At 64.4% G+C, this 55,988-nt stretch carries 53 protein-coding genes and 3 tRNA genes (2 of these 56 only partly in view); 20 read left to right on the forward strand and 36 right to left on the reverse strand.

Translation table 11 applies throughout. The features are described from left to right. Both J2S32_RS03360 and J2S32_RS03365 read right to left on the reverse strand, forming a co-directional pair. Positions 1-1,150 carry the 5' portion of a DNA polymerase Y family protein gene (locus J2S32_RS03360; RefSeq protein WP_253522908.1) on the reverse strand. 356 nt of this gene lie to the left of the window's left edge, so only the first 1,150 of its 1,506 coding nucleotides appear in the window; it begins with the start codon at positions 1,148-1,150; the stop codon falls past the left edge of the window. 65 nt (positions 1,151-1,215) lie between these two features. Beyond that, complete coding sequence (locus J2S32_RS03365; protein ID WP_253516163.1) at positions 1,216-1,998, reverse strand: hypothetical protein; 783 nt, start codon at positions 1,996-1,998, stop codon at positions 1,216-1,218. Positions 1,999-2,141: 143 nt separating this feature from the next. Between J2S32_RS03365 and J2S32_RS03370 the strand changes: the two genes are divergently transcribed. Next, a complete protein-coding gene (locus tag J2S32_RS03370; RefSeq protein ID WP_253516165.1) occupies positions 2,142-2,627 on the forward strand; it encodes a pyridoxamine 5'-phosphate oxidase family protein in 486 nt (161 codons plus the stop codon). Between the two features lie 72 nt (positions 2,628-2,699). On the opposite strand, the gene J2S32_RS03375 is transcribed toward J2S32_RS03370, so the two are convergent. Further along, positions 2,700-4,283 carry an amino acid permease gene (locus J2S32_RS03375; RefSeq protein ID WP_253516173.1) on the reverse strand — a complete coding sequence of 528 codons (1,584 nt, stop codon included), beginning with the start codon at positions 4,281-4,283 and terminating at the stop codon, positions 2,700-2,702. Between the two features lie 104 nt (positions 4,284-4,387). Beyond that, positions 4,388-5,818 carry a sodium-dependent transporter gene (locus J2S32_RS03380; RefSeq protein ID WP_253516176.1) on the reverse strand — a complete coding sequence of 477 codons (1,431 nt, stop codon included), beginning with the start codon at positions 5,816-5,818 and terminating at the stop codon, positions 4,388-4,390. A gap of 128 nt (positions 5,819-5,946) precedes the next feature. On the opposite strand from J2S32_RS03380, the gene panB reads away from it, so the two are divergent. Together panB and J2S32_RS03390 are read left to right on the forward strand one after the other, a co-directional pair. Beyond that, the gene (panB, locus tag J2S32_RS03385; protein WP_253516179.1) at positions 5,947-6,819 is read left to right on the forward strand and encodes a 3-methyl-2-oxobutanoate hydroxymethyltransferase; all 873 of its coding nucleotides are present in this window, start codon (positions 5,947-5,949) and stop codon (positions 6,817-6,819) included. Between the two features lie 19 nt (positions 6,820-6,838). Continuing rightward, positions 6,839-7,906: a DUF475 domain-containing protein gene (locus tag J2S32_RS03390; RefSeq protein WP_253516182.1), complete on the forward strand. Its 1,068-nt coding sequence runs from the start codon at positions 6,839-6,841 to the stop codon at positions 7,904-7,906. On the opposite strand, the gene J2S32_RS03395 is transcribed toward J2S32_RS03390, so the two are convergent. The 7 genes from J2S32_RS03395 to J2S32_RS03425 form a co-directional block, all read right to left on the reverse strand. Continuing rightward, entirely contained in the window at positions 7,839-8,840 is a 1,002-nt protein-coding gene (locus J2S32_RS03395) for a bile acid:sodium symporter family protein (protein WP_253516185.1), read from the reverse strand. The two genes, J2S32_RS03390 and J2S32_RS03395, sit on opposite strands and share 68 nt — an antisense overlap. 40 nt (positions 8,841-8,880) lie before the next feature. Then, positions 8,881-10,647, reverse strand: a complete 1,767-nt coding sequence (locus tag J2S32_RS03400) for a tetratricopeptide repeat protein (protein WP_253516188.1) — start codon at positions 10,645-10,647, stop codon at positions 8,881-8,883. Then, complete coding sequence (gene prsR, locus J2S32_RS03405) at positions 10,631-11,998, reverse strand: PEP-CTERM-box response regulator transcription factor (RefSeq protein ID WP_253516191.1); 1,368 nt, start codon at positions 11,996-11,998, stop codon at positions 10,631-10,633. Before prsR ends, J2S32_RS03400 begins: the two co-directional genes overlap by 17 nt. Further along, positions 11,998-14,106: an XrtA/PEP-CTERM system histidine kinase PrsK gene (gene prsK / locus J2S32_RS03410; protein WP_253516195.1), complete on the reverse strand. Its 2,109-nt coding sequence runs from the start codon at positions 14,104-14,106 to the stop codon at positions 11,998-12,000. The genes prsR and prsK overlap by 1 nt, the downstream gene beginning before the upstream one ends. Next, positions 14,106-15,491 (reverse strand): TIGR03013 family XrtA/PEP-CTERM system glycosyltransferase, encoded by a 1,386-nt coding sequence (locus J2S32_RS03415; RefSeq protein WP_253516199.1) that lies wholly within the window; start codon positions 15,489-15,491, stop codon positions 14,106-14,108. The genes prsK and J2S32_RS03415 overlap by 1 nt, the downstream gene beginning before the upstream one ends. Positions 15,492-15,628: 137 nt before the next feature. Further along, on the reverse strand, positions 15,629-15,922 hold the full coding sequence (locus J2S32_RS03420; protein WP_253516202.1) for a hypothetical protein: 294 nt from the start codon (positions 15,920-15,922) through the stop codon (positions 15,629-15,631). Positions 15,923-16,002: 80 nt separating this feature from the next. Then, positions 16,003-17,385, reverse strand: a complete 1,383-nt coding sequence (locus tag J2S32_RS03425) for a helix-turn-helix domain-containing protein (protein WP_253516222.1) — start codon at positions 17,383-17,385, stop codon at positions 16,003-16,005. Between the two features lie 150 nt (positions 17,386-17,535). On the opposite strand from J2S32_RS03425, the gene J2S32_RS03430 reads away from it, so the two are divergent. Both J2S32_RS03430 and J2S32_RS03435 read left to right on the forward strand, forming a co-directional pair. Next, the gene (locus tag J2S32_RS03430) at positions 17,536-19,134 is read left to right on the forward strand and encodes an isocitrate lyase (protein ID WP_367398965.1); all 1,599 of its coding nucleotides are present in this window, start codon (positions 17,536-17,538) and stop codon (positions 19,132-19,134) included. Positions 19,135-19,154: 20 nt separating this feature from the next. Then, positions 19,155-19,337 carry a hypothetical protein gene (locus J2S32_RS03435; protein ID WP_253522912.1) on the forward strand — a complete coding sequence of 61 codons (183 nt, stop codon included), beginning with the start codon at positions 19,155-19,157 and terminating at the stop codon, positions 19,335-19,337. 83 nt (positions 19,338-19,420) lie between these two features. Here J2S32_RS03435 and J2S32_RS03440 read toward each other — a convergent pair whose 3' ends face one another. Together J2S32_RS03440 and J2S32_RS03445 are read right to left on the reverse strand one after the other, a co-directional pair. Continuing rightward, the gene (locus J2S32_RS03440; protein WP_253516240.1) at positions 19,421-20,752 is read right to left on the reverse strand and encodes an amidohydrolase; all 1,332 of its coding nucleotides are present in this window, start codon (positions 20,750-20,752) and stop codon (positions 19,421-19,423) included. A gap of 123 nt (positions 20,753-20,875) precedes the next feature. Continuing rightward, on the reverse strand, positions 20,876-22,675 hold the full coding sequence (locus J2S32_RS03445) for an SLC13 family permease (protein ID WP_253516269.1): 1,800 nt from the start codon (positions 22,673-22,675) through the stop codon (positions 20,876-20,878). 313 nt (positions 22,676-22,988) lie between these two features. On the opposite strand from J2S32_RS03445, the gene J2S32_RS03450 reads away from it, so the two are divergent. Both J2S32_RS03450 and J2S32_RS03455 read left to right on the forward strand, forming a co-directional pair. Continuing rightward, the gene (locus J2S32_RS03450; RefSeq protein WP_253516273.1) at positions 22,989-23,666 is read left to right on the forward strand and encodes a hypothetical protein; all 678 of its coding nucleotides are present in this window, start codon (positions 22,989-22,991) and stop codon (positions 23,664-23,666) included. Positions 23,667-23,867: 201 nt separating this feature from the next. Further along, positions 23,868-24,128 (forward strand): hypothetical protein, encoded by a 261-nt coding sequence (locus tag J2S32_RS03455; protein WP_253516276.1) that lies wholly within the window; start codon positions 23,868-23,870, stop codon positions 24,126-24,128. Between the two features lie 146 nt (positions 24,129-24,274). Here J2S32_RS03455 and J2S32_RS03460 read toward each other — a convergent pair whose 3' ends face one another. From J2S32_RS03460 to efp, 5 genes are all read right to left on the reverse strand, one after another. Continuing rightward, entirely contained in the window at positions 24,275-24,484 is a 210-nt protein-coding gene (locus J2S32_RS03460; protein WP_253516288.1) for a hypothetical protein, read from the reverse strand. Positions 24,485-24,668: 184 nt separating this feature from the next. Further along, positions 24,669-24,752 (reverse strand) — tRNA-Leu (locus J2S32_RS03465). Positions 24,753-24,795: 43 nt separating this feature from the next. After that, positions 24,796-25,617: an inositol monophosphatase family protein gene (locus tag J2S32_RS03470; protein ID WP_253516290.1), complete on the reverse strand. Its 822-nt coding sequence runs from the start codon at positions 25,615-25,617 to the stop codon at positions 24,796-24,798. Positions 25,618-25,627: 10 nt separating this feature from the next. Continuing rightward, positions 25,628-25,978, reverse strand: a complete 351-nt coding sequence (locus tag J2S32_RS03475; protein WP_253516293.1) for a hypothetical protein — start codon at positions 25,976-25,978, stop codon at positions 25,628-25,630. A 4-nt stretch (positions 25,979-25,982) separates the two neighbouring features. Beyond that, positions 25,983-26,543 carry an elongation factor P gene (efp, locus tag J2S32_RS03480; protein ID WP_253516300.1) on the reverse strand — a complete coding sequence of 187 codons (561 nt, stop codon included), beginning with the start codon at positions 26,541-26,543 and terminating at the stop codon, positions 25,983-25,985. A 142-nt stretch (positions 26,544-26,685) separates the two neighbouring features. Here efp and J2S32_RS03485 point away from each other — a divergent pair, with 142 nt between their 5' ends. Next, entirely contained in the window at positions 26,686-27,054 is a 369-nt protein-coding gene (locus J2S32_RS03485; protein WP_253516303.1) for an elongation factor P, read from the forward strand. Here J2S32_RS03485 and J2S32_RS03490 read toward each other — a convergent pair whose 3' ends face one another. Genes J2S32_RS03490 through thiE form a run of 3 tightly spaced genes read right to left on the reverse strand, consistent with a single transcriptional unit; the run spans position 27,055 to position 29,673 of the window. Further along, positions 27,055-27,744, reverse strand: a complete 690-nt coding sequence (locus J2S32_RS03490) for a M23 family metallopeptidase (RefSeq protein ID WP_253516306.1) — start codon at positions 27,742-27,744, stop codon at positions 27,055-27,057. It abuts the gene before it with no gap. 17 nt (positions 27,745-27,761) lie between these two features. Further along, complete coding sequence (locus tag J2S32_RS03495; RefSeq protein WP_253516309.1) at positions 27,762-28,994, reverse strand: L,D-transpeptidase family protein; 1,233 nt, start codon at positions 28,992-28,994, stop codon at positions 27,762-27,764. A gap of 55 nt (positions 28,995-29,049) precedes the next feature. Beyond that, the gene (gene thiE, locus J2S32_RS03500) at positions 29,050-29,673 is read right to left on the reverse strand and encodes a thiamine phosphate synthase (protein ID WP_253516311.1); all 624 of its coding nucleotides are present in this window, start codon (positions 29,671-29,673) and stop codon (positions 29,050-29,052) included. A 77-nt stretch (positions 29,674-29,750) separates the two neighbouring features. Here thiE and J2S32_RS03505 point away from each other — a divergent pair, with 77 nt between their 5' ends. Next, a complete protein-coding gene (locus J2S32_RS03505) occupies positions 29,751-30,140 on the forward strand; it encodes a hypothetical protein (RefSeq protein ID WP_253516312.1) in 390 nt (129 codons plus the stop codon). 3 nt (positions 30,141-30,143) lie between these two features. On the opposite strand, the gene J2S32_RS03510 is transcribed toward J2S32_RS03505, so the two are convergent. From J2S32_RS03510 to J2S32_RS03520, 3 genes are all read right to left on the reverse strand, one after another. Beyond that, a complete protein-coding gene (locus J2S32_RS03510) occupies positions 30,144-31,031 on the reverse strand; it encodes a fructose bisphosphate aldolase (protein ID WP_253516314.1) in 888 nt (295 codons plus the stop codon). Between the two features lie 105 nt (positions 31,032-31,136). Next, positions 31,137-32,486: a tryptophan 7-halogenase gene (locus tag J2S32_RS03515; RefSeq protein WP_253516318.1), complete on the reverse strand. Its 1,350-nt coding sequence runs from the start codon at positions 32,484-32,486 to the stop codon at positions 31,137-31,139. Then, on the reverse strand, positions 32,483-34,012 hold the full coding sequence (locus J2S32_RS03520; RefSeq protein ID WP_253516327.1) for a tryptophan halogenase family protein: 1,530 nt from the start codon (positions 34,010-34,012) through the stop codon (positions 32,483-32,485). Before J2S32_RS03520 ends, J2S32_RS03515 begins: the two co-directional genes overlap by 4 nt. Positions 34,013-34,106: 94 nt before the next feature. Here J2S32_RS03520 and J2S32_RS03525 point away from each other — a divergent pair, with 94 nt between their 5' ends. Continuing rightward, positions 34,107-34,865, forward strand: a complete 759-nt coding sequence (locus tag J2S32_RS03525) for a flavodoxin family protein (protein ID WP_253516331.1) — start codon at positions 34,107-34,109, stop codon at positions 34,863-34,865. Here J2S32_RS03525 and J2S32_RS03530 read toward each other — a convergent pair. The 5 genes from J2S32_RS03530 to J2S32_RS03550 are packed head-to-tail and all read right to left on the reverse strand — an operon-like array spanning position 34,862 to position 40,684. Further along, complete coding sequence (locus tag J2S32_RS03530; RefSeq protein WP_253516334.1) at positions 34,862-35,941, reverse strand: serine hydrolase domain-containing protein; 1,080 nt, start codon at positions 35,939-35,941, stop codon at positions 34,862-34,864. The two genes, J2S32_RS03525 and J2S32_RS03530, sit on opposite strands and share 4 nt — an antisense overlap. 4 nt (positions 35,942-35,945) lie before the next feature. Further along, positions 35,946-36,401 (reverse strand): PaaI family thioesterase, encoded by a 456-nt coding sequence (locus J2S32_RS03535; RefSeq protein ID WP_367398966.1) that lies wholly within the window; start codon positions 36,399-36,401, stop codon positions 35,946-35,948. Continuing rightward, positions 36,398-37,597 carry a phosphoglycerate kinase gene (locus tag J2S32_RS03540; protein WP_253516337.1) on the reverse strand — a complete coding sequence of 400 codons (1,200 nt, stop codon included), beginning with the start codon at positions 37,595-37,597 and terminating at the stop codon, positions 36,398-36,400. The genes J2S32_RS03535 and J2S32_RS03540 overlap by 4 nt, the downstream gene beginning before the upstream one ends. A 30-nt stretch (positions 37,598-37,627) precedes the next feature. After that, positions 37,628-38,635, reverse strand: a complete 1,008-nt coding sequence (gap, locus tag J2S32_RS03545; protein WP_253516340.1) for a type I glyceraldehyde-3-phosphate dehydrogenase — start codon at positions 38,633-38,635, stop codon at positions 37,628-37,630. Between the two features lie 15 nt (positions 38,636-38,650). Further along, entirely contained in the window at positions 38,651-40,684 is a 2,034-nt protein-coding gene (locus J2S32_RS03550; protein WP_253516343.1) for a transketolase family protein, read from the reverse strand. Positions 40,685-40,863: 179 nt separating this feature from the next. Here J2S32_RS03550 and J2S32_RS03555 point away from each other — a divergent pair, with 179 nt between their 5' ends. From J2S32_RS03555 to J2S32_RS03575, 5 genes are all read left to right on the forward strand, one after another. Continuing rightward, positions 40,864-41,070, forward strand: coding sequence for a hypothetical protein (locus J2S32_RS03555; protein WP_253516347.1), 207 nt, complete (start codon positions 40,864-40,866; stop codon positions 41,068-41,070). Further along, positions 41,067-41,390, forward strand: a complete 324-nt coding sequence (locus J2S32_RS03560; RefSeq protein WP_253516350.1) for a cell division protein ZapA — start codon at positions 41,067-41,069, stop codon at positions 41,388-41,390. The genes J2S32_RS03555 and J2S32_RS03560 overlap by 4 nt, the downstream gene beginning before the upstream one ends. A gap of 315 nt (positions 41,391-41,705) precedes the next feature. Further along, positions 41,706-42,278 carry a 5-formyltetrahydrofolate cyclo-ligase gene (locus tag J2S32_RS03565; RefSeq protein ID WP_253516353.1) on the forward strand — a complete coding sequence of 191 codons (573 nt, stop codon included), beginning with the start codon at positions 41,706-41,708 and terminating at the stop codon, positions 42,276-42,278. Next, positions 42,275-42,490, forward strand: coding sequence for a DUF2842 domain-containing protein (locus J2S32_RS03570; RefSeq protein WP_253516357.1), 216 nt, complete (start codon positions 42,275-42,277; stop codon positions 42,488-42,490). Before J2S32_RS03565 ends, J2S32_RS03570 begins: the two co-directional genes overlap by 4 nt. Before the next feature lie 49 nt (positions 42,491-42,539). Beyond that, positions 42,540-43,976 carry an MFS transporter gene (locus tag J2S32_RS03575; protein WP_253516360.1) on the forward strand — a complete coding sequence of 479 codons (1,437 nt, stop codon included), beginning with the start codon at positions 42,540-42,542 and terminating at the stop codon, positions 43,974-43,976. Positions 43,977-44,007: 31 nt separating this feature from the next. Here J2S32_RS03575 and J2S32_RS03580 read toward each other — a convergent pair. Further along, positions 44,008-44,084: transfer RNA gene (locus tag J2S32_RS03580), tRNA-Asp, on the reverse strand. Positions 44,085-44,270: 186 nt separating this feature from the next. Between J2S32_RS03580 and J2S32_RS03585 the strand changes: the two genes are divergently transcribed. After that, positions 44,271-44,429: a hypothetical protein gene (locus tag J2S32_RS03585; RefSeq protein WP_253516363.1), complete on the forward strand. Its 159-nt coding sequence runs from the start codon at positions 44,271-44,273 to the stop codon at positions 44,427-44,429. On the opposite strand, the gene J2S32_RS03590 is transcribed toward J2S32_RS03585, so the two are convergent. From J2S32_RS03590 to J2S32_RS03610, 5 genes are all read right to left on the reverse strand, one after another. Next, positions 44,426-44,995, reverse strand: coding sequence for a YdeI/OmpD-associated family protein (locus tag J2S32_RS03590; RefSeq protein ID WP_253516366.1), 570 nt, complete (start codon positions 44,993-44,995; stop codon positions 44,426-44,428). The two genes, J2S32_RS03585 and J2S32_RS03590, sit on opposite strands and share 4 nt — an antisense overlap. An 18-nt stretch (positions 44,996-45,013) precedes the next feature. Further along, complete coding sequence (locus J2S32_RS03595; RefSeq protein ID WP_253516370.1) at positions 45,014-46,327, reverse strand: dihydrolipoamide acetyltransferase family protein; 1,314 nt, start codon at positions 46,325-46,327, stop codon at positions 45,014-45,016. A 5-nt stretch (positions 46,328-46,332) separates the two neighbouring features. Beyond that, entirely contained in the window at positions 46,333-47,394 is a 1,062-nt protein-coding gene (locus J2S32_RS03600) for an alpha-ketoacid dehydrogenase subunit beta (RefSeq protein WP_253516373.1), read from the reverse strand. After that, complete coding sequence (locus tag J2S32_RS03605; protein ID WP_253516380.1) at positions 47,391-48,692, reverse strand: 3-methyl-2-oxobutanoate dehydrogenase (2-methylpropanoyl-transferring) subunit alpha; 1,302 nt, start codon at positions 48,690-48,692, stop codon at positions 47,391-47,393. Before J2S32_RS03605 ends, J2S32_RS03600 begins: the two co-directional genes overlap by 4 nt. 80 nt (positions 48,693-48,772) lie before the next feature. Beyond that, the gene (locus tag J2S32_RS03610) at positions 48,773-49,699 is read right to left on the reverse strand and encodes a thymidylate synthase (RefSeq protein WP_367398967.1); all 927 of its coding nucleotides are present in this window, start codon (positions 49,697-49,699) and stop codon (positions 48,773-48,775) included. 138 nt (positions 49,700-49,837) lie between these two features. Here J2S32_RS03610 and J2S32_RS03615 point away from each other — a divergent pair. Then, a tRNA-Pro gene (locus J2S32_RS03615) sits at positions 49,838-49,914 on the forward strand. A 139-nt stretch (positions 49,915-50,053) separates the two neighbouring features. On the opposite strand, the gene J2S32_RS03620 is transcribed toward J2S32_RS03615, so the two are convergent. Next, positions 50,054-50,623, reverse strand: coding sequence for a TetR/AcrR family transcriptional regulator (locus tag J2S32_RS03620; protein ID WP_253516381.1), 570 nt, complete (start codon positions 50,621-50,623; stop codon positions 50,054-50,056). A 119-nt stretch (positions 50,624-50,742) separates the two neighbouring features. Here J2S32_RS03620 and J2S32_RS03625 point away from each other — a divergent pair, with 119 nt between their 5' ends. The 3 genes in view from J2S32_RS03625 to J2S32_RS03635 are tightly spaced (at most 2 nt apart) and all read left to right on the forward strand, a layout consistent with a single transcriptional unit that may run on beyond the window. Further along, positions 50,743-51,906, forward strand: a complete 1,164-nt coding sequence (locus tag J2S32_RS03625; RefSeq protein ID WP_253516383.1) for an efflux RND transporter periplasmic adaptor subunit — start codon at positions 50,743-50,745, stop codon at positions 51,904-51,906. Between the two features lie 2 nt (positions 51,907-51,908). After that, positions 51,909-55,121 (forward strand): efflux RND transporter permease subunit, encoded by a 3,213-nt coding sequence (locus J2S32_RS03630; RefSeq protein ID WP_253516385.1) that lies wholly within the window; start codon positions 51,909-51,911, stop codon positions 55,119-55,121. Continuing rightward, positions 55,118-55,988, forward strand: the 5' portion of a protein-coding gene (locus J2S32_RS03635; RefSeq protein WP_253516388.1) for an efflux transporter outer membrane subunit. Its footprint extends 539 nt past the window's final position; only the first 871 of its 1,410 coding nucleotides appear in the window; the start codon lies at positions 55,118-55,120; its stop codon lies off the right edge, out of view. Before J2S32_RS03630 ends, J2S32_RS03635 begins: the two co-directional genes overlap by 4 nt.

A 55,988-nucleotide genomic window follows, 5' to 3' on the forward strand; every position in this document is an offset into this window, starting at 1 on the left:
CACGCTCGGGAATATGGCTGGCAAAGGGCACGGGGCGGGTAACCGCCTGCGCCCCGAGACGGACGGTCAGCCGGTCGATACAGGCCGCCAGCGACGTGCCATGGGTTTCCGCTGCGGTTTCGATATCGTTCTGGGCAAGTGCCAGCGGTTCCGCCCAACTTGCCCGCAGGCGCAGCATCTCGATCCCGAACCCGGCATCCACATCGTCGAGCCGTGCCGCGAACAGCCGGACGATATGCGCCGGATCGCGTGTCGCGGCCGCCAGTTCGAGCCGGCGAACCACCACTTCGCCATCGACGCGCCACAGCCCCAGTTCGAGACGCCGGGCACCCTGCCCCTGCCCCTCGAGCTCGCGCGCCATATCCCCGGCAAGATCGGTGACCACCGTATCGAGCAACTGGCGATGGCGGATCGGTTCGAGCAAGCGCCGCTGGACTAGCGGCACCTGCTGCGGAACCACGGGCAGCAGCGGTTCGGGCACGCGGCCGAGCAGCTGGTCGAGCCGGACCAGCGGGTTGGCGGCAGGCGACTTGCGATTGCGGAAACGGCGCTGGATCGCATCGCGCCCCAGGGTCGCGATCTCGCCCAGCCGCTTGAGCCCCAGCCGGCGCAACACGGTCACCACGTCCTGGTCGAGCCGCAGCGCGGCCACCGGCAGATCGGACAGGGCGCGTTCGATCGCGTCGGCCCCCTCGACGATAGCCCCGTCGCGGCCATGATGCGCCAGCGCCCAGGCGGCTCCGGCGGTGGGCGCAATCGCCGTGCGAACCGCCAGCTGCCGCTGGGCAAAGGCCTGCTGCACATCGGCAAGCAGCCGGTTTTCCCCGCCGAAGAGATGCGCCACCGCGGTCACATCGACCAGCAGCCCATCGGGCGGGTCGAGCGCGGACCACGGCCCCCAGCGCTGCGCCCAGATCGCCAGGGTCTCGAGAAAGCCGAGATCGCCCGCCGGATCGCTGGGCGCGGTGGCGATTTCGGGGCAGAGCGTACGCGCATCGGCGAGCATCATGCCCTTGTGCGCGCCGGCTGCCGCGCCCGCACGGTTGACCGCCTCGATTCGCGGGCCGTGCGCGGTATCGGCGATCAGCACCAGCGGCCGGGCGGCGAGCGCCCCGGCCTGCTTGCCCGTCACCATCTGCCAGCGATCCATCGCCAGCGCGGGAAGCCAGATCGACAGGATGCGGCGGGTGCGGAAGCTACCCTTTTGCGGGGGGCTCACGCCCGGCGCAGCGGGCGCCGCTGGCGCAATCCCGCCGTCCAATTGCCAAGTATCTCATCGCCTGCACCGCGAGCCTTGCTGGCGGTAAGATCGCCTTGCTCTTCGGCCAGCAGCCATGTGCCGGGTGCATGCGCGCGGGCGCGGAACAGTTCGGCCTGCCAGCGCGGCAGGCCGGGAGCCTGCGCATTCCAGTGCGGCGCGGCGGAGGGGGCCGAGGCGATCTCCCACCGCATCCGTGCCGAGGACAGGTCGCGCGCCGCATCGATCCGGACGAGGAACAGCGGCACGCCATGTTTTTCCCCCGCCAGCGTCAGGCGGCGCGAGGCGGTGAAGTCGAGCGCCTTGGGGTTGCCGGCAATCTCGCCCACCACGAAGGCAAGATCGCGGCAGCGCAGCCCTTCCTCCAGCGCAAAAAGCGCGTCCTCGCATTTTTCGGCGAGCACATGGATCACCCGCCCCTGCAACAGCTCCGGCAGTCCGGCACGATAGGGCCGCCCCGTACGCCGCGCCGCCTCGCGCGTCTGGACCCACAGCACGCTACGCCGGTCCTGCGCCTCGCAGCCATCCCCCCGCGACATATTGCTCCAATCGTCGAGCGCCAGCGCCAGCGCGGCACCCGTCCCTGCCCCCTCGCGCGAGGAAGCGAACACTTCATTGTGCAGGGCCAGCCCCCGGCTAGCCGCCAGCCCCGGACGCCAGCGCGCACTGCGCCGTGCAGATAGCGCGGCGACGTCTTCGAAGGCCGTGAGCGGCAAGGAGGCAAAATCGGGCTGGGACATAGGGGAACGACTCGTTCGTTCCGGTTATGTTCCATATCGGATCGATTCGCAATTCGGCGCAGCGGGTTCTCCCGTCGTCGCACAGCGGGACCGAACCGCCGCCTCATCCATTGGTCAGACAACACCCTTTGAAGGAGAGACCCATGAAACACACCGCTGGAAACCCCGACGAACTGAAAACCAAATTCTGGAAGGCGCTGGCCGATTCGCCCTTCCTGTTCCTCCAGCTCGACGGGCACAGCGCGACCGCGGTGCCGATGAGCCCGCAGCTCGACAAGGATGCCAACAGTTCGATCTGGTTCTTCACCCATACCAAAAGCGATTTCGCCAAACTCGGCCGCGCCACCGCGACCTTCGAAAGTAAGGGCCACGAACTCTTCGCCCGCTTCGACGGTACGCTGACGCGCGAAACCAGCCAGGAACGCTTCGACCAGTTCTGGAATAACTTCGTCGAGGCCTGGTACGATGGCGGCAAGGACGATCCCGACATCGTCTTCCTGCGCATGGACCTCGGCGATGCCGAAATCTGGGACGGCGACCTTGGCCTGCTCAACACCGCCAAGATGGCGCTGGGCCGCAATGTGCGCGACGAGGCCGAGGAACGGCACGCCGAAGCAGTCGACCTGTGATGGACGGCTGACCTCAAACGACAAGGGCCGCGTTCCATCCGGAGCGCGGCCCTCTTTTTTGCCAGCAACCAATCAGTCGTGCGCGCGGGGCGGATGGATCGGGATAGCCGTTTCCTCACCCGCAACGGCATCGACCACTTCGACGATCCCCTGCCCAAGATGGCTGCGCCTGCGGCTGTAGAGGAAGTAGACGAGGAAGCCGATCGCGCTCCACGCCGGCAGGACGATCATCGCTTCGCTCGGCAGGTTGAGGAACAGGAACAGGCAGCCCAAGATCGTTGCGGGGCCGACAAACCACAGCCCCTTCACGCGGAAATGGCGATGCACGTCGGGGCGCTGCCGGCGCAGCACCATCACCGCCACCGCGACCATGGCGAAGGCGTAGAGCGTTCCCGCATTGGCGATATCGGCCAGCTGGCCCACTGGGAAAAACGCCGCCCCTACCGCCACCACGATCCCCGTCAGCGCGGTCACCACATGCGGCGTCTGCCAGCGTGGGTGCACGCGGCTGAGGAAATCGGGCAGCAGCCCGTCGCGGCTCATCACGAAGAAAATGCGCGTCTGCGCAAACAGCAGCACCAGGATCACCGAGGGCAGCGCGAGAAAGGCGGCCACGCCGAGCACGTTGCCCACGCCCGACCAACCGATCTGGCGCAGCACATGCGCCAGCGCCTCGTTCGAACAGACCAGCGCATCGGCGTGAACCGACAGGGCACACTGACGTGCGAGCTCCTCCGACCCCGCGGGAAACGGGATCCCGTCCGGTCCCATGATCGGCTGGCCGCCGATGGTCCCGATCGCCCCCGCAGCGACGAGGATGTAGAACAGCGTGCAGAACAACAGCGAGCCGACCAGGCCGAGCGGCACGTTGCGCTGCGGGTCCTTGGTTTCCTCCGCCGCGGTCGAGACCGCGTCGAACCCGACATAGGCGAAGAAGATCGTCGCTGCCGCACCGACCGCGCCCAGTCCCGAACCAAAGCCGCCGAACACGCCAGCGGGCAGGAACGGGTTGAACCGCTCGGCCTCGAAGGCGGGGCTGGTCAGCGTCAGCGCGATGAACGCGATCAGCGCGGTCACCTTGATCGTCACCAGCACCGCATTGAATTTGGCGCTTTCGCTGGTTCCGATGATGAGCAGCCCGGTGATCAGCAGCGCGATGACCATTGCAGGCAGGTTGATCAGCCCGCCCTCCACGCCGCCCAGCGCGAGCGGCCCAGCCGATAGCCAGCTTGGCAAGGCCACGCCCAGCGTCTCGTCGAGGATACTGCCCACGAAATACCCCGACCAGCCGACCGAGACCGCGCTGGCCGCGATGGCGTATTCCAGCACCAGCGCCCAGCCCACCGTCCAGGCGAGGAGTTCGCCCATCGTCGCATAGGTATAGGTATAGGCCGACCCCGACACCGGTATGGTTGCGGCGATTTCGGCATAGCACAGCGCGGCCACGACACAGACCGCCCCCGCAATCGCGAAGGCGAGCATCAGCCCCGGCCCCGCCTTCTGCGCGCCCGCGGCCGTCAGCACGAAAATTCCTGTCCCGATGATGCAGCCGATGCCGAACAGCATCAGTTGTATGCCGCCCAGCGAACGCTTGAGCGACTTCTTCTCAGCAGCCGCGAGGATTGCATCCAGCGGCTTCACCCTGTCGAAAATCATGCGGCCTGTGGCCTCCCCAGGCCCGCCGCAGGACTGCCCCGCTCCGCCAGCCGGAAGCGCGCCAGATACGCGCCATCGCGGCTAACGGGAAGCAGGATTCCGCATTAGTTGCCGAGGACCGAGGGAAACAGCCCGGTTACCAGGATCACCGCAACCGCGATCGGGCACAGCCAGGCGATCAGGAAGCGCCACAGCCCGAAGGCCCAGGGCGACAGCCCGGTGGTGGTACGCAGCAGCGTCTCGTCGGCCTTCCAGCCGATGAAGATCGACGTCAGCAGCGCACCCACGGGCAGCATGACCTTGCCGGTGAAGCCGTCGACCGTGTCGAGGATATCGGTTTCCGCGAACAGGCTCCAGAAGCCCAGCGGGCGGACATCGGACCAGACATTGTAGCCCAGCAGGCAGGCGATCCCGATCAGGAACGAACCCGTGCCGAAGATCAGCGCCGATTTATGCCGGCTCCAGCCGCGCTCGCCGATGCCATAGGCGGTCGGCACTTCGAGCAGCGAGATCGAGCTGGTGACCGCCGCGACCAGGATCAGCACGAAGAACAGGAAGCCGATAAGCGCGCCGCCCGGCATGGTCTGGAAGGCGAAGGGCAGTGTCTGGAACACCAGCGTCGGACCCGCCGCCGGATCGAGCCCGACCGCGAAGACGATCGGGAAGATCATCAGGCCTGCGAGCAGGGCGACGCAGGTATCCGCCACCGCAATAATCGCGGCCGTCGGGCCCAGTGCGCTGCCTTCCTTGATATAGGAGCCGTAAGTGATCAGCCCGGCCACGCCGAGCGAGAGCGAAAACAGCGCCTGGCCCAGTGCCGAGTTGATCACCTGCGGGGTGAGTTTCGACCAGTCGGGAGTGAACAGGAACGCCACTGCATCGCCGATATCACCCTCGATCGCGCCATAGACGACGAGGCCGAACAGCAGCACGAAGAACACCGGCATGAGATAGGTCGCGGCCTTCTCGATCCCCGAACTGACACCGCGCGCGACGATAAAGAGCGTCAGCCCCATGAAGAGCAAATGCATGCCGAGCAGCAGGCCCGGGCTGGCGAACATGTCGCCCAGCCGCTGCTGGATCTGCTCGCGGCTTTCGCCCGCCAGCGCACCGCGGAACGGATCGCCGGCCATGATCGCCTGCCCCAAATCGGCGCCCATTACGCCGGCGTAATAGAGGACCCAGCCGGCCACGACCGAATAGAACGCCACGATGAGGAAAGCCGCCAGCGCCCCGATCGCACCGAAAATCGACCAGCCCGGCGCAGCCTGCGATTGCGTTGCCACGCGGCGGATCGAACCGACCGCATCGGTCTGTCCCACGCGGCCGATGAAGATTTCCGACAGCACCAGCGGGAGGCCGAGCAGGAAGACGCAGGCGATATAGACGATAACGAAGGCCCCGCCCCCGCTTTCGCCCGCCAGCGTCGGGAAACGCCAGATATTGCCAAGCCCCACTGCGGCCCCGACCGCTGCGAGAATAAACGCCTTGCGCGAGGACCAGCCCTCGCCCGTCGAAGTCGTGGTAGCGACCATGTTCAGACTGTTCCTCTCCAACCGCGGCGATCCCTGCTCGCGCGTCACAAGCGCGTCTTAGACACGCAATACCCGGCGATGCCAAGCTTCGCTTTGCCATCTTCCACGCGCTTGCTAGTGGGTGCCGCATGTCGACGACTTTCCAGCTCGATACGAGCACCAGCCGGGCCAACCCCACGCCGCAGCCGATGAAACGGCTGACTGTGCCCAAGATCCGCGCGCACAAGACCGCGGGCGAGACGCGCGAACCGCTGGTGATGCTGACTGCCTATACTGCGCGGCAGGCGCAATTGCTCGACGCGCATTGCGACATTCTGCTGGTCGGGGACTCGCTGGCGCAGGTGATCTATGGCCTGCCCACGACGATCCCCGTCACGCTCGACATGATGGCCAACCATGCCGCCGCCGTCGTGCGCGGCAGCTACCACTCGGTGGTCGTGGTCGATATGCCCTTCGGCTCCTACGAACAATCGCCCCAACAGGCGTTCGAGAGCGCGACCTTCCTGCTCAAGCAATCGGGCGCCGCCGCGGTGAAGCTCGAGGGCGGCGAACAGATGGCCGAGACCGTGTCCTTCCTCAACCAGCGCGGCATCCCCGTAATGGGCCATGTCGGGCTGACCCCGCAGGCGGTCAACGTGCTGGGCGGCTATGCCGCGCGCGGACGCAGCGATGCCGAGGCCGAGAAGATCGTGGGCGATGCCAAGGCACTGGACGAAGCCGGGGCCTTCGCCATCGTGCTCGAAGGCGTGCTCGAGCCGATCGCGATCGAAGCGACGCAGGCGGTGGCGTGCCCGACCATCGGGATCGGCGCCTCGGCGCAATGCGACGGGCAGGTGCTGGTGACCGAGGACATGCTCGGCATGTTCGAACGCGTCCCGCGCTTCGTGAAGAAATATGCCGATATCGCCGGGGTCATCGAACAGACCGTGGTGCAATATGCCGAGGAAGTGCGCGCGCGCAGCTTCCCCACCGAAGACCAGACCTACCAGCCCAAGCGCTGAACGCAGGACCTTTCTACACATGGCAACGCTTTGGCGCTTCTACGGATTTTCGTTCGTTTTCACGCTTTTCTGCCTCGGCCTCGCCGTCTGGTATGGCTGGGTCAGCACCGCTTCGGTTACCGGTACGCTGTCGCTGTTGTGGATCGTCGCGGTCCTGTCGGTGCTGGAAATATCGCTCAGCTTCGACAATGCGGTGGTCAACGCCTCGGTCCTCAAGGAAATGGACGAGGTCTGGCAGCGCCGCTTCCTGACCTGGGGTATCGCCTTCGCCGTGTTCGGCATGCGCATCGTCTTCCCGCTGGCGATCGTCGCCATCGCGGCGGGGCTCGGCCCGGTCGAGACGGTCAATCTCTCGCTCAACGATCCGCGCGAATATGAGCGGATTGTATCCTCCGCCCATGTCGGCATCGCCGGTTTCGGCGGCGCCTTCCTCGCGATGGTCGGGCTCAAGTTCTTTTTCGATCTCGACAAGGAGGTCCACTGGATCGCGGTGATCGAGCGCAAGCTTGCCAAGTTCGCCGCGCTCCCGGCAGCCGAGATTGCGCTCCTCCTGCTGGTGCTGTGGGGCATCTCGACCACGCTCGCGCCGGACGAGGCGCTGACCTTCCTCGTTGCCGGCATCCTCGGCCTCGTCACCTTCATCGCGGTCGAAGGCATCAATGCGATCCTCGAGCTGAAGGAAGAGGCCGCCAAGCTGCAGGGCGCGGTCGTGCGCAGCGGCTTGGGCGGCTTTCTCTATCTCAACGTGCTCGATGCCAGCTTCAGCTTCGACGGGGTGATCGGGGCCTTCGCGCTATCCAACAACATGATCGTGATTGCGCTGGGCCTGTCGATCGGTGCGATGTTCGTCCGTTCGATGACGATCCACCTCGTCCGCAAGGGCACGCTGGCGGCCTATCGCTTCCTCGAACACGGGGCCTTCTGGGCGATCATCGTGCTCGGCGGGATCATGCTCGTATCGGCCAAGGTGCATATTCCGGAGACCATTACCGGGTTGATCGGGGCCATCCTGATCGGGCTCAGCCTGTGGTGGTCGGTGCGCTACAACCGGCGTCATCCGCAGGAGGATGCTGCGCCAGCCGACTAGCGATCGGCGCGGCGACCACCAGTTGGAAGAAGTGGTAGAGCAATAGCGCGATAACGATGAAGCCGGCCTCTTCGGGCGGAAACAGGATGGTGGCCAAGGGCGCGCCGACCGCCGCGCTCTTTTGCGCGCCGGCGAAAAGGAAGGCGATGCGATCGGTGCGATTGAGCTGCAGCGCACCGCCCGCCAGCCACGCGCCCAGATTGCCAACGGCCAGGAACGCGGCCACCAGCGCGGCGATCACCAGCCAGTCCACCCCGTCGACCCGTGTCCAGATGCCCTGCTCGACCGCGCCCGAGAACGCGACATAGATCGCCGCTGCAATGGCGATCCGATCGACCCAGGCGATCTTGGGCTTGTGCGCCGCGACGAAGGCGCCCGTAAACCCCTGCAGCGCCTGGCCGATCGCAAACGGCAGGATCAACAGCAGCATGATCTTGCCGATCACATCCATGCCCACTGCCCCGCTCCCGCTACCGCCGAGCGCGAGGAAGATCGGCACCGTTATGAAGACGCCGAGAATGTTGAGCAGCGCGGCACCGACCACCGATAGCGCCACATTGCCCCGCGCCAGCGAGGTGTAGGATGTCGCCGATTGCACAGTCGAAGGCAGCGTACCCAGATACAGGAACCCGAGCGCAACCGAGGGGGCGAGCCAGACCTGCCCCAACGCGGCCAGCGCGGCACCGATCAGCGCCATCGCGCCGAACACCCACAGGACCAGCGGCAGGAGGAAACGCCAATTGGCAATGCCCGCAGCGATATCGCGGCGCGCGATGCGCATGCCGTTGAGCAGGAACAGGATGAAAATCGCCGCATTGGCCACCGCCTGCGCCACCCCTCGCGCACTACCGGTGGCGGGCAGGATGGCGGCAAGCACGATAGCGGCGACCAGCATCCGCACCATGGGATCGGCAAAAACGGTTCGGAGCGTCATGCGCCGCCCTTGCCTCTACCGTACAAGCTTGTCGAGTTTCTCAGCGCGTGCTGGCGGACACGGAACGCAGTTTCGTTTCAAGCTCGCTTCTTGCCGCCTCCTCGCTTTCGGGCAGCGCATCGATCAAGGCGGCAATCGCCAGCGGGTTCATCGGCTGCAGTTCATGCGCCGCGAGCGCGTAATCGAGCGCCGCGTCGCTATCATCAAGCTCCCCAGCAGCGATGCTGCGCGCAGCGAGAACCCAGGGAACGCGCGCCATTCCGAGTGCCATGGCATGATCGAGCAAGTGCGCAGCGCGCTCCCAATCACCTCCGGCCGCGAAAGCATCGGCGAGAAGCGCTGCGGCCTCTGCATTCATGGGATTGTCGCGCACATAGCTTTCGAGCAGACGGCGGGTCTCGGCGGCGCCCTCCTGCGCCGCTGCGAGCCGCAAAGTCAGCGGCCATGACCGCCGCACCAGCGCCGATCGTGCATAGGCCGCGCGCGCAGCATCTTTGTCGCCGCGAGCAAATTCGGCATCGCCGAGAATGGCCTGCGCATCGCCCGAACCGGGAAAGCGCTGCGCGAAACTGCGGGCCCTGCCGACGGCGGCCACGGCGTCTTCGCTGGCAATCGCATGGCGAACGTAATCGCGTATCTCCAACCCGCCCATGTCAGGGGAGACGGCAAGCGATGCGCGCGGCGTGAGGCCGGGCAGGACCGCAAGCTCGGACGGACCAAATGCCGCCAGATCGAGGAATTTTGCGGCACGTTCCCGCTCGCCAAGCGCCTCGTAGGCCCGGCCTACCAGCATGCGCAGGTAGGTCGACCCCGAGCCACTCGACGCGGGCGCAGCAAAGCGATGCACCAACTCGCGTTCACCGCCGCTGCGGGACAGAGCATAGGCGAGCAAATCCCCGACATGGCGATTGTCGGGCTGGCGCCGGTGCAGGCGATCGAACGTAAGCGCCGCGCTCGCGTAATTCCCATCGTTGAGCGCGATAAGCCCAGACAGCAGAAGGGCAGAGGCGACATTGTCGCTCGCCAGCCCCGATCGCGCGAGCAAGTCGCGAGCCGCCCGAAAGTTTCCCCCCCGCGCAGCTATCACCGCCTGGACGAACATGCCGCGCGGAGTGGAGGCTGCACGCCCACCCTCGGCACGCAGGACCCGCAACGCGTCGCGCGCACGGCCGGCATCGCCAAGCGTGGCGGCGTATTCGACCCTCAATTCGATATTCTGCGGCTGGCGTTCGAGGGCCCTGCCCAGCAATTCGGCCCCCGCTTCAAGCCCCTGCGCATCGCGCGCGAGCTGCCCGCGAAAACGCAGCGCTTCGGCGTCATTCGGATCAATCGACAATGCGCGTTCGGCGGCGGCGATGGCTTCGAATTGCTCGCCTCCACGATACCGGAGGCGACCGATGTCGACCCACAACCCGGCATTGTCCGGTTCGACCCGATAGGATCGGTCGAAGGCGGCCCCCGCTGCGGGTAGATTGCCTTCCGCCATTTCGAGACGCCCCAGCAATTGGAAGCCTGCCGCGGCGCTGCCCTCCGAAAACTCGCCCGGGCCGAGCCACTCACGCGCAACCCCCAGATCACCCGTCAAAAGCGCGCTTTCGCCGAACAGGGCTGCGAGCTCCTCGCGCGGAGTGCCTGTCGCGAGCGCCTGTTCGAGCTGGACCTGCGCCGCGAGGGCATCGCCCCGCTCCAGCTGGAGCCGCGCCTCCTCCAACAACGGCCGGTCCGACCCTGCCTGCTCGCATCCCCCCAGCGTCGCCAGGGCAAATGCGAGTGCTACGATCAGTCCGGGATCACGCCTGAAGGTCATATTGCTTGAGCAGATCGTACAAGGTCGGCCGGCTGATCCCGAGAAGCTTGGCGGTGTTCGAGATATTGCCTTCGCTGCGGGCGAGCGCCTGCCGGATCATCCGCCGGTCCGCCTGTTCGCGCGCCGCCTTGAGGTTGAGGGCGATATCGCCGCCATCCGCGGCATCCTGCGTCAGGTCCAGGTCTTCGGCAGACACCAGCTTGCCATCAGCCATGATAACCGCGCGTTTGATCCGGTTTTCGAGCTCGCGCACATTGCCCGGCCAGCTCCAGCCATCGATCGCCGCCAGCGCATCGGGCGCAAAGCCCTTGACCTGCGGGTTCATCTCCTTGGCGAAGCGCGTGACAAAATGCTTGGCAAGCAGCACTGCATCGCCCGGGCGTTCGGCCAGCGTCGGCACTTTCACGACGATTTCGGCAAGCCGGTAGAACAGGTCTTCGCGGAACGTGCCCGCACCGATCATCGATTCGAGATCCTGATGCGTCGCGCAGACGATGCGCGTGTCGACCGGGATCTGCTTGCGTCCGCCGATACGCTCGATCGTGCGCTCCTGCAGGAACCGCAGCAGCTTCACCTGCAAGGGCAACGGGATGTCGCCGACCTCGTCGAGGAACAGCGTGCCCCCGTCGGCCAGTTCGATCTTGCCCTCGGTCATCTTGACCGCGCCGGTGAATGCGCCGCGTTCATGCCCGAACAATTCGCTCTCGAGCAGGTTTTCCGGGATCGCCGCACAATTGATCGCGATGAAGGCACCGTCGCGGCGGTTGCTCGAATCGTGGACGCCGCGGGCCAGCAATTCCTTGCCCGTCCCGCTTGCCCCGAGCAGCATGACCGACACATTGGTCGGTGCTACCCGTTCGATCGTCCGCGCAACCTTGGCCATTTCCGGAGCCGCGGTGACCATCGAGCCGAGCACCGTCCGGTCTTCGCCGACCTTTTCCGCGAGACGGCGGTTCTCATTCTCGATCTGATGCAGTCGGTATGCGCGCTGGACGATCAGCCCCAGCGTGTCGATGTCGAGCGGCTTCTGGTAGAAATCGTAAGCGCCCTGCTCCACCGCGCGCAGCGCACTCGCTCGGGCACCATGGCCCGAGGCGACGATAACCTTCGTGTCGGGCTTCATCGCCATGATCGCTTCGAGCACGGCAAAGCCTTCGCTGGTCCCGTCGGGATCGGGCGGCAGGCCGAGGTCGAGCGTGACCACCGCAGGCTCCTCCGAACGCAGGGCAGTCAGCGCTTCGGCGCGGGTCCCGGCAATCACGACATCGAAGTCGTCATAGGCCCATTTGAGCTGGGCCTGCAGGCCCTCGTCATCCTCGACGATGAGCAGTTTGGGTTTGGTTTCCCCCATTACGCGACCTCATTCCCCTCTGCCGATTGGCTTCGTCCAATAATGGTTGTCGCCGATTTAAGCGGCAGGCTGATGGTAAACCGCGTCCCCAACCCTTCGCGCGATTCGACATCCAATCGCCCCCCCATCGAGCGGATCAATTCACGTGCCTCGAACGCACCGATGCCGAAGCCTCCGGGCTTCGAGGAGACGAACGGCTTGAACAGGCCGTTGCGCAGGAATTGCGGTGACATGCCGCGCCCATTGTCGATCACCGTCGCCTTGCCCGAAACGCCATCGCTATAGACCTCGAGCATGACCGAACTGTTGGCATCGCTCGCATCGATCGCGTTCTGGATGAGATGCACCAGCGCCTGATCGAGCGCGTCGGGATTGCCCTCGACCGCGACCGGCTCGGTGCGGAGCACCGCCACCGGATGGACCTTGCCCAGCCGTTCGACGGCCTGCCGCGCCGTTTCGGCAAGATCGAACTGGCGTGCTTTCTCGGTTCCCGGCGGGCCATAGCGTCCGAGGCGCGCGAGCAGCGTGTTGAGCTTGTCCGCACTGCTGCGCAGCGTCACCAGCATGTCCTTGCGAAACTCGGGTTTGTCGGCATGCTTTTCCGCATTGCGCAGCAGCAGCGACATCTGGCTCGACAGGTTCTTGATGTCGTGCATCACGAAGGCCATGCGGCGATTGAATTCGTCGAAACGTCCCGCCTCGAGCAGCGCAGCCTGTCCGGCCTGTTCCGCGAGGTAGCTGGCCAGCTGGCGACCGACGACCGACAGCAGATCGAAATCTTCCCAGTCGAGCCGGCGCTCGATCAGCGGGCGCGACAGGATGACGAGGCCGACCAGGCGGTCAAAGTGGAGCAGCGGTACCGCCGCCCAGGCGCGCGGGTCGTTGCGCATCCAGTCGGGCACCGCAGCCTGCTCTCCGCGATGGTCCACCCCGTCGCGCACTTCGTCGAACGCAATGATCAACTCGCTGCTTTCGAGAATGACGCCGAGCGAGGCGGGTGCGGCGCGAGCCGGAATCTCGGCATTCGACCAACGCCAGTTTGCCGCCAGCTCGAACGAGCCGTCTTCGTCGGGCACGAGCAGGATGCCCGAAGGACTGTCGGTGATATCCGCCAGCGCTTTCACCGTACGTTCCTGCAGGCTGATGTTGTCGAAGCCGGTGGTGCCGATCGTATCGGTGAAGCGAATCCACTCGTTGCGATATTCGTAGCGGTGCTTGAACAGGTGCTTGATCGCCGTGACCCGCAGCCAGCCGCGTAGGCGATCAGACGGGAGCCAGATCAGCGCCAATGCACTGGCAGTGATGATCAGGCCGACCTGCGTCATCCGCGCGAGATCGCCCGTGAGCATGTCGAGCCAGCGGGCGAGCCCCAGCATCAGGCCGAGATAGCCCCCGATCACCAGCAGCGAGAGAAAGCGGAAGGTCACCGCTCGCGACGGACGGAATTCGAGATCGGGCGACCGGCTGTTGAAGCCCAGCGCGAACGGCACGGCCACCAAGGCCGCAGCCACCCCGCGTAGCGCGGCGAGTTCACCCGGCAACGCGCCGGTGATGTAGCCGATCGTAAAGTAATTGAGATCGAAGGCCCACATCCCGGCCAGCGCAGCCGCGTTCCAGCGCAGGATCTGGCGCGAGGATGCCGCGGCGCCGGCATAGAGATTATGCAAGAGCACCAGCGCGCCCACCGAAACCATCACGCGGAACAGCGCTGCGGTTTCGAAAGTCAGCGCGGTCAGTTCGGGCGTCACCGCATAGCGCCGCGCGATCAGCAGCAGGACGAATTGCAGTACCTCGACAAAGCCCAGTGCGAAGACCGCCGGACGGACCAGTCGCAGCGTCTCGTCGCGCCCGTCATTGGCGAACAGGCGAAAGAGCATGAACAGCCACGCGAGATTGCGCGCAATCTCGGTTAGTTCGACGATCGGCCGACCCGGCTCGAAACTGGCCGCGGCGAAGCACCAGTTCGCAGTCAGCGCCAGCGCGACGACTGCGGGCGTACGGTCTGCGCGCAGCGTATCGCCTTTGCGCCCGATCCAGATCGCCGCCAGCGCGCAGATGACCGCGCCGATCGAATAGGCGATATAGGAAAAGCTTGCGATCCAGCCCATCAGCGCGCTCCTTCAGGCCAGATGATCACCCGCGCGGTCTGCAGCAGGATGATGATGTCGAGGAAGGGTGTGTAGTTCTTGGCATAATACAGGTCGTATTCGAGCTTCTGGCGCGAATCCTCGACGCTGGCGCCATAGGGATAATTGATCTGCGCCCAACCGGTGATGCCGGGTTTGACCATGTGGCGCTCGGCATAGAAAGGCAGTTCCTTCTCGAGATCGACCACGAAAGCGGGCACTTCGGGCCGTGGGCCGACGAAACTCATCTCCCCCTTCAGCACGCTCCACACCTGCGGCAATTCGTCGATGCGCACGGTGCGGATCAGGCGGCCCACCCGGGTGATGCGCGGGTCGTCCTTATCCGCCCATCTCGCCCCATCCGCCTCGGCATCGGTGCGCATCGAGCGCAGTTTGACCAGCGTGAACTCCTGGCCATAGAGCCCGACCCGGGTCTGGCGGAAGAAGGCGGGCCCCTTGCTTTCCAGCTTCACCAATATGGCGAAGATCGCCACCAGCGGCAGACCGACGATCAGGATCACCAGGCTGACGAGGATGTCGAACAGGCGTTTACCGATGCTCGACAATCGCCGCCCGGATGAAAACCCATCAGAAAAGATCAGCCAGCTGGGATTAAGTGTATCCAGGTCGACACGGCCCAATTCGCGCTCCAGGAAGCTTGAGAAATCGCTGACCATGACGCCCTTGGTCTTGACCCTCAGCAGGTCCTTGAGCGGCAGCGAATTGCGCCGTTCCTGCAGCGCCAGGACCACTTCAGTCGCCCCTACCCGCTCGACGAACCGGCCGAGGTCCGAAATCGATTCGCGCGGGACGGCGGTATCGATGGTCGGTTCCGATTCCCCCATTGCGACAAAGGCGCCGACGGCAAAGCCGCTGTCGGGGCGGCGCGAAAGCCGTTCAAGCCGCTCCGCCCGCGGGCCGGCGCCGAGCACGAGGATGGTGCGGCGGAATGCCTCCACGCCCAGCATTCTGCTGCCGAGAATCCGGTTTGCTATGAGGAAGGCAATCGCAATGCCCATCGCGTAGAGCAGGACCGAGCGCCACAGCGCCGATCCGGGCAAGAAGAAGTTCATCAGCGAGATCGCCAACACGCCGAGGCTGACTGCGACCAGCAGCCGCGCGGTAGCGAAGCGCATCGATCGCAATGCCTCGGGGCCATAGGTCCCGACCGCGATCATCGCCAGCCAGATCACCCCGGCAAAGCCGCCGATTTCGAGCACGCGATCCGAGAACTGGCCAGCACTGATCCCGATCTGCGCAACGCGCAGCCGCCACGCCGCCTCGCCCGCGAGCGAAAGCAGCATGAGATCGATCAGGGAAAGCAGCACGACATTGTAGGAGATGTAGTGCTTGAACAGGCGGATCATTCAGTCCGGCTCGCGAATTGCTGGTGTCGGAAACCTTGACTAGCAGACAGGGATGAACCGTCGGTAAATTTTACACTTGCACGAAAAAGGGCGAGGAACCCTCAAGCTCCCCGCCCTTCCGTTATCGCTACTATAACTTAGTTCGTGACGGCTTCTTCCACCGCCTCGCCCGTATTCTGAGCGGCTTCGCCCACCTGGTTGGCGGCCTGACCGACTTCATTGGCAGCGCCCGCAATGGCACTGTCCTTGGACACTTCGGCGCTGCTCATCTGGTTGATGAAGAGGAAGCCGACGATGGCGACGCCGAGCACCAGGAGGATCAGCACCCAATTGGTACCGCCCCGGCGGCCTTCCCCGTCCGCGACGACCGTATGCGTCGTATGGGTGTTGCCTGCGGCATCGGTGGTTTCGGTAATCCGTTCTTCTGTCATAATCGTGTGCCCCTGCGACTCTAATGAGCTGAAAACGCGGCAAATCCGTCCGCGGTTCCCCGCAAATGAGCGAATGACGCTCAATCGGCGGCGAATTCGAACGGCGTAACGCCGCGGCGCGCCGTATCGAAGGCAAGTTTGCGGCCCGCCGGGGGCAGCGATCGCTGGCTACACCCGACCCGGTGACACCGGGCACACCCGGGACCGATCGGCTGGGCATCGTCGGGCCGCAGAGAAATGCCCCGTGCTTGCGCGAGATCGGCGGCAAGAACTGCTTCGATCCCCACCGCCACGGCGAACTGCGCTTCCCCGGGGGCGCCGCTGCCCTCGACCGTGCGCGCCATGGTCAGCCACCCGCCGTCGCGGTCGCCCGAATTGTCGAGCGCAACGAACTGCACCTGCAAATCGCCTGCGCGATCGAAGGCGCGATGGGCGTGCCACAGCGGGCAACTGGCATCGGATTCGACGAACAGCGCGGTGCTGGCCCCGGTAAAGGTCTTGGAGAACTGCCCTGCGCGGTCGAGCCGGACCATGAAGAACGGCAGGCCGCGCTGGCCGACGCGCTGCAGCGTGGTGAGCCGGTGCGCGAGTTGCTCGAAACTGACCCCGAACCGGCGCTCGAGCACGGGGAGGTCGTAGCCGGTGGCCTCGCAGGCGCGCAGGAACCGACCGTAGGGCATGAGGAGCGCCGCGGCGACATAGCCGTTGAGATGCCGGGCGAACAACGCCCGCGCCACCTCGTCATCGAAGCGCGCCCCCTTCGCGACCGCGTCGATTGCCCCGGCGAATTCAAGCTGCGCGAGCTGAAGCGCGAGCTGGAAGTTGCGCGAGGGAATGCTGAGCATCTCGGAAAGCTGGACCTGCCGTGCATGGAGGTCGAGTCGGCGCAGGCTGTCGGGCAGCACATCGCGGGGCAGGATCCGCACCGACAGCTGGTGCCGCTCGCGCAACCGTTCGGTCAGAGCGAGGCCGATATCGCCGCGCGAAAGGCGCATGTCGTCTGCCAGTTCTTCCGCGGCCATGTCGAGATCGGCGAAATGGTTGCGCCACCGCTCGATTTCACGCCGCGAGGCGGAGAGCGGGTCATCGGTGGTGCCACCCGCCGTGCCCGCCCGGTCGTACAGCCGGGCAAAGGCTGCAGCGGCTTGCGGGGCCAGCGCGAGGAATTCCTGTAGCTCCTCGCGGTCGATCCCCAGGTCGGCAAAGCGTTCGTCGGCGAAGCGCCGCGCCAATCCGTCGATCCCGCCGATCGCCTCGTCTTCGCGAAGCGATCGCGGATCGAAGTCGAACTGCTCGACCAGCTGCATCATTACCCGCGCGCTGACCGGTCGCTGATTGCGCTCGATCAAATTGAGGTAGCTCGGGGAAATGTCGAGCCGTGCGGCAGTGGCAGCCTGTGTCAGCCCCTCCCGCTTGCGCAAGCGGCGGATGGCGGGTCCGGCGAAGAGCGCCTCTTCGGTCATATGTAACCTTCTTTACTACTTTACACGCGAGATAGCCTCAAGTCGGCAATCTAGACAAGTTTGTTTGTAAATTTTCCTGTCATCCCGCACCCGGGTGCGACAGAACAGGGTCAACGATTACGCCCCCCAATACGACAAGGAGTGTCCCCCGTGACCTATTCGGACCGGATCAGTGAACTGAACGAAACCATCGCCGCCAACGGTGCGCCCTGGGGTGCCATCGATGCCGAAAGTGCCGCGCGCATGGTCGTCCAGAACCGCTTCCGCACGGGGCTCGACATTGCCCGCTACACCGCGAAGATCATGCGCGAGGACATGGAAGCCTATGACCGCGACCCGGCGAACTACACCCAGTCGCTCGGCACGTGGCACGGGTTCATCGCGCAGCAGAAGATGATCTCGATCAAGAAGCACTTCGGCAATACCAAGCGCCGTTACCTCTACCTGTCGGGCTGGATGGTCGCCGCGCTGCGCAGCGAATTCGGTCCGCTGCCCGACCAGTCGATGCACGAAAAGACCAGCGTCCCCAATCTGATCGAGGAACTCTACACCTTCCTCAACCAGGCCGATGCCCGCGAACTGGGCGGCCTGTTCCGCGAACTGGATGCGGCGAAGGAAGCCAATGACGCGGTCAATACGCAGCGTTTGATCAAGGAAATCGACGAGCACGAAACGCATGTCGTTCCGATCATCGCCGATATCGATGCCGGTTTCGGCAATGCCGAGGCGACCTACCTGCTCGCCAAGAAGATGATCGAAGCCGGTGCCTGCGCGCTGCAGATCGAGAACCAGGTGTCGGACGAAAAGCAGTGCGGCCACCAGGACGGCAAGGTCACCGTGCCGCATGAGGAATTCCACCAGAAGATCCGCGCGATCCGCTATGCCTTTCTCGAACTCGGTGTTCCCGAAGGCATCATCGTGGCGCGTACCGACAGCCTCGGTGCCGGCCTGACCAAATCGATCGCCTATTCGAAGGAACCCGGCGACCTCGGCGACCAGTACAACAGCTTCCTCGATTGCGACGAAGTGGATGCCGCCGACATCAAGAACGGCCAGGTCTTCATCAGCCGCGACGGCAAGCTGCTGGCGCCCAAGCGCCTGCCCAGCAATCTTTACCAGTTCCGTCCCGGAACCGGTGAAGACCGCTGCGTGCTCGACTGCATCACCGCGCTGGAAGCAGGCGCCGACCTGCTGTGGATCGAAACCGAGAAGCCGCATGTCGAGCAGATAGCGGGCATGGTCGACCGGGTTCGCGAAGTGATCCCCAATGCCAAGCTGGTCTATAACAACTCGCCCAGCTTCAACTGGACGCTCAACTTCCGCCAGCAGGTCTATGACGCCTGGGCCGAAGCCGGCAAGGACGTGTCGGCCTTCGATCGCGACAGGTTGATGAGCATCGATTACGACGGCACCGAACTCGCCGCCGAAGCCGACGAGAAGATCCGCACCTTCCAGGCCGATGCCGCGAAGCGTGCCGGTATCTTCCATCACCTGATCACGCTGCCGACCTATCACACGGCGGCGCTAAGCACCGACAATCTCGCCAAGGAATATTTCGGCGAACAGGCGATGCTCGGCTACGTCAAGAACGTGCAGCGCGAGGAAATCCGGCAGGGTATCGCTTGCGTGAAGCACCAGAACATGGCTGGCTCGGACATGGGCGACGACCACAAGGATTACTTTGCCGGCGAAGCGGCCCTGAAGGCCGGCGGCAAGGACAATACCATGAACCAGTTCGCTGCCGCCTAAGGAGAGGAAGGATGACGACCATGACAGACGACACTCCGAAGACCGAACCGGGCCGCGCCCGGGCGCTGTTCTCGACCGCCGATTTCCGCCTGCTGCGCACCGCGCTGACGCATTATGCGCGGGCCACCGAGGATCGCGAGGAGCTGGCGAAGATCAACGCGCTGCATCACCGCCTCGGCACCTACGTCCCCGCGGACGGCTGACCTTACACCAAGTTCTCCTGGGGAGGAGAATAGGCCGTCGGAGTGTCCCCAACGCTCCGGCGGCCACATTTTTGCCTGCTGTCCTAGCTGCCGGTGCGCGGCATCAGGTCGATCGCACTACTGGCCAGCGCCTCGGCCCCGGTCGCGATGACCTTTTCCGCATCGGGAGCCCAGAAGGGCGAATGAAGCGAAGGCAGCGACGTGCCATCGTGCTTCAGCGCGTCGAGCATCGGCTGCGGGGTGCCGCTGATCCAGAAGATCATCGACTTGATATCCTCGGGCGCAGCGCGGCGGAACTGGCTGAAATCCTCGCCCCCCATCACCGCGGACCATTCCATCACCCGGCTCTCGCCGAAGCGCTGCTTGAACCCGGCTGCGATGCTCTCGCTGAAGTCGGGATCGTTGAAGGTGGACGGGGTATAGGGATCCTCGACCGTCACAGTCGGCATCAAATCGTCAGGCAAGCCCGCAGTGATCGCTTCGCCGCGCGCGACCCGGCGGATTCCGTCGAGCAGTAGCTGGCGGCTTTCGTCCGAATAGCTGCGCACGGTGAGCTGCAGCCTGGCTTCATCGCTGATGATATTGTGCTTGGCGCCCGCATGGAAGCTGCCCACCGTGATCACCGCCGGATCGAGCGGTGAGGAATTGCGGCTGACCACGGTCTGCAGCTTCATCACGATCGCGCTGGCCAGCACGATGGGATCACGCGTGGTGTGCGGGTAGGCGCCATGCCCGCCGACACCCTTGACCGTGATGTCGACGCTGTCGACATTGGCCAGGGCATAGCCCGGCGTATAGCCGATGGTGCCTGCCGGCGCGGGCGCTGCGGCATCGTGGAACGCCAGCGCATAATCGGGCTTGGGAAAGCGGGTATAGAGCCCGTCCTCGATCATCGCGAGCGCGCCCAGGCCGATTTCTTCAGCCGGCTGCAGGATCATGACCAGCGTGCCCTGCCACTTGTCCTTGTGGTCGACCAGCAGCTGCGCCGCACCGATGAAGCCCGCCATATGCGTATCGTGCCCGCAGGCATGCATGACCCCGGTGGTGACTCCGCTGGCGGGGGTGGCGGTTACGGTCGATGCGAAAGGCAGGCCCGTCTGTTCGACCACCGGTAGCCCGTCCATGTCGGCGCGCAGCAGGACGGTCGGCCCTTCGCCATTGGCCATCACCGAAACGACCCCCGTCCGGCCAACCCCTTCCGTTACTTCGAAGCCGAGATCGCGCATCCGCTTGGCCAGCTTGGCCGCGGTCTCATGCTCTTCGAAACTCAGTTCGGGGTTCGCATGGAGATCGCGGTAAAGCTCCATCAGGCCGGGCATGTCCTCGGCGAGATCGCTGCGCAGATCATTGGCCTGCGCGGGCGCGGCCAGTACCATTGCGAGCGCGGCAAGGCTTGTTGGAACGGTTTTGGACATGGGTTCTGGTCTCCCTACACGATGGACCACATGGAACAGGGTCCATGGGCAAACTTCGCCGCCGCTGTAGCGCGGTGGTTTTCCGGAACGCCTGTCTTGCAGACCCGGCTGCCGTAGGAAAGCCTACAGCCCGTAGGTTACCACCAGCGCGAGCGAGAGCATGGTGACCATGATCAGCACCAGCGGGACCCCGGTTCGGACGTAATCTTTGAACTCGTACGAACCCTCGGCCATGATCAGCATATTGGTCTGATAGGCGATGGGGGTCGCGTAACACAGGTTGCAGCCGAACAGCACGGCAAGCACCAGCGGTTCGGGCGGCAGGTCCAGCTTGCTGGCGATGGCGAAAGCAATCGGCGTGCCGACGGTGGCTGCAGTCGCATTGGACGCAAAATTGGTGAGGAAGGTCATCGCCAGCATGATCGCCGCCAGCGCCGCAGCGGGCGAGAGATAGTCCAGCCCCACTGCCATGACCGTCCCGATCCAGTCGGCCGCGCCGCTGTCGAGGATGATCCGGCCAAGCGCGATGCTGGCTGCGACCAGCACGATGACGCTGCCCGAGAGCCCGCGCCCGACCCGGTCGAACTTCACGCAGCCGGTCACGAACATCAGGATGGCGCCCGCGAGCGAAGCAATCGCGATCGGGATCAGCCCGACCGAAGCGAGCGCGATCGAGCCGCCCATGATCACCGCCGACAGCGTGGCCTTCGACCGGCGCGGCAGTTCGCGCATGCCTTCGAGCTGCAACAGGCTGTCGGCGCGGGCGAAATGCTGCATGTCGTCGGGCAGGCCCATCACCAGCAGCACATCGCCCTCGGCGAAGCGCAGATCGCCGCCTTCGGAAAACTGTTCCTTCTCGCCCACGAGCCGTTCGGGGCGATGCGTCCCGATCACCGCGACGCCATAGAGATCGGCAATGCCCGAACTGGGCAGCGTCCGCCCGATCAGGCGCGAATCCGCCGTCACGATCATCTCGCCGACCGCGATGTCGGTCCCGGTCTCGCCCGAGCGGCGGCGGATACGGTCGATCACCCAGCTCGGCGCCGCATCGCCGCGCAAGGTCGCCATGGCTTCCTCGATCGCTTCATGTGTGCCGGTCATGCGCAGGCGGTGCTGCGGACGCAGCAGGCCCACGGGCACTTCGTGGAACTCGATCCCCGACGGCAGGCGCGATCCCAGATCGGACAATTCGCGCCCGTTGAGGATCGAGTTTTCCGTAACGCGCAGCCGCGTCTCGAACAGCCGCTGGGCGTGGACCGCCTCGATGCGGTTGTCGCCGAGCAGGCGTGGCATGACGATCCATACGAAGGGCAGCGCGACCAGCGATGCGACCAGCACGATCGGCGTGAAGTGGAACACGCCCATTTCGGGCATGCCCAGATCCACCGCGATCGAAACCACGAGAATATTGGTCGAGGTGCCGATGGTCGTCGCCATGCCCCCCATCAGCGACGCGGCGTTGAGCGGGATCAGCGTTTTCGAGGCAGCCATCGCACCGCGCATGGCGAGATGCACGAAGATCGGCATCAGCAGCACCAGCACCGGCGTATTGTTGACTCCCATCGACAGCAGGAAGGTGATCACCAGCGAGAACAGCAGCCCGAGCTGGAGGTTGATCTTGAACAATCGCTCGAGAAATCGCGCCGCCGGATCGAGCGCGCCGGTAACCACCAGCCCCCGTCCCATAATCATCAGCGCGCAGATCGTGATCAGCGCGTAATGGCCGAAACCGGAGAAGGCGAGGCTCAACCCGTCGGTCGGCTGGGTGTCCGGCAGCGGGAAGAAATACAGCCCGACCGCAATCACCGCGATCGTCATCAGCGAGATGATCTCGACCGACATGCGCCCGCGCGCGAAGGCAATGAACATCGCGATGGTAATGCCCATCGCGGCGATTGCATGGTAGGAAGGAACCCCGATCATCCGACCGCCGAAATCCCAGTTTATCCTTCGATACGCAAGGATTTAGTTTGGTACCCCTGGCCGAAGTGCCTGAATTCTATCGCAGCAGCGCTTTGCTGACACCCAACCTACCCAAGCACCCAACGGAAACCCGCCCCATCCCGCATGGCGATGTCCAACCATTGCGTTTGCTATTTGATGGATTGCCCCGCCCGGATTGAAATGTCGGCTTTCCTGCAGATCCCAATGTTGGTCTTTGACTGAAATCAGGGTGGAAAGCGGACCCAGACTGGTAAACAACCATCGTCATTGACAGAACCTTGTTACCAAGTTCATGAAAGTGAACATGAATTTGGTCGTTTCTTCCGCCATTCTCTCTGCCATGCTCGTTTCAATTCCCGAGCCTTCGTCGGTTTCGGCCGAAGAGCTGGGAGAGTTGATACTCGAAGAGCGCTCTTCCCAACCGATCGCGAGCCAAGCCCTTCGGCCTCCCCACATTCTCCGCCGCAATCCCGTCCTCCTCCTCAACGAACAGGCGATACGCCAAGGGCTGCCATGCCTGCGCACGCAATGGCGCATCAGGCTGACACCGACCGGGGAGGCTAGCGATACGAAAGTCTGGTGGGTTGACAGGGCAAGAGGGATTCGTAGCCAACGCCAGATTGCTCCGGTAGATTCTTCGGGAGCTTGTCCTGACGAGGGCTATGTCGGTATATCCGATCACCAGTCCGAGGAAATTGATCGAGCCGGCTGGGGGCTCGCTCGCTATCGTGCCTTTTTGAAAGGTGACGAGGAGATTGACTATCGTTGCGTGGCCGAGGACCCGCCGTTTCTTGAAGTCTGCTCTGAGGTTGAGGGGTTACGCGAATGGCTTAGCCAGAAAACGCCAACCTATGTCGGGATCAGCGCTCAACGCGTTTGGATCAAAATCGACAGTACGAGCGATGCCGAGATCACCTTCGCCTCTCCCCACCGATTGACCATCAAATTCCATTATCCCGTGCCCTTCTAGCTGCACGCCTCAAGCTGCCTTAACAAACACGTCGGCAATCGGGTCGTTTGCCGACGGTCAGATTTTGGCGAGAAGCATCCGGTAGCTGCCGGTCTGTTTTCGCGCATCGGGCCGGTCAGGCGAAATGACCGAATTTGGGTGGAAAGCGGAAACCAGGACTATTAGTCTGAAGGTATGTCATACGTATCAAGGGCGGGCCGGATGACGCGCTTCAATCGTCGGTTCGGCCGCATCTTTATCCCCATCTGGATAGGGCTCGCGCTCCTGTTTACGATCGCTGCTGCTGCTGATAGCGTTTGGCAGTTCGGATGGGGTTACAGCAGCGAAGATGCATTGCTTGGTTTAGGCATGGTAGGCTTCGGCTTCTTGTTTTGGCTAGCTTGGCACTGGATGCTGAAACTCATCGACTGGCTGAATGCGATCTTCCTTGGGTCCGACGCAGGAGAAGGCGCGCGAGACTGAGGTTTGCTAGCCCTGAAACGTCAGCAATCGGGTCGTTAGCTGCCCGTCCGTTTCTGGCGAGAAGTATCCGGTAGCTGCCGGTCGGCTTCCGGGCATCGGGCCGGTCAGGGGGATAGACCGATACAGGGGTGGAAAGCTGACGAAAGTCAGTCGGACTCTTCAACGCGAATGCAGGCTCTAAAACCTCCGCCCTCTGTATCCTGGCGATGCCAGACTTCGACGACATTGTAGTATTTGAAATAGCCTGGCGGCGTGTCGATTGAGAGATATTCTCCGATGCGGGGTAAAGATTCGAACTCCGCCGTAAATAGCGGTTTCAAAGCATCTTCGTGATCAAAGGCTTCTACGAGTGGCATAGCAGCACGTTACGCAGGCGCGAGAATGTCCGCAATCGGGTCGTTAGCGGCCATTCCGCTTTTGGTCGGGGCTCACGCGAATCTGCTAGCAGGCAGCCTGACCTTGGCTTGCCCGACCTGCGACCCCAGTGGATTGTCCAACCTTCACAAAATCACCAAAAATCAGGCGATTAGATAATTGTTTTGGTACCCCTGGCCGGACTCGAACCGGCACTTCAAAGAAACTCGATTTTGAGTCGAGCGCGTCTACCAATTCCGCCACAGGGGCACTGGGTCGGGAGCGCGGGGATTAGCCGCGCCCCGTGCAGGCATCAAGCCTTCAGCGCATTCGCCAGCAATTTGTGCAGCTTCGAATGCAGCGCATCATTGGCCGCGAGGACCTGCTTGGCATGGATCGGCTGCGAACGGCCGCGGAAATCGGATACGAACCCGCCCGCTTCGCGCACGATCAGGCAGCCGGCGGCCGTATCCCAATCGTTGAGATCGCTTTCCCAGAAGCCGTCGAACCGGCCTGCGGCGAGCCACGCCAGATCGAGCGAGGCGGCGCCGTAGCGGCGAATCCCCGCGACCTGCGGACCGATGGCCGCAAAGATCTTCGACCACTCGGTGAAATTGCCATGGCCCTGGAAGGGAATGCCGGTAGCGACCAATGCTTCGGACAGGCCGCGGCGTGCGGACACGCGCAGGCGTCCGTCATGCAGCCAGGCCCCGCGGCTCTTTTCGGCCCAGAAGGTCTCGTCGGTGACCGGGTTGTAGATCACCGCGGCGCTGACGTCGTCCCAGCCCCCGCCGCCAAGCTTGGGTTCCTGCACCGCGATGCTGATCGCGAAATGCGGGATGCCGTGGAGGAAGTTGCTGGTGCCGTCGAGCGGATCGACGATCCAGCGCGGCTTGTTTGCGTCACCTTCGATGATGCCCGCCTCTTCCATCACGAAACCCCAATCGGGCCGTGCGGCGAGCAGTTCGTCATAGATCGTGCGTTCGGCGATGCGGTCGGCCTTGGAAACGAAATCGGCCGGCCCCTTGCGGCTGACCTGGAGGTGCTCGACCTCGCCGAAATCGCGCCGCAAGCGGCCACCCGCCTTGCGCGCGGCCTTCTCCATTACGCGAATGACACCCGATAGAACGGCCATGGAAACTCTCTTATTCGGTCAGGACGCGGATCGAACGCGCCTGCAGGTGGATATCGCCCCACTCGCAGGCCATGTCGAACTTCGTGCCCTCGATATTGAAGGACTGGATGGCGAAACGACGCTTGGTTTCGCCTGCATTTTCAGCGCGATCGAGACCCAGCTTCGAAATCCCGGCGAACTTGAGCAGGCCGGGGTGGAAGCAGCAGTCTTCGTCGGCGCCCGGCGCTTCGTAGTCGGGATGCGCTTCTTCGAGGCAGAAATCCATTTCCAGCGTCAGCTCGTCATCGTTGATGATGACCGCGCGCAGAACGCTGCGGGTGATGTCGATGTTCTCGAACCGGCTGGCGATGGATTTGCCCATGAGCTTAGGCCTTGCCGACGTAGGACTGTTCGTAGACGTCGACGATGATCCGCGTGCCGCTTTCGATATGCGGCGGGACCATGATGCGCACGCCATTGTCGAGCACCGCGGGCTTGTAGCTGGACGAGGCGGTCTGCCCCTTCACCACGGCATCGGCCTCGACGATTTCGGCCTCGATCTGAGCGGGCAGTTCGACCGAGATGGGTTTTTCTTCCCACAGCTCGAGCTTTACCTGCATGCCGTCCTGCAGGAAGGCGCGCGCGTCGCCGAGCAGGTCGCTGGGCAGGGTGATCTGTTCGTAGGTGCTCTGGTCCATGAACACGAGCATGTCGCCATCCTCGTAAAGGAATTGATACTCGGCCGTATCGAGGCGCACCTTTTCGACCGTGTCCGCGCTGCGGAAGCGGACATTGGTCTTGCGGCCATCCTGCAGGTTCTTCATCTCGACCTGCATGTAGGCGCCGCCCTTGCCCGGCTGCGTGTGCTGGATCTTGGCGACCTTCCAGATGCCCGTTTCATATTCGATGATGTTGCCCGGACGGATGTCCACGCCGCTGATCTTCATGGGGAAGCTACCTTCGACTTGTAAAAGAGCAGGCCGCCCGTCGGGCGGTTGTGTGCGGCGCGCCTTAGCCGAGCGAGGCCGCGCGGGCAAGCGAGTGGAAAACCGCGGTCGGCGTTGCTATATGCATCGTCGGACGGATGATATGAAACAGCTTACCAAACTTACCCTGCTCGCCGCGCTGACGGGCCTCGCTCACGGGCCCGCCATGGCGCAGGGGCGGCTGCTGCTGCTCGACCAGGGCGAATATGTCTGTGCGCTCCCCGGCGATGCGAGCGGCGCTGCTTGGGTCGAACAGGAGGGCCGCGATTTCGCCATTACCGGCGGGTCGAGCTATCGCACCGTGCGCGGTGCCGGCACCTATCTGATGGAAGGCAAGCAGGTCACCTTCACCCGCGGTCCGATGCGCGGCACCAAGATGATGCGGCTGGGGTCCGGCCTGCTGCAGGAAGTCGGGCGTGACGGCAAACTGGGCCGTTTGCGCTGCCACCGCGTCGGCCCGACCAGCGGCTGACTAGTCGGCGGTTAGCAGCGGGTAGGGATTGACCGCATTCGCGGGCTCCCACCACTCGGCGTCCGCGGTCGTCTGCAGGATTGCGAAATGCAGGTGCGGGGCCTCGGCAGAGGCATTGCCCGAACTGCCCACCATGCCCAGCCGCTGGCCGCGGCGTACGCGCTGCCCTTCGCGCAGCCCCTCGGCATAGGCATCGAGATGCGCGTAGTAATAGATCGTCTCGCCATCGGTCGAGCGAACATAGATCGTATTCCCCCCGGCTTTCGAGCGGAACAGCTTCTCGATCGTGCCGGGCGCGGAGGACAGCACGCTGGTGCCCTTCGGCGCCATGATGTCGAGCGCTTCGTGCAGGCGCGTACCGCCGCCGCGCGAATCGCTGTACGTATCGGTAAGATCGGCGGGGCGGATATTCTGCACCGGGATCAGCAATTGGCGGGACTGCGCCGCGCTGGGCGCCGCCGCCAATTGCGCATCGAGCGCACCGACTGCCAGCACATCGCTATCCGTACCCGTTCCATCGGCTGACGTGTCGCTCGCACTCGGGCTCGGCGCGGCTTCGGCGGGCCGGGTCGCTTCACGCTGGCCGGTGCTGGTCGCGTTCTCGATCAGACTGCCACCCGCAACGATCCAGATCGCGCTGGTGATGGTGGCCGTTACGACGATGGTCAGGATGCGGTCGACGAGGTTCATGGGATCACCCTAACCGCTCAGGCTTCGAAAAGCACCTTTGTCGATTGCGACACCATCCCGGCAAGTCGCGCCGCGTCCCAATTGGTCAGCCGGACGCAGCCGCTGCTCTGCGCGCGCCCGATGGTTTCCGGATCGGGAGTGCCATGGATGCCGTAATGTTCCTTGCTGAGATCGATCCAGACGATACCGACCGGCGAATTGGGCCCCGGTGCCAGCGTATAGGTTTCGCCGTCTCCATTGCCGAGCACTTCGGGATCGTAGCTGTAGGGCGGGTTGTAGGCTTCGCCGACGATGTCCCATTCGCCTAGCGGGAGCGGAAACTCGCTCGACCCCGAGCTGACGGTGAACAGTGCGATCAGTTTGTCGCCCTGATAGGCTTTCAGCGTCTTGCCCGCCTTGCTGACCACGATGCGGTCGACCGAAGGCTGTTCGGACCCGACGCCAAGCGAGACGAGCGTGCGCTGCCAGCCGCTATCCTCGACCGAACGCGGCGCGATCCGGTCGGCACCGATATTGGGCACGCGGATCTGCTGGCCCGCGGCGAAAAGGCTGGTCGTTGCGGCGCTCGGTGAGCCGGTACCGCTGGCCTGCGGAGTGGGCGATGCGGTGGGGGTGGCGCTGGCCGAAGTCGTGGATTCGGTCCCGCCCATCCCCGCAGGCTTGCCGCCAGGATTGAGCTGTTCGAGCACTTCCACAGTCGTATGGAAACGCTCCGCCAGCCGTTCGTCGAGCGAAGTGTAGCCGAGCCGCTCCAGCTTGGCCTTCTCCGCCACATCCTCGGGCATGTCGGTATAGCTCGTCTCGCCCCAGGCTGCCGGGATCGTCACCACCCGCGTGGCGGGGATGCGGTCCCATTCGGAAAGTGCGCCCTTGGTCGCTTCGTCGAGCTTGCCGGTGACGGTGAGGTCATTCGCTTCCTGGAACCCGCGCAGCGCGTTCTCGGTGCTCATGCCCATCTTGCCGTCGATGACGCCGGGACCGAAGCCCACGCGGTCGAGCACGACCTGCGCCTGCATGATCGGGCGCTCTTCGGGATCGGGAATATCGGTGGTTTGCGCCTGGTCGCCCGACGCATCGTCGTTCGATGCCATCGTGTCGGCGTGGTTGTCCGTGCCATAGGTCTCGTAGCCGACATCGTCCCCGCTCTCGGCGCTGGCGACGCTATCGGTATCCTGGTCCTCGTCGGACCCTTGGGTGCCGCAGGCAACCAGGGCGAGCGATGAAACGGCGGCGAGAATAAGGGTGCGCATGAGGGGACCTCTCCTGGAATGACGGGACGCGACCGCCCCTTTCAGAATAGCCAACTCACGCGGCGGCAATTTGCTCCGCAAACGCTTTCACTGCAGCCACTTCGTCACCGTTCCAGACCGCCCCGGACACGGCGAGGAAATCGGCCCCGGCCTCGACCAGCGGCTGGCAATTGGTGGGCGTAATCCCCCCAATCGCGACGCAGGGGATCTCGAACAGATTGCTCCACCATTCGAGGATTTCGAGTTCGGGACGATGTTCGCTCGCCTTGGTCGTGCTGTCGAAGAAGGCGCCGAAGGCGACATAGTCCGCGCCCGCTTCGCCCGCTTCCATGGCGAAATGCTTCGACGCGTGGCAGGTCACGCCGATCTGCGCCTCGCGGCCCAGTTCCTCGCGCGCATCGCGCGGCTCGCCGTCGCCCTGCCCCAGGTGCACGCCGTCGGCCCCAAGCCGTTTGGCCAGCGCGACATCGTCATTAACGATGAAGGCGACGTCATGCGCCGCGCAGATCGCCTGCAGCGGCGCGGCCAACCGCGCCGCCTCGTGCTGGTCGAGCCCTTTCACACGGAACTGGAAGGCGGTAACCAGCCCGGGGCCCGCCTCGATCGCGCGCTCGAGCCGCTGGGGGAAATCGCCCGATACGTCGAGCGGCGAGATAAGATACAATTGGCAATCGGTCATCGGGCCGCCCTAATGCGCTCGGCGGGTTTCGTCACCTGTTCAGGCAGGTGAAAGCGGCGGCGCTTTCTATCGCCTGCATGAAAACCCTCCTTGCCTCCCTTATGCTCGCACCGCTCGCCGCCTGCGCGGTGATTCCCGACACGCCGCGCGCCAATGGCGACGCTGCCTCGCAAGGTAGCGCGGTCGCCATCGGTCAGCCGGTATGGACGGGCGATACGATCCTGACACCGCTGGCGGTGACCGAGGACAGCCGGTGTCCGATCAATGCGCACTGCGTGTGGGCGGGCAAACTGACCGTCTCCACCCGCATTGCCGCCACCCACTGGGCGCAGACCGCCCCGCTCACGCTGGGCGAACCCTACGAAGTGATGGGACGGACCTATGTGCTGGTGTCGGCCACGCCCGGGCAAACCACCGACCGGGAAATCCCGGCCGGCGAATATCGTTTCACTTTCGAGAGGCGCTGAGCCTCAGGCCACGCTGGCAGCCTGGATCTTGTCCATCGCGGCCGACAGCGTCGCATCGAATTCGGCATCGTCCTGCGCGGCGCGCAGGTCCTGCAGCAGACCGCGGCTGAAGCTGGCGATCATGCCGGGGTTCTTGGCCAGTTCGCGGCAGGCGTCGTCGGTCGAATAGCCACCCGAAAGCGCGACCACGCGCAGCACCTTGGGGTGGTTGGTCAGCCCGCCATAAAGCCCCGCTTCCTTGGGGATCGAGAGCTTGAGCATGACCTGCTGGCCTTCGGGCAATGCCACGAGGCCTTCCTCGATGGCTTCGAGCATGATCTTCTCGCCCTCCGCGCGGTCGGCGGCGGTGATGTCGTATTCGGGTTCGAGCATCGGGACGAGACCGCAGGACAGGATCCGCGCGCCTTCGGCGAACTGCTGGCGAACGGCTTCCTTGATGCCGACGGGGTTGGCTGACTTGATGACAGAGCGCATCTTGGTGCCGAACACGCCGAGTTCGCGCGCGCGGTTACACATCGCTTCGAGGCCGGGATTGGGCTTCATCAGCTGCGCGCCGTTGCGTTCGTCCTCGAGCCCCTTGTCGACCTTGAGGAAGGGCACGATGCCGCGTTCCTTGAGACGCGCGGGCACGCTCTTGCCGCCGCTCGTCCCGTCCATGGTCTTTTCGAACAGGATCGCGCCGATGACCTTGCCATTGCCGAAGCAGGGGCTCTCGATGATCCGCTGGCGCATTTCGTGGATCAGGCCGAACATCTCGTCTTCGGTGGTCCAGGTATCCTCGGCAACACCGTAACCGGCCAGCGCCTTGGGGGTCGAACCACCCGACTGGTCGAGCGCCGCGATAAAGCCCTGGCCCTCGGCAATACGCGCCTTCATTTCATCGAAAGTCATCTGGAAAACCCCGTCGCTGGTAGTGGTACTGCAATCGTATGCGCGCCGCATACAAAAGCGTCCTTAAGGCTGCAACTATGGCGCGAAACTATTGTCACAGTGATTTCACGCCGCGCCGAACCGGCGCCCGAAGTCCGCATGCGGGGGCATGGCCGCAAGCGTCTGATCGAGCTGCGCGCGGATCGTACCCAGCGCGCGGTCGAGCTGGCGCGGGTCGAAAGCCTCCGCGCGGCGATCATGCCGTTCGGGGATCACTCCGAAAGCCATGAGCAGGTCGATCCAGAACTGGCGATCGACTACCTCGCCATCGAATTCGGGCAAGCGACCCCGACTGCGGAACTGGTCGATCCGCAAGGCGAGCCCCTCGGGCGGCGCGGCTTTGCGCAAGTTCTGCCAATGCCGTTCGGTCCGCCGGTTGAGGAACATCGTCGCGGCGACCAGTTCATCGAACCGGGACACGCTGCGCGAATGGAGCTGGTTGAAGCGCCGCGCCTCCACCGACATGTCCGCGCTGGCGGGCAGGCATTGCGCAAGGTGCACCGCCTGCGTCAGAAGCAGCCGACCGTCCGCCGACAATAGCGACCCGAGCCGGGCAGAGGCGGGGCCGAGGCGGATCAAATTGGCCACCCATGGCGCCTGCAACGCAAAGGGCCGAGCCGTAGAAGGCGATGACTTTGCTTGAGCGATGTAGCGTGGCAGCGGTGCCGCATTGAGGTGCGCCCGAACCGCCACCCCACCTGCGAACGCCGTATCAAGCACGGGGAGCGCCATAGTCTCCCCGCCGTCCACCGTTTCACCCGGATCGCGCAGGTCTATAAACACATCGGCGGTCACCTCCGCGCCATCCTCGGTCCATGCGGCAAGCACCCGGCCATTGTCGTCGCGGTCCAGTCTCGCGATTTCGCCCGCGACGCTTTTAACCCGATCGTTGGGGAGGCGTTGGACGAGCAGCGAGGCCAGTGCCGAACTGTCGATGATCGCCAGCGGCCCGAGCATGGCGAGGGGCGAGTCCGGCGCATCTCCGGGCACGCCCATGCGCCCCTCGGCCGCAGCGCGGGCACAGAATCGGAAGCCCTCGTGCAGTTCGGCCAATCGGTCCATCGCCCCGGCCTCACCCGCGACGCGCCGCAGGATCTGGTGAAGCGCCAGGCCCCCGATGGCCGGAAGATCACCCGAGGGTGCGGCGACGATCTCCGACTCGGAGCCGAGAAAGCCATCGAGTGCATAGCCAAGCGCAAAATTCGCTCCGGCATGGGCGAGGTCCCATGCTTTCAGCTCCAGCGCGTGGAAGTAAGGATCCTCCACCGGCAGCGCGACGAGCTCACCGGAGCGGTCCGCTTCCTCGACGACCGTGATGGCAATGCTTGCGGGTAGCTGTGCGGAGAGCATGGCCGCCACCGGCCAGACGTCGGCTTTCGCGCCGAACAGGAGGTAGGAGCGGACGGGCTGGCTCATCCTGCGGTTTCGCCCAATGCCTCGAATGCAGCGCCAGATCGGGCAATGAAACCGAGATGATCGGGCATTGCCGCAGCGTCGCGGGCGATGCGCTGGTGAATCCCCTCAAGCCGGGTGGCGAGTTCGGCTTCGGGCAAGCCCGCGGTTCGCGGGTCCCATGCCTCGGGCACCACATTCTGGCCCAGGAACACCGATATCCAGCTCACCTGCTGGAACAGGCCATGCGCATAATCGGGCAGGATCGCACGGCAGCGAAAATCCTCGATCTTTTCCGCCAGGCTGTCGGGGATCGCCATGGTGCGCATCGCGCGCCAAAACTCCTCATCCTCGCGCTGGTTGGCGACATAATGCAACACGAGAAAGTCTCGGATACGCTCGAATTCGAGATCCATCAGCCGGTCGTATTCGCGCCTGTCGGCGGGTTCGATCGCCGCTCCGGGAAACAGGTCGACGAGATTGAGGATGCCGCTCTGGATCAGGTCGATGCTGGTCGATTCGAGCGGTTCGAGGAACCCGCCAGCCAGACCGATGGCGACGCAATTACCTTGCCATAGCGAACGGCGGCGCCCGGTCGTGAAGCGCAGCTGGCGCGGCTCTGCGCCCGCCTCGCCCTCCAGATTAGCCATCAGGCAATCGGCCGCGTCCTGATCGTCCCACCAGGCATCGCAATAGACCAGCCCGTTGCCCACCCGGTGCTGCAAAGGGATACGCCATTGCCACCCCGCCTTGCGTGCCGTCGCGCGGGTATAGGGGCCGTGATCGCCGCCATTGGCACAGGGAACCGCGTATGCGCGATTACAGGGCAACCAATGGCTCCAGTCCTCGAACGCCGTGCCCAGCGTGTCGCCGATCAAGAGCGCGCGGAAGCCCGAGCAGTCGATAAACAGATCGCCTTCGATGGCCTCGCCCGATTCGAGGACCACCGCATCGATGTCGCCGCTCTCGCCCTTGCGGCGGACCTCGGTGATTTTGCCCTCGCGCCGGACAACCCCCGCCTGCTGCGCGAGTTCGGCGAGCCATGCGGCATAGAGCCCGGCATCGAATTGGAAGGCAAAATCATAAGCCTGGCGCGCATCTTCCGGCTTCGGCGGTTCGAATCGCCCCGCCCATGCGGCGACAATCGGCAGCGAATAGTCGCCGATCGGTGCTGCCTTGCCCGCTGCGCGACCACGCGCCCAATAATCGATGAAGCTCGCTTGCCCGATCTCTTCGCCATAGGTGCCGAAGGGGTGGATGTAGCGATCACCGATCCGGCCCCAATCGCGGAATTCGATACCCAGCTTGATGGTCGCGGCGGTGCGCGCCATCATCTCGCGTTCGTCCAGTCCCAGCAGGCGGTTGAAGGTGCGGATCTGCGGCAGCGTCGCCTCGCCCACCCCGACCGTGCCGATGGCAGTGGATTCGACCAGCGTGATCGACAGGCCCAGCCGCCCGAGCAGGCGGGCCAGCGCGATCGCGGTCATCCAGCCCGCCGTCCCGCCGCCGACGATCACTACCCGGTCGATCTGCTGCGCTCGCGCGGTCATGCACAAGCCATAACCAGCGCAGGAAAGACCGACAACTGCGCGGGGTAACTATCTCGCCGCCCATGCGTATCTCAGGCAGACCCAAGGAGGAAGCATGCTCGACCGGACCCAAGAGACCTTGTGCGACGAAAACACGTCCGACTTTTCCGACCTCAAGGCGCTGACGATCAACTGCACGCTCAAACCCTCGCCCGAGGGGTCGCATACCGACAAGCTGCTCGGCGTGACCGAGGCGATCCTGGTGCGCAACGATGTCGCACTCGAACAGGTGCGACTGGTCGACCACGCGATCGCGCCCGGTGTCTATCCCGACATGACCGAGCATGGCGCAGCGCAAGACGATTGGCCCGCGATCTGGGACAAGGTCGCCGCCGCCGACATCCTCGTGATCGGCACCCCGATCTGGCTCGGCGAGAAAAGTTCGGTCTGCCAGCGACTGATCGAACGCCTCTACGCGCATTCGGGCCAGACCAACGACAAGGGCCAATACGCTTTCTACGGCAAGGTCGGCGGCTGCATCGTCACCGGCAATGAAGACGGCATCAAGCATGTCGGCATGGGCGTGCTCTATTCGCTGCAGCATGTCGGTTACACCATCCCGCCGCAGGCCGATGCCGGATGGGTCGGCGAAGCCGGCCCTGGTCCAAGCTATGGTGACGCCAAGGAAGACGGCCAGGGCTACGAAGGCTTCGACAACGATTTCACCCGCCGCAACACCACCTTCATGACGTGGAACCTGATGCACATGGCCCGCATGCTGAAGGATGCGGGCGGCATTCCCGCATGGGGCAATTCGGTTGACCTGTGGCAGGAAGGCCGCCGCTTCGACGCGCCCAATCCCGAATATCGCTAGCGGGCGAATTCCTCGAGGAAGCGCTGCGCGATCGGGCTTTCGGCGACTTCGGCCCTGACCAGCGAATTGCCCCACCAGATCGCCTCGGTATTGGCGAGCACGATCAGTGTCAGCCGCTTGCCGGGCACCTTGAGGTAGAGGGCGGAGCCCTTCTGCTCGTTCCAGCCCGAATGCCACAGCAGGCGCTGGCCGTTCCAATCCTCGAGGAACCAGCCGCGCCGGTAGTCGCCAAGCGGGCCGATATCGGCTTCGACCAGCTCGCGGATCAGCGCTGGCGGGATGAGCACGCCGGAATCGAAGGCGATATCGAACTTCGCCATCTGCAGCGGGCTGGCAATGATACCCGCAGCCGCGCGGAAATCGTCATCGGGCAGGACCTGTTTGACGAGGCGCCCATCGACCGGGTGGAAGGGCGGCGCGAGGAACCGCAGCGCATCGCCGCCTTCGGGATCGCGCCAGCCGAGCGCGACGTTGCGCATCCCCGCCGGCTCGGCCACGCGGTCACGCACGATGGCACGCAGGTCGCGCCCACCCGCGCCGCTGATCGCGCGGTCGATCCGCGCGTAGGCAATGGGGTTGTAGACGAAGGCCTCGCCATTGGCGCGCATGTCGAGCATTTGCGAGAGCGTCAGCGGCTTGGCGCAATCCATCGCCGACACTGCATTGCCGTGCCGGTCCACGCCGCCGCTCCCGAAGGGGATCGGGGACTGCGACAGCCAGTCGCAGGTGTCGGCAAAGCCTTCGTCCGCGCTCATCGGCAGGTCGAGCGACAGCCCACCCGCCAGTGCCTCGGCCATGATCGCCGTCGCGGCGATGGGCTTGGTGGTGGAAGCGATCTTGTAAGTCGTATCCGCGCTGGTTGCGACCTCGCCTTCGTCATCGGCCCAGCCGTAATGGCCTTCCCACGCGATCTGCCCGTCTCGGACGATCACCGCGCTCAGCGCCGGGACGCTGTTTTCCTCGCGGAATTCAGCCAGGAATTGGTCGAAGGGTGCGAACTCCTCCGCCGCATCGCCTGCTTGCGCCGAGGTGACCGAGGGCAGCAGAAGCAGGGCGAACAGGCAGAGAATACGCACGGTTCTATCTCCTGGTGATCTTCCGGATGATGCCGTTGAAGCTAAGCACCGGCTTGCCATCGGCGCGGATCATGCCGACGACATAGATCGTCTTGCCGCCCGCGCGCACGACTTCGCCGCGCGCCTCGATCAGCTGGCCGACGCTGGCCGGATCGAGGAAATCGCCCGCGAGATGCATGGTGACGCCATGCGATCCGGCGAGTTCGTCGGTCGCGATGGTGAAGATCGCGCTGTCGGCGAAGGTCATCATGCAACCGCCATGCATGAAGCCCGCGCCGTTCATGTGGCGCTCCTCCGCGCGGAAAGCGGCGACCATGCTGCCGTCGTCATCGCGCCGTTCGTAGAACGGGCCCGCGCGCTGCTCGAAAGCATCGCTCTGCCAGGTCGACCAGCCGGACCATTCGCCCTCGGTGACGGGTACGAGCCCGCCGCTCGCTCCTACTGCTTCGTTCTCGCTCATGCGGTCAGCGCCGCCACGCCGGGAAGCGGCTTGCCTTCCATCCATTCGAGAAAGGCGCCGCCTGCGGTCGATACGAAGGTGAACTCGTCCTTCACCCCGGCATGCGCGAGCGCAGCGACCGTATCTCCCCCGCCCGCGACCGAGATCAACGAACCGTCCAGTGTCAGCGCCGCGGCGGTCCGCGCCAGCGCGACGGTGGCGGTGTCGAAAGGTTCGGTCTCGAATGCGCCCATCGGGCCGTTCCACACCAGCGTGCGGCAGGTCTTGAGCACGTCGGCCAGCGCCTCGGTCGCCAGCGGGCCGACATCGAGGATCATCTCGTCATGCGCGACTTCATGGACGTTGCAGGTACGCAGGGACGCGGGGTTGGCGGCAAATTCCTTCGCCACTACGACATCATAGGGCAGGTGAACCGTGCAGCCCGCATGCGCGGCTTCGTCGATGATACGATTGGCGGTGTCGGTGAGCTCGTGTTCGCACAGCGACTTGCCGACATCGACACCCTTGGCGGCGAGAAAGGTGTTGGCCATCCCGCCGCCGATGATCAGGTGCTGCACCTTGCCGACCAGATTGGTCAGCACGTCGAGCTTGGTCGAGACCTTGGCCCCGCCGACGACCGCGGCGACGGGGGCTTCGGGATTACCCAGCGCAGCGTCGAGCGCCTTCAGTTCGGCTTCCATCGCGCGGCCCGCATAGGCCGGGAGATGGTGCGCCAGCCCCTCGGTGCTGGCATGCGCGCGGTGCGCCGCGCTGAACGCGTCGTTGACGTAGAAGTCGCCATGCGCGGCCATACCACGCGCGAATTCGGGATCGTTGGCTTCCTCGCCCGGCCAGAAACGGACATTGTCGAGTAGGCCGATATCGCCATTGGCAAGGATGCCGATCGACTGTTCGACCACGGGGCCCATGACCTCGGGGATGAACATGATCTCCTTGTCCAGCACCTTCTCGACATCGCCCTGCACGAAGCTCGTGCTCATGGTCGAATAGCGCTTGCCCTTGGGACGCCCGTAATGCGCGAGCAACAGGACCTTGGCACCCTTTTCGGCGAGTTCGAGGATGGTCGGCTTGACCGCCTCGACGCGCGAGACGTCGGTGGCCGAACCATCCTTCATCGGCAGGTTGAGATCGACGCGCACCAGCGCGATCTTGCCGGTGATGTCACCGAGATCGTCCAGGGTCTTGAAGCTGCTCATTGGTCGGGCGTCCTTTGGCGGAACTTGGCGTTAGAGGAACTTCGCCATCACGCCGGCGGTGTCGATCATGCGGTTCGAAAAGCCCCATTCATTGTCGTACCAGCTGACGACGCGGGCAAGCTTGCCTTCCATCACGCTGGTTTCGAGGCTGTCGATGGTCGAGCTGGCCGGATAGTGGTTGAAGTCGCTGCTGACGAGCGGCTGGTCGGTATAGTCGAGCACGCCCTTCATCTTGCCTTCGGCGGCTTCCTTGAGCGCGCCGTTCAATTCTTCGACGCTGGTGTCGCGGCCGGGGGTGAAGACGAGATCGACGAGGCTGACATTGGGCGTCGGCACGCGCACGCTCGAACCGTCGAGCTTGCCCGCCAGTTCGGGCAGGACGAGGCCGACCGCGCGCGCCGCGCCGGTGGTTGTCGGGATCATGTTCTGCGCGCCGCCGCGCGCCCGGCGCATGTCGCTATGCATCTGGTCGAGCATGCGCTGGTCGTTGGTGTAGCTGTGGATCGTGGTCATGAACCCGCGCTCGATGCCGACGGTGTCGTGCAGCACCTTCGCCATCGGCGAGAGGCAGTTGGTGGTGCAGCTGGCGTTCGAGACGATCACGTCCTCGGCGCTGAGCGTTTCGTGGTTCACACCGTAGACGATCGTGGCCGAAACGTTCTTGGCCGGGGCCGAGATCAGCACGCGCTTGGCGCCCGCCTTGAGATGCGGTTCGGCCGCTTCGTGGCTCTGAAAGAAGCCGGTGCATTCGAGGACGATGTCGACGCCCTGGTCGCCATGCGGCAGGTCGCCCGGATCGCGCTCGCTGGTGACCGCGATCGACTTGCCGTTGACGATGATAGCCTTGTCGCCGACCTCGACCGTGCCGGGGAAACGGCCATGCGTGCTGTCATACTGGAACAGCAGCGCATTCGACTTGGTGTCGGCCAGGTCGTTGATGCTGACGAGTTCGAGATCGTGATCGCCACGCTCGAGAATGGCGCGCGCCACGAGGCGGCCGATACGTCCAAAACCGTTGATTGCAACCTTCGTCGCCATTGCAAAAACTCCTGCTTAACCGTTCAGTTTGTTCATGATTTGCGGAACGATGGCGTCCGCAGTGAAGCCGAATTTCTCGAACAGATCACCCGCTGGCGCGCTAGCGCCGAAGCGGTCGATGCCGATCCGCAGACCCTTGGTCATCGTGTAGCGATCCCAGCCGAATGTCGTCCCCGCCTCGATGCTGACGCGAAGCGTTTCGTCGGGCGAAACATCGGGAAGCAGGTCTGCCTTGTAGGCATCGTCCTGCTCGTCGAACAGCTGGGTGCAGACCATCGAGACGACGTCCGCGCCGATGCCCGCCTTTTCCAGTTCGGCGGCGCATTCGGTCGCCAGGCTGACTTCCGATCCGGTCGCGATCAGGATGACCCGGCGCGGCGATTCAGCGGCCTTGAGACGATAGGCCCCGCGTCCGCTGAGGTTCTCCGCAGCCGCCTCGGTGCGCAGCTGCGGCAGCCCTTGGCGGGTCAGCGCAAGAACCGTCGGGCGGTCCTTCTCGCGCAGCGCGATGTCCCAGCATTCGGCGGTTTCGACCGTGTCTGCGGGGCGCATGACCAGCAGGTTCGGGATCATCCGCAGCGACTGGATGTGTTCGATCGGCTGGTGCGTCGGCCCGTCTTCACACTGGATGTGTTCGATCGGCTGGTGCGTCGGCCCGTCTTCACCCAGCCCGATGCTGTCATGCGTCATGACATAAACCACGCGGGCCTGCTGCAGCGCGGACAGGCGGATCGCGGCGCGGCAATAGTCGGTGAACACCAGGAAGGTGCCGCCATAGGGGATCACACCGCCATGCAGCGCCATGCCGTTCATCGCCGCGGCCATGCCGAATTCGCGAATGCCGTAATAGATATAGCGTCCGCTGCGGTCGTCGGCGGTGAACGGGCCGACGCCCCCCGCCTTGGTGTTGTTGGACCCGGTCAGGTCGGCGCTGCCGCCGATCGTATCGGGCAGGTTGGCGTTGATTTCGCCCAGCGTCATCTCGCTCGCCTTGCGCGTCGCGACCTTCTGCGGTTCGTCGATCAGCGACTGGATATAAGTGTCCAGGCTGAAGTTCTCGGGAAGATCGCCCGCCATCCGGCGTTCGAATTCGGCCTTGTCGCCATGCGCCTCGAGCCGGTTGCGCCATTCGGCCCGCGCCGCCGAACCACGCTCGGCCGTCCCGCGCCAGTCGGACAGCACCTGTTCGGGGATTTCGAACGGCGCCGCCTCCCAGCCCAGCGCCTCGCGGACTGCAGCGATTTCATCGTCGCCCAGCGGTGCGCCGTGGGTGGCACTGGTGCCCTGCTTGTTGGGTGAGCCCTTGCCGATGACCGTCTTGCACGCGACCAGCGAGGGCCGTTCGTCGGCCACCGCTTCATCGAGCGCGCGGCGGATGTCGTCGAAGTCGTGCCCGTCGCAGCTGACGACATGCCAGCCGGTCGCTTCGTAGCGCGCCTTGATGTCTTCGCTGGTCGACAGGTCGGTGGTCCCGTCGATGGTGATGTTGTTGTCGTCCCACAGCACGTTCATGCGGCCGAGCTTGAGATGACCGGCAAGACCGATCGCTTCGTGGTTGATGCCTTCCATCAGGCAGCCGTCACCCGCGATTACCCAGGTGCGGTGGTCGACGAGGTCGTCGCCGAATCCCGCGTTGAGGTGCCGCTCGGCAATCGCCATGCCCACCGCCATCGCCAGACCCTGCCCAAGCGGGCCGGTGGTGCTTTCGACGCCGTCGAGCAGGAAGTTCTCCGGATGTCCGGCGCAAGGGCTGCCAAGCTGGCGGAAATTGCGGATGTCCTCCATCGTCGGGGCGGCATAGCCCGACAGGTGGAGCAGGCTGTAGATCAGCATCGAGCCATGGCCCGCGCTGAGCACGAAGCGGTCGCGATCCGCCCAGTCGGGTGCGGCGGGGTCGTGCTTGAGATAGTCGCTCCAGAGCACGGTCGCGACATCGGCCATGCCCATCGGCATGCCGGGGTGCCCCGAATTCGCCGCCTGCACCGCATCCATCGAAAGTGCCCTGATGGCATTGGCCATCTGGACCATGCGAGCGGTGGCAAGACTCATGGGATTTATTCTCCGGAAACTGGGTCGATTCGACGCGCGCGAAGCCTTCGCGGAGCGTAGGCGCGAGGTCAACCCGCGCTCCGCGCCATGCACAGCCGGCAATTCCCTCATTCCACTTATCAACAGAATAGGCCAAGCCTTTGACCGGACGCGGCAATCTTGGTATTTCCCACGGTGTCATGAGTTCGCAACGCATTCAATCGGCGATGGACCGCATCGACCGCGCGCTGGCGCGGATCGAAACGCAGGCCGCGCTTGCCTCGCATTCTCCCGCGCCGGACGCGCCGACCAATGCCGAACTCGTCGCCCGCCACGAGGCGCTGCGCGAAAGCGTGACGACCACCATCTCGCAGCTCGACGCCCTGATCGAAGGGCGGGCCCCATGAGCGATGTCAAACTGGCGGTCGGCGGGCGCAATTACACCGTTTCCTGCGCCGATGGGCAGGAAGATCACGTCCAGCGGCTGGCCGGCATAATCGACAGCAAGCTGGGCTCGATGGGCGCCAACCTGTCGAGCTATGAAGCCAAGAACCTGCTGTTCGCCGCCTTGCTGGTGGCCGATGAACTGGACGAGGCCAAACGCGCGGCAGAGCCGCCCCCGGAACCCGATTTCGACACCGAGCGGCTGGCCGGACAGCTCGAACGGATGGCGGCGGCGCTGGAGAATGCGGCATCGACCCTTGAGGGCGAGGCCCCCGCGTCCTAGATAGCATGATGGCGGGGCTACCCGGCACGAGCCGCATGAACATCCCTGAGGCTATAAGCATTCCTAGGGAGCTGTCCCTGTCCTAGTCTACCGGTTCGGCCGTGGGACCGGGACATACGGAACCCACCTGACGTTTACGCGTCAGAGGATTTCGCCGGAAACGACCCATGGTGGTCCCGCCACTTTCCGGACTAGCTATCGGCACCAGCCCGCGCCCTTCACCGGGCGGCGCCGACAGCCATCGACACATGGTGATAGCGCACCCACGAGCGAGGCCGTTGGACGCCCCGCGCCTCTACCGATAAGGACTTCCGCGTGACCAAGGACGAGCTTCGCAAACACCTGCGCATTACGCGGCGCGAGGAAGCCACCGCGCTACCCGAAAACATGCGCGCGCTGGTATTCAAGCGCCCGCCCGCGCCGCTGCTCGAACTGGTCCCCGAAGGTGCCGTGGTCGGCCTGTACCGCGCCAATCCCTATGAAGCGCCCGCGGCGTCCTATGCCAAATTCTTCTTCGAACAGGGGTACGATCTCGCCCTGCCCCGCTTCGCCGACCGCGGCGCGGCGATGCACTTCGCGCAGTTCAGCGACCCGTTTGGCGAAAGCGATCTCGAGACCGGCCCGTTCGGACCGCTGCAACCCAGGGCCGATGCCGCGGCGCTGGAACCGCGCGTGCTGTTCGTGCCGCTGGTCGGGTTCACTGCCGAAGGCGCCCGGCTTGGCCAGGGCGGCGGGCATTACGACCGCTGGCTCGCAGACCACCCGGAAACGACTGCCATCGGGCTTGCCTGGGACGGCCAGCGGGTCGATGACCTGCCCACCGAGGCGCACGATATCCCGCTTGCGGCAGTCGTTACGCCCACCCGCATCTATGGACCGTTCGCATGAGGCAAGAACCCACCTGGCGCATCCCGGTCGGCATCCTCGGATTGCTGCTGGGTCTGACCATCTATGGCGTGGTTATCGCGCGCTATGCGCCCGGGCTGATCGGCGACTGGCCGACGCTGGTCCAGACGCTGATCTATGTCGTGCTGGGGCTTGTCTGGCTGCTCCCGCTGCGGCGCTTCCTCATCTGGATGGAAACCGGCCGCTGGAGCTGATTGCCAAGTAGACTGCCCTACCCTAGCCTCCCTGCCCAAGGGAGAGGGCATGACCACACGCGAAGCGGTGGCCGACAAACCGTCGGTCTGGCTCAAGCTGGCGCACGGATCGGGCGCTGCCGCGTTCGGCATCAAGAACGGCGGCTTCGACTATTTCCTTTTGCTGTTCTACGGCACGGTTGTGGGGCTCGAACCCGGCCTCGTCGGGCTGGCGATCCTGATTGCACTGGTGGTCGATGCGATCAGCGATCCGCTGGTCGGCTATTGGTCCGACAATCTGCGCAGTCGCTGGGGACGGCGCCATCCCTTCATGTATGCCGCGGCACTGCCCGTTTCGCTGAGCTATTTCCTGCTGTGGAATCCGCCCGACTGGGGCCAGGCGGGATTGTTCCTCTACCTCACCGCGCTGGCGGTGCTGATCCGCACCTTCATCACCTTTTACGAAACGCCCAGCTCGGCGCTTATTCCCGAGCTGACCGCCGATTACGACGAACGCACCAGCATGCAGGCCTATCGCCTGCTGTTCGGCTGGTCGGGCGGCACCGTGATGAGCATTGTCGTATTCGGATTTCTCTTCACCGGGCCGCTGGGAATGCGCGATCCGGAAGCCTATGCGCAATACGGGATCATCGCGTCGGTACTGATATTCGCAACGATCATGATTTCGGCACTGGGAACGCATAGCCGTATTCCCCATCTCCACCGCCCGGTCGCGCGGGGCGAGCGGTTCAGCATCGGGCGCATCTTCAGCGAGATGATCGAGACGCTGAGCGAGAAAAGCTTCCTCGCTTTGTTCGTCGCCACCGTGCTGTTCGCCATTGCTACCGGACTGTCGGCGGCGCTCGCCTTCCTGATACTCAACTATTTCTGGGGGTTCAGCGAGTTTCAGATCTTCATCTGGACCTGCTCGGTGCTGCTCTCCGCCGTGATCGGTTTCCTGATTGCGCCATGGGCGACCCGCAAACTCGGCAAGAAGCGCGCGACCATCGTTCTGGGCCTGCTCGCCTTCACCATCCAACCCTCCCCCGTCCTGCTGCGGCTGGCCGGGCTGATGCCCGAAAACGGCGACCCGCTGCTGTTCCCGCTGGTGCTGGGTATCAATGTGATCGACCTGGCGCTGATAATTGCGGTGCAGGCGGTGGCCTATTCGATGATCGCCGACCTGGTCGAAGCCAATCAGGTGCGCACCGGTCGGCGTTCGGAAGGCGTCTATTATGCGGCGATGACCTTCACGCGCAAAACCACGCAGGGGTTCGGCGTGCTCGCGGCGGGCCTGATCCTGTCGCTGATCGACTTTCCCGAAGGTGCCGACCCGGCGAGCGTGGACCCCGATATCCTGTGGCGGCTGGGTGCGTCCTACGCGCCCGCATTGCTGATCCTGTGGCTTTCCGCGCTGTTCTTCATTGCGCGTTACCGGATCGACAAAGGCATGCATGAAGAGAACCTGCGCCGACTGGCGGATGCGGAAAAATCCGCATCCGCCTAGGCGTCAGACTATTGTCAGAAAACGTCCCAAGTGGCGCGAGTGACGGGGCTCGAACCCGCGACCTCCGGCGTGACAGGCCGGCACTCTAACCATCTGAGCTACACCCGCTTGAAGCGTTGCACCGCTTGGGAGCCGCGCCACTAAGGCAGGGTCCGATTCCTGTCAATGGCCGATGTTGCGGTTTTTTGGCACTTGTCCGCACGCGCCGAAACCGGGACCGGATTTACCCATTTTTAACCCTCTTTGGCGATAATCTGATCAGACTTTGCACGCGAGGTGAAATGGGGGGCTGACATGCTGACAAGAGCCATTCTCGCCTTTTCCATCGGCCTGCTTTGTGCCGGCGGAGTTGCGACCCAATCGGCTTTCGGCATCCAGCAATCGGCCTATATCGCACCGGGGTCCGGCGGCGACGGCGATACGCGGATTAGCCGCCTCGCCCAGCGGCCCTAACAGCTTTCATATTTCCAGTTACGCCGCTTGCCCTTGCCGATCCATGCGGCAGCGGTGGCGATGCGTTTCGCGCGGGTTGCTTCGCGTTTGGCGCTCACCACCCAGTCGAGATAGTCGCGTCGCTGGGCATCGGTAAAACCCTCCCAGACGGCGCTCGCACCGTCGCACCTGGCGAGCGCATCGCGGAAATCGTCGGGCATCGCGATCGGCGGCTTCGGCCTCTGCCGGGCGGCCATAGGCGCTTGCGCATCCTGGGCCGCCCGTTTGAACCGCGCGATCAGCTCATCATCGGCGGGAAGCATGTCGAGCGCGGTGATCCGGCCGAAATTTCCCATTCCGCCGCCAGCGAATTCTTCGCTGCACAGCATTAGGGAAGCATGGTTCTTGAACGCCGCCATCCCGACAGCATTCTTCCCGCCCACCACGAAATGCGGGACGCCCCATTTGATCGCCTCGACCGCATCGGGCAGCGCCCGGTGCACGAGATCGCGAATGTGGTGCAGGATCGGCTGCGCAAAAGGCTGCGCCCTGTCGATGTATTCGTCGACTCGGCTGTCACGCGTCATGCGTGACAGCCTAGCAGATCAATCCACGAGGATCAGCGCCGGGGTTTCGAGCAGCTTCTTGAGCGCCTGGACGAAGCTCGCCGCGTCCCAGCCATCGACCACGCGGTGGTCGCAGCTAATCGAGATATTCATCAGCTTGCGCTTCTCGATCCGCTCGGCGCCATCGCTGCCGGTGACATACATCGGCCGTTCGATGATGCGGTTGGGGCCGATGATCGCGACTTCGGGGCGATTGATAACCGGTGTCGTCGCCACACCGCCGAGGGGGCCGAGCGAAGTGACCGTCAGCGTGCCGCCCTGCAATTCCTCGCTCTTGGCCGTGCCGCTCCGCGCCGCTTCGGCCAGGCGCGAGATTTCGTTGGCGAGCTGCCACGGGTTCTTCGCCTGCGCGTCCCGGATCACCGGGACCATCAGCCCGGCATCGGTCTGCGCAGCCATGCCCAGATGCACCGCGCCGTGACGCGTCACCACGCCGCCTTCGTCGTCGTAACGGGCGTTGATCATCGGGAAGTCGGGCAGCGTCTTGCAGATCGCAGTGATCAGCAGCGGCAGGATCGTCAGCTTGGGCTTGTCGCCGCGATTGCTGTTGAGCTGCGCACGCAGCACTTCCAGATCGGTGACATCGCATTCCTCGACATAGGAGAAATGCGGAATGTTGCGCTTCGATGCGGCCATGTTCTCGGCGATGCGGCGGCGCATCCCGATGACCTTCTTCTCCTCATCCGCACGCGGTGCCGCTGCGGCGCCATAGCCTGCGTTGTAGGACAGGAACTGGTCGAGATCGCCGTGGCGCACGCGGCCGTCCTCGGCTGGCTTCACCTGCGCCAGGTCGACGCCGAGGTCCTTGGCGCGCTTGCGCACCGCCGGGGTGGCGAGAACTTTGGCGTGCTGGACCGGTTCGGGCGCGGGCGTCGGCGCAGGAAGCGGCTCGGGCTGCGGATCGGCGGCCAGCGCATCGTCGGCATCTGACGCATCCGAGTTCTCGACCTCGATCCGTTCCTCGACCGCCTCGTCCTTCGGCGCGGGGGCCGATGCGGGCGCAGCCTCGGTTGCAGGCGCGGCTTCCTCGACGACATCCTCTGGCACTTCGCCTTCGACCTCGATGACAACGAGCATCGAGCCGATCGATACCATGTCGCCCTCCCCGCCGGCGATCTCGAGGATCTTGCCGTTCACGGGGCTTTCCATCGGCACGGTGGCCTTGTCGGTCATCATGTCGACGAATTCTTCGTCTTCACTGATCTGATCGCCCACCTGCTTGTGCCATTGCACAATCTCGGCCTCGGCGATGCCTTCGCCGATATCGGGCATGTTGAAGGTAAATTTCGCCATGGGGATCAGTCCTTGAGGATCTTGTCGATGGCCTCGCCGATGCGGATCGGACCGGGGAAATAGGCCCATTCGAGGCTGTGGGGATAGGGCGTGTCGAAGCCGGTCACGCGTTCGACCGGGGCTTCGAGATGATAGAAACAGCGCTCGGTCACCAGCGCGGAAAGCTCCGCCCCGAAACCGCTCGTCCGGGTCGCTTCGTGTACGATCAGGCAGCGCCCGGTGCGTTCGATCGAGGCTTCGATCGCCTCGATGTCAAGCGGGACCAGCGTACGCAGGTCGAGGATGTCGGCTTCGACGCCTTTTTCGCGGCATACCGCCTCGACCACATGGACCATCGTGCCATAGGCGAGGACGGTCAGCCGGTCGCCTTCGGTGACCTGCCGCGCCTTGCCCAGCGGGATCTTGTAATAGCCTTCGGGCACTACGCTGGCGTCGAACTTCTTCCACGGCTGCACGGGCTTGTCGTAATAGCCCGAGAACGGACCGTTGTAGATGCGCTTGGGCTCGAAGAAGATGACCGGGTCGTTGTCCTCGATGCACGAGATCAACAGCCCCTTGGCGTCATAGGGCGTGGCCGGGATCACCGTCTTGAGGCCCGAGACATGCGTAAAGATCGCCTCGGGGCTCTGGCTGTGCGTCTGTCCGCCGAAGATGCCCCCGCCAAATGGCGATCGGACGGTCATCGGTGCGATATATTCGCCCGCCGAGCGATAGCGCAGGCGCGCCGCCTCCGAGATCAGCTGGTCGAGGCCGGGGTAAATGTAATCGGCGAACTGGATCTCGGGCACCGGACGCAGGCCATAGGCGCCCATCCCCACCGCCACCGCGATGATCCCGCATTCGTTGATCGGCGTGTCGAACACGCGCGTCTTGCCGTATTTGTCCTGCAGCCCCGCGGTGCAGCGGAAGACGCCGCCGAAATAGCCGACGTCCTCGCCCATCACCACGACATCGTCGTCGCGGCCCATCGACACGTCGAGCGCATCGTTGATCGCCTCGATCATGTTGAGGCGGCGTTCGCCGTCCTGCGTGCCTGCGGGCATGTCCTTGGTCTGGGTCTCGCTCATGCCTCGGGCAATCCTTCGGGAAACTTGGTCTTGCGCTCGTGCACCGCCTGGTCGGCCTGCTCGCGCAGGTGCCAGGGAAGCTCTTCGAAGACATCTTCGAACATGGTGCGGAACGGGTGATGCAGGCCGTGGCCGAGGATACCGTTGGCCTCGGCTTCCTTGGTCACCTTCTTGACGTGTTCGGCGGCCTCGAGGTCCATCTTCTCCTGCCGCTCTTCGTCCCATTCGCCAAGCGCGATAAGGTGGTTCTTCAGCCGCATAACCGGATCGCCGAGCGGCCATTCGCTGCGCTCCTGCGCGCTGCGGTAGCCGCTGGGATCGTCCGAGGTGGAATGCCCTTCGGCGCGGTAGGTAAAGAACTCGATCAACGTCGGCCCGGCATTGGCCCGCGCGCGGTTCGCCGCCCAACGCTCGGCGGCATAACAGGCCAGCGCGTCATTGCCGTCGACCCGCAGACCCGCAAGGCCATAGCCCAGCGCGCGTGCGGCGAAGGTGGTGCGCTCCGCCCCGGCGAAACCACTGAAGCTGGAGATCGCCCACTGGTTGTTGATAACGTTGAGGATAACCGGTGCATTATACACCGTCGCGAAGGTGCAGGCCGAATGGAAGTCGCCCTCCGCGGTGCTGCCCTCGCCCACCCACGTCGCGGCGATCCGGCTGTCGCCCTTCATCGCGCTGGCCATTGCCCAGCCCACCGCCTGCGGGGTCTGCGTCGCGAGATTGCCGCTGATGGTGAAGAAGCTGTGCTCGCGGCTCGAATACATGATCGGCAGCTGGCGGCCCTTCAGCTTGTCGCCCTTGTTCGAGTAGATCTGGTTGATCATCTCGATCAGCGGGTAACCGCGCTGGATCAGGATGCCCTGCTGGCGGTAGCTGGGAAAGACCATGTCGTCCCCCGCCAGCGCCATCGAGGCCGAGACGCTGGTCGCCTCCTCGCCGGTGCACTTCATATAGAAGCTGGTCTTGCCCTGCCGCTGGCCGCGAAACATGCGTTCGTCGAACGCGCGCGTCATCGCCATGTGGCCGAGCATGGCGCGCAGCGTGTCCGCGTCGAGCTTGGGATCCCACGGCCCGTGTGCCTTGTCGTCATCGCCCAGCACGCGGACCAGCCCATAAGCCAGATCGCGCATCTCCGCAGGGTCACAGGCCTCGTCGGGCCGCGCCATGCTGCCGGCCTCGGGCACGTCGATGTGCGAGAAATCGACCGTGTCGCCCGGCCGGAACTTGGGTTCGGGCACATGCAGCGAGAGAGCCGGACGGTTCTCGCCTTCTGCACTACCCTTGGGCCTGTCGGCCATAGAATCGTCTCCCAGACGCAATCTTACGCTTAAGCGTTATTTTATTTCACGGATGGGAAACGGTCAAGTCAGGGGCCGAATCACACCGCTACGGGCGCCTTGATCGGCGCGTGCGGCGTGTAATCGTGAACCACGAAATCCTCGATCGCGTAGTCGAAGATGGAAGGCGGACGCCGCATTATCTCAAGGCGCGGGCGGCCCTGCGGTTCCCGCGACAGCTGCTCGTCGATCAGCGCTTCGTGGTTGAGATAGAGATGCGTGTCCCCGCCCGTCCAGATGAGCTCGCCGGGCTCGAGGCCGACCTGCTGCGCGATCATCCGCGTCAGCAGCGCTGCCGACCACAGGTTGAACGGCAGCCCCAGCGCGACATCGCAGCTGCGCTGGTAGAGCAAGCAGTTGAGGCGGTCCCCCGCGACATGGAATTGGTAGGTCTTGTGACACGGCGGCAGCGCCATCGCATCCAGTTCGGCGACGTTCCAGCCCTCGATGATATGCCGCCGGCTGCCCGGATTGCTGCGCAGCGATTCGACCACCTCAGCAACCTGGTTGATCCCCGGCCCCGGCCGGTAGCTGCCGTCGCTTTGCGCTTCATATGTCGGCCAGTTGACCCATTGCTTGCCATAGACCGGGCCGAGGTCGCCCCAGCGCGCAGCGAAAGCCTCGTCGTCGGCGATCCGCTGGACGAAATCCTCCAGCGGGACCGGATCGCCCGTTTCCGCGACATAGCGCGCATGCGGCCATTCGTTCCAGATCTTGACCCCTTGGAGCATGAGCGGACGGATGTTGGTGTTGCCCGTAAGGAACCACAGCAATTCGCGCGTCGCGGTCTTCCAATAGACCCGCTTGGTGGTCACCAGCGGCATCGCGCCATCGGCGAGGTCGAACCGCAGCATCGCGCCGAAGACCGACCGCGTTCCGACGCCGGTCCGGTCCATCCGTTCGTCACCCTCCGACCAGATGCGGCGCATGAGTTCGAGATAGGGCTGTTCAGGGTGCGATTCGGACACGGGATGCTCGTTTTGCTGCGGAGATTCTTCCTAGGCCCGATTTGCCCGAATTGCCTGCTTGCGTGTGCCGCAATCCCCACCTATAGGGCGCGCCTTGCTTCGCACCCAAGGCTTCACAAAGCCGCGGGCCGATCCGGTCGGGGAGTAGCTCAGCCTGGTAGAGCACTGTCTTCGGGAGGCAGGGGCCGGAGGTTCGAATCCTCTCTCCCCGACCAACTTCTATTGTAGCATCCAGATCGAGGATCCGCTTGCGTCCCTGTGGCGGAACGGCACGCGGCCGCGCGCGATTTGAGCTGATCACTAGCCGCTTTCGGCGTGTCCGGATGCGTCCCGGAACACAGGCCAATACCCGCTTTACGCGCCGGCCGGATCGGTAAGCGCGAGCAGGCAGGCCAGCATGGTGGCGGCGACGGATTCGATCTGTTCGCGCGTCGTGGTGCTCATTTTCAGGCCGACGATCGAATGGTGGAGCATTTCGCCGAGCCCCTTGGCGGTAATGTGCCGGCGTTCGAGCGCTTCCTGATATTCGAGCAGGAATTCACAAAGATTGCGCTGTGCCTCGAGGTGAACCTCGACGAGTTCCTGCTTGATCGTGGTGGCCAGTTCGAGCTCGAGCTCGTCGGCATGCGGCATCGCCTGCATCGATTCCCATGGCTCGATGACCAGATTGTCGAGCAAGGCCTGGAACCGTTCACGCCGGTCAGGGGTCGTGGCGCAGAACTCGCGTATCGCCCTCCACTTCGATTCGAAATGATAGCGCGCAACACCGAGCAGCAGCGCCTCGCGATTCGGGAAGACATTGTATATGGTCTGCCGCGAAACTCCCGCTGCCGTAGCGACATCGTTCATTGTTGCGCGTCTGATGCCGTACTGGCTGATGACCCCATAGCCCGCCGCGGCGATCCTGCATGCTCTCTCTTCCATGCAGGTTAACTGGACATCTGATGCAAAAATGTCAATTTACAAGTGTATCGAAATTGTCAAAACGCGGCGCTAATCGCACCACCGGTCGCAGGGTGAGTCGCCCCTCGCAAGGAATCCCCATGACGCATCTTCGCACTCTGCTCCTGCTTCTGCTCGGTCTCGTAGCCGCCGCCTGCTCGTCACCCGATACGGCGCCAGAGGGCCAGGCCATCCCGGTCCGCACGATCACGGTTGGCGAAACCGATCTCGACAACATTCTCGAACTGCCCGGACGCGTCGAGCCGGTCCGGGTCGCGGAAGTCCGCGCACGGGTCACCGGGATCGTCCAGCAGCGGGTCTATGAAGAGGGCACCGACGTCGGACAGGGGCAGGCACTGTTCCGCATCGACCCGGCGGAACTGCGCGCGAGCTTTGCGCAGACGCAGGCCAGCCTCGACCGCGCCAAGGCCACTGCCGCAAATGCGAATGCGGTGGTCGCACGCTATCGCCCGCTGGTTGCCGAGAATGCCATCAGCGGCCAGGAATTCGACGCCGCGCAGGCCGCCGCGCGCGAGGCCAATGCCAATGTCGCGCAGATCGAGGCGCAGCTGCGCGCGTCCTCGCTCCAGCTCGGCTATACCACGGTTCGCGCACCGATTTCGGGCCGCGCCGGACGTGCTGCGGTGACCGAAGGCGCGCTGGTGTCGCAGGCGGAGGGGACGCTGATGACGCGGATCGAGCAGATTTCGCCGATCTACGTCTCCTTCTCGCAATCGGCCACCGAAGTGCTCCAGATTCGCCGCGCGATTGCCAGCGGTCAGCTTGACCTTGCTCCCGGGGATGCGGTCGAGGTCCGGCTGCTGTTCCCCGATGGCACCGAATACGAACTGCCCGGCCTGATCGAATTCCTCGACTTCTCGGTCGACGAGGCGACCGGCACGGTCCAGCTGCGCGCCGAATTCCCCAATCCCGACGGGCTCCTGCTGCCGGGCGAATTCGTCAACGCGCGGATCTATGCCGGCAAGGTCACCGATGTAATCGCCATTCCGCAGCGCGCGGTCACAGTGGCCGATGCGGGCGGCACGGTGATGATCGTCGACAAGGATGGCAAGGCCGCGGTCCGCCCGGTCAAGCTTGGCCAGCTGATGGGTGATAGCTGGGTCGTGGAAAGCGGGCTCCAGCCCGGCGACCGGGTGATCGTGTCGAACCTGCAGAAACTGCAGCCCGGCATGCCCGTGCAGATCGCCAATGCAGCCACCGGCCGCAAGGCCGCAGCCCCCACGCCCGCTGCAAAGGCCGATTGATCATGGCGCGTTTCTTCATCGACCGGCCGATCTTCGCCTGGGTGATCTCGCTGGGCATCCTGCTGTCGGGCTTCATCGCCCTGCGCGCCTTGCCGATCGAACAATATCCCGAGGTCGCCCCGCCTTCGCTGGCGATCAACGTGGTCTATCCCGGCGCCGATGCCGAGACGCTCGAACAGAACGTCACGCAGGTGATCGAACAGCAGCTCAACGGCGTCGAGGGTTTCCTCTACATGGCCTCCTCGAGCCTTTCGAACGGCACTGCTTCGATCACGCTGACCTTCGAAGCGGGCACCGACATCGATATCGCGCAGACCGAGGTGCAGAACCGGCTGAGCACGGTCGAGGCCCGGTTGCCCGAAGAAGTCCGCCGCCAGGGCATCACCGTGCGTCAGGCGAACGCGGGCTTCCTGATGATCGTCGCGCTGACGTCGGAATCGGGCACACTCGACTCGACCGATCTCGGCAATATCGCCTCGACGCAGGTGATCGATGAATTGCGCCGTGTGACCGGCGTCGGCGATGTCACGCTGTTCGGCTCCGAATATGCGATGCGCATCTGGCTCGATCCCGAGAAACTGGCGTCCTACAATCTTTCGCCCAGCGCCGTGGTGGCCGCGATCCGCGAGCAGAATGCGCAGACCGCGGGCGGTTCGCTGGGCGCGTTGCCGCTGCAGGAAGGCCAGCAGATCACCGCCACGATCACGACCGAGAACCGGTTCGAGACCGAGGACGAATTCCGGCGGATCATCCTGCGCGCAGATGCGAGCGGCGCCAGCGTCCGGCTGGGCGATGTCGCGCGGGTCGAGATCGGCGCGCAGAGCTATGCCACATCGACCACGCTCAATGGTCAGGCGATGGCCGGGATGGCGGTCCAACTGGCCACCGGCGCCAACGCGCTAGCAACCGCCGAGGGGGTCAACGAACGGATGGCCGAAATCGGTGCGGGCCTGCCCGACGATGTCGCCTGGTCGATCCCCTACGATACCACGCCCTTCGTCGAGGTTTCGGTCGAGGAAGTGGTCAAGACGCTGATCGAGGCGATGGTGCTGGTCTTTCTCGTCATGTTCCTGTTCCTGCAGAACTGGCGCGCGACGCTGATCCCGACGCTGGTGGTCCCGATCGCGCTGGCCGGTGCCTGTCTGGGCCTGTGGTTGTTCGGCTTTTCGATCAACGTGCTGACGCTGTTCGGCATGGTGCTCGCGATCGGCATCCTCGTCGATGATGCGATCGTCGTGATCGAGAATGTCGAGCGGATCATGCGCGAGGAAGGGCTTGGCCCGCTTGCGGCAACGCGCAAGGCAATGGACCAGATCACCGGCGCGATCATCGGGATCACGCTGGTCCTGATCGCGGTGTTCCTGCCGATGGCCTTCTTCCCCGGTTCGACCGGCGGGATCTACCGCCAGTTCTCGGTCACTCTCGCGATCTCGATCTTCTTCTCCGCCGTGCTCGCGCTGTCGCTGACGCCCGCGCTGTGCGCGACTTTCCTGCGGATGGAAGACGTCCAGGATCATAATGCGACAGACGAAGGCGAGCCGGACGAACCGCGCCCGCTGCCCGAAGGCTGGCGCGGACGGGTCGAACAGGGCCGCCGCGCAGCGGGACGCTTTTTCGGCGGCTTCAACCGCTGGTTCGCGCGCATGACCGAGAAATACGGGCGCACGAATGCCGCAATCCTCGGTCGCCCGATGCGCGGTCTCGCGGTCTTCCTGCTGCTGGCGGGGATCACCGGCCTGCTGTTCGTCCGCCTGCCCGGCGGATTCCTCCCGACCGAGGACCAGGGCTATGTCATCACGGTGGTGCAATCGCCCACCGGCTCGACGCAGGAACGGCTCGACGAGGCGATCGCACCGGTCGAGGCGTTCTGGCAGTCGCGCGAGGAAGTCGAACGCGTGGTCGTGGTGCGCGGTTTCAGTTTCTTCGGCCAGGGTCAGAACAACGCGATGATGTTCACGCCGCTCAAGGACTGGAGCGAGCGTAGCGGAGCCGAGAGTTCGGCCGAGGGGCTTGTGGGCCAGGCCATGGGGACGTTCATGCGGCTCGACAATGCGCTGGCTTTCGCGATCCAGCCGCCCGCGATCCAGTCGCTCGGCCAGGCCAGCGGTTTCACGATGAAGCTGCAGGACCGCGCCGGTCTGGGCCGCGATGCGCTGACCGACGCGCGCAACCAGTTGCTCGGCATGGCTTCGCAAAGCGAGACGCTGGCCAATATCCGACCCGAAGACCAGCCGCCCGCGCCGCAGCTGCATGTCGAAGTCGACCGGGTTCAGGCCCGCGCGATGGGCCTGTCGATGGACGATGTGAACAATGCGTTGTCGATCAATTTCGGGTCGGCCTATGCCAATGACTTCAACCGCCAGGGGCGGGTCCTGCAGGTGCTGGTGCAGGCCGACGCGCCGCATCGGATGACACCCGAGGACGTGCTGTCGCTGCGCATCCCCAATGCCCAGGGGGCGCTGGTGCCCTTCAGTTCCTTCGCCACGGCAGAATGGACCGCCGGGCCTCCCAGCCTGGCGCGCTACAATGGCTATCCGGCGATGACCCTTTCCGGCACCGCGGCCCCGGGCCAGTCCTCGGGTGCGGCGCTGATCGAAATGGAACAGCTGGCAAGCCAATTGCCCGAAGGGATAGGCTTCGAATGGACCGGGATCAGTTATGAGGAAAAGCAGGCGGGCGGCCAGATCGGCCTGCTGCTGGGCCTGTCGGTGGTGATCGTCTTCCTCGTGCTGGCGGCGCTTTACGAAAGCTGGTCGGTGCCCCTCTCGGTACTGCTGATCGTTCCGATGGGTGTATTGGGTGCGGTATTGTCCACCATGGCGCGCGGCTTGTCGGCGGATATCTACTTCAATGTCGGACTGATCACCATCATCGGGCTGGCGGCCAAGAACGCCATCCTGATCGTGGAATTCGCGATCGAGCAGGAAGACGACGGCAAGAGCCCGCTCGAGGCCGTGAAAACGGCGGCACTCCTGCGCCTGCGGCCGATCATCATGACCTCGCTCGCCTTCATCCTCGGCATGGTTCCGTTGGTGCTGTCGACGGGGGCCGGCGCGGCCAGCCGCATTGCGGTCGGAACTGGCGTCATGGGCGGCATGATCGCGGCGACGCTGATCGGGATTTTCGTGATCCCGCTGCTCTACCTGCTGGTCCGCACGCGCATTGGTAAACGCAAACCCACGCCCGCCAGCGACCTCGAAGGAGAACCGGCATGACCCGCATGCTCTGCGCCAGTGTGATGGCGCTGGCGCTGGCCGGCTGCGTCAATATGGCGCCCGACCACACACGCCCGCCGCTCGCCAGTGCCCCGGCTTACGATCCCGAGTACCGCCCCGACGGGACAGTCGTCGCCAGCACGCTGTCCTACCGCGACTGGTTCATTGACCCCCGCCTGGTCGCGCTGATCGATACCGCGGTAGCCAACAATCGCGACCTGATTGCCGCGACCGCGCGGATCGAACAGGCGCGCGCGCAATACCGCATCCAGGACAGCCGCCGCCTGCCCACCGCCGTGGCCAATGCTTCGGCCAGCCGCACCCGCACACCGCTCGGCACGGTGGACCCCGCGGCGAGCGGATCGGTGACCACCGATCGCTTCGATGTCGGTGTCGGCGTCACATCCTTCGAACTCGACTTCTGGGGCCGGGTCGCCAATTTGTCCGATGCGGCGCGCGCGCAATATCTGGCCACCGAAGCCAACCAGCGCGCCTTCTATCTCTCGCTGATTGCCGATGTCGCCTCGACCTATTTCGAGCTGCTCGAAACCGATGACCAGATCGACCTTGCCCAGGCCACGCTGGAAAGCCGGCAAGAGGGATTGCGGATCGCGCAATTGCGGCTCGATGCCGGCGTGACCTCGGCGCTGCCGTTCCGGCAGGCCGAGACGCTACTCACCACGGCGGAGCAGCAGTTGGCATCGGAGAAGCTGGCGCAGGCACGCCTGCGCAACCAGCTATCGGTGCTGGTCGGCGGCGGGTTTCCTGCCGATTTGCCTCCCGCGCTGCCGATGGTCGTGCAGGAAAACGCGATGGTTCTCGACGCGGCAACGCCGTCGAATCTCATGCTCGTCCGGCCCGATATCG

It is taken from the genome of Qipengyuania citrea, assembly GCF_024171405.1.
Classification (GTDB): Bacteria; Pseudomonadota; Alphaproteobacteria; order Sphingomonadales; family Sphingomonadaceae; genus Qipengyuania; species Qipengyuania profunda.

Bases quoted from the DNA above. Each gene is read 5' to 3' on its own strand.
- panB (WP_253516179.1), top strand. From the start codon at position 5,947: ATGTCGACGACTTTCCAGCTCGATACGAGCACCAGCCGGGCCAACCCC.
- J2S32_RS03540 (WP_253516337.1), bottom strand. From the start codon at position 37,597: ATGAGCAGCTTCAAGACCCTGGACGATCTCGGTGACATCACCGGCAAG.
- J2S32_RS03370 (WP_253516165.1), top strand. From the start codon at position 2,142: ATGAAACACACCGCTGGAAACCCCGACGAACTGAAAACCAAATTCTGG.
- J2S32_RS03510 (WP_253516314.1), bottom strand. From the start codon at position 31,031: ATGACTTTCGATGAAATGAAGGCGCGTATTGCCGAGGGCCAGGGCTTT.
- J2S32_RS03490 (WP_253516306.1), bottom strand. From the start codon at position 27,744: ATGAACCTCGTCGACCGCATCCTGACCATCGTCGTAACGGCCACCATC.
- J2S32_RS03435 (WP_253522912.1), top strand. From the start codon at position 19,155: ATGACAGACGACACTCCGAAGACCGAACCGGGCCGCGCCCGGGCGCTG.
- J2S32_RS03560 (WP_253516350.1), top strand. From the start codon at position 41,067: ATGAGCGATGTCAAACTGGCGGTCGGCGGGCGCAATTACACCGTTTCC.
- J2S32_RS03525 (WP_253516331.1), top strand. From the start codon at position 34,107: ATGCTCGACCGGACCCAAGAGACCTTGTGCGACGAAAACACGTCCGAC.
- J2S32_RS03630 (WP_253516385.1), top strand. From the start codon at position 51,909: ATGGCGCGTTTCTTCATCGACCGGCCGATCTTCGCCTGGGTGATCTCG.
- J2S32_RS03535 (WP_367398966.1), bottom strand. From the start codon at position 36,401: ATGAGCGAGAACGAAGCAGTAGGAGCGAGCGGCGGGCTCGTACCCGTC.
- J2S32_RS03585 (WP_253516363.1), top strand. From the start codon at position 44,271: ATGCTGACAAGAGCCATTCTCGCCTTTTCCATCGGCCTGCTTTGTGCC.
- J2S32_RS03450 (WP_253516273.1), top strand. From the start codon at position 22,989: ATGAAAGTGAACATGAATTTGGTCGTTTCTTCCGCCATTCTCTCTGCC.
- J2S32_RS03395 (WP_253516185.1), bottom strand. From the start codon at position 8,840: ATGACGCTCCGAACCGTTTTTGCCGATCCCATGGTGCGGATGCTGGTC.
- J2S32_RS03550 (WP_253516343.1), bottom strand. From the start codon at position 40,684: ATGAGTCTTGCCACCGCTCGCATGGTCCAGATGGCCAATGCCATCAGG.
- prsK (WP_253516195.1), bottom strand. From the start codon at position 14,106: ATGGGCTGGATCGCAAGCTTTTCCTATATCGCCTATTCGATCGGCGCG.
- J2S32_RS03440 (WP_253516240.1), bottom strand. From the start codon at position 20,752: ATGTCCAAAACCGTTCCAACAAGCCTTGCCGCGCTCGCAATGGTACTG.
- J2S32_RS03570 (WP_253516357.1), top strand. From the start codon at position 42,275: ATGAGGCAAGAACCCACCTGGCGCATCCCGGTCGGCATCCTCGGATTG.
- J2S32_RS03390 (WP_253516182.1), top strand. From the start codon at position 6,839: ATGGCAACGCTTTGGCGCTTCTACGGATTTTCGTTCGTTTTCACGCTT.
- prsR (WP_253516191.1), bottom strand. From the start codon at position 11,998: ATGGGGGAAACCAAACCCAAACTGCTCATCGTCGAGGATGACGAGGGC.
- J2S32_RS03495 (WP_253516309.1), bottom strand. From the start codon at position 28,994: ATGCGCACCCTTATTCTCGCCGCCGTTTCATCGCTCGCCCTGGTTGCC.
- J2S32_RS03420 (WP_253516202.1), bottom strand. From the start codon at position 15,922: ATGACAGAAGAACGGATTACCGAAACCACCGATGCCGCAGGCAACACC.
- J2S32_RS03470 (WP_253516290.1), bottom strand. From the start codon at position 25,617: ATGGCCGTTCTATCGGGTGTCATTCGCGTAATGGAGAAGGCCGCGCGC.
- J2S32_RS03365 (WP_253516163.1), bottom strand. From the start codon at position 1,998: ATGTCCCAGCCCGATTTTGCCTCCTTGCCGCTCACGGCCTTCGAAGAC.
- efp (WP_253516300.1), bottom strand. From the start codon at position 26,543: ATGAAGATCAGCGGCGTGGACATCCGTCCGGGCAACATCATCGAATAT.
- J2S32_RS03485 (WP_253516303.1), top strand. From the start codon at position 26,686: ATGAAACAGCTTACCAAACTTACCCTGCTCGCCGCGCTGACGGGCCTC.
- J2S32_RS03505 (WP_253516312.1), top strand. From the start codon at position 29,751: ATGAAAACCCTCCTTGCCTCCCTTATGCTCGCACCGCTCGCCGCCTGC.
- J2S32_RS03520 (WP_253516327.1), bottom strand. From the start codon at position 34,012: ATGACCGCGCGAGCGCAGCAGATCGACCGGGTAGTGATCGTCGGCGGC.
- J2S32_RS03460 (WP_253516288.1), bottom strand. From the start codon at position 24,484: ATGCCACTCGTAGAAGCCTTTGATCACGAAGATGCTTTGAAACCGCTA.
- gap (WP_253516340.1), bottom strand. From the start codon at position 38,635: ATGGCGACGAAGGTTGCAATCAACGGTTTTGGACGTATCGGCCGCCTC.
- J2S32_RS03380 (WP_253516176.1), bottom strand. From the start codon at position 5,818: ATGGTCGCTACCACGACTTCGACGGGCGAGGGCTGGTCCTCGCGCAAG.
- thiE (WP_253516311.1), bottom strand. From the start codon at position 29,673: ATGACCGATTGCCAATTGTATCTTATCTCGCCGCTCGACGTATCGGGC.
- J2S32_RS03590 (WP_253516366.1), bottom strand. From the start codon at position 44,995: ATGACGCGTGACAGCCGAGTCGACGAATACATCGACAGGGCGCAGCCT.
- J2S32_RS03620 (WP_253516381.1), bottom strand. From the start codon at position 50,623: ATGGAAGAGAGAGCATGCAGGATCGCCGCGGCGGGCTATGGGGTCATC.
- J2S32_RS03555 (WP_253516347.1), top strand. From the start codon at position 40,864: ATGAGTTCGCAACGCATTCAATCGGCGATGGACCGCATCGACCGCGCG.
- J2S32_RS03400 (WP_253516188.1), bottom strand. From the start codon at position 10,647: ATGACCTTCAGGCGTGATCCCGGACTGATCGTAGCACTCGCATTTGCC.
- J2S32_RS03425 (WP_253516222.1), bottom strand. From the start codon at position 17,385: ATGACCGAAGAGGCGCTCTTCGCCGGACCCGCCATCCGCCGCTTGCGC.
- J2S32_RS03600 (WP_253516373.1), bottom strand. From the start codon at position 47,394: ATGAGCGAGACCCAGACCAAGGACATGCCCGCAGGCACGCAGGACGGC.
- J2S32_RS03375 (WP_253516173.1), bottom strand. From the start codon at position 4,283: ATGATTTTCGACAGGGTGAAGCCGCTGGATGCAATCCTCGCGGCTGCT.
- J2S32_RS03515 (WP_253516318.1), bottom strand. From the start codon at position 32,486: ATGAGCCAGCCCGTCCGCTCCTACCTCCTGTTCGGCGCGAAAGCCGAC.
- J2S32_RS03445 (WP_253516269.1), bottom strand. From the start codon at position 22,675: ATGATCGGGGTTCCTTCCTACCATGCAATCGCCGCGATGGGCATTACC.
- J2S32_RS03415 (WP_253516199.1), bottom strand. From the start codon at position 15,491: ATGATCCGCCTGTTCAAGCACTACATCTCCTACAATGTCGTGCTGCTT.
- J2S32_RS03595 (WP_253516370.1), bottom strand. From the start codon at position 46,327: ATGGCGAAATTTACCTTCAACATGCCCGATATCGGCGAAGGCATCGCC.
- J2S32_RS03575 (WP_253516360.1), top strand. From the start codon at position 42,540: ATGACCACACGCGAAGCGGTGGCCGACAAACCGTCGGTCTGGCTCAAG.
- J2S32_RS03455 (WP_253516276.1), top strand. From the start codon at position 23,868: ATGACGCGCTTCAATCGTCGGTTCGGCCGCATCTTTATCCCCATCTGG.
- J2S32_RS03625 (WP_253516383.1), top strand. From the start codon at position 50,743: ATGACGCATCTTCGCACTCTGCTCCTGCTTCTGCTCGGTCTCGTAGCC.
- J2S32_RS03475 (WP_253516293.1), bottom strand. From the start codon at position 25,978: ATGGGCAAATCCATCGCCAGCCGGTTCGAGAACATCGACATCACCCGC.
- J2S32_RS03605 (WP_253516380.1), bottom strand. From the start codon at position 48,692: ATGGCCGACAGGCCCAAGGGTAGTGCAGAAGGCGAGAACCGTCCGGCT.